Here is a 51,625-nt window from a genome sequence, read left to right as displayed (position 1 = left end):
CCTAGGCATTACTCACCCGTCCGCCGCTCGACGCCGTTATCGTTCCCCGAAGGTTCAGATAACTCGTTTCCGCTCGACTTGCATGTGTTAGGCCTGCCGCCAGCGTTCAATCTGAGCCATGATCAAACTCTTCAATTTAAGATTTTGTCGGCTCAATGAATACTGAACATTACATAAAGTAATGTTTGAATTGACTGTGCTCTTATTGGTTTTCACTTTAGAAAAGTAAAACAAAACAGCTCAAGGCTGCTTCCCAATTCGAATGGTCACTTCGTTTCATTGAAACCTAATTTGATACCGAAGTATCTAATTGGATTATCATCAACGAGTGCCCACACAGATTGATAGGTTCTTATTTTTAAAGAGCTAATCTTCTTTGTGACTCACATCACTTCGGAAGAGGCGGCCATTCTAGCGAGATAATTTTTTGTGTCAAACACTTTTTCAAATTATTTCGTTTTTCTTTCTGACCTTGCCGACTTTGCGTTGAACCCTTGTGAGCTCTGCCCTGTCGACAAGGAGGCATTATAGAGATCACGCTCACATTGGCAAGCGTTATTTTGCAAAAATTGCAAAAACAATGGTTAAACGCTGAGTTTTCGATCAAAGCCTTATTTATCCAACTTTACCCAAAGAAGGCAAACAACTTATCCACAGAGTTATCCTTTTAAGGCCCATTTTCATACCTTATAAATAAAGAAAGCTGCTTTACAGCAGCTTTCTTTATTTACCTGAAAGTCAGTTATAGCCAACCTTATGACTAGATACCCGAACCATCTTGCTCGGAGCCATCATCTTCATGCAATCCACATTCACGCTTTAATCCGAAGAAGCGGGTTTCTTCTTCCGACATTCCGGGCTCCCATTTTTTAGTCGTATGAGTATCACCGACAGAAAGGTAACCTTGCTCCCAAAGAGGGTGATAACTTAAACCGTATTCTTCTAGATAATAGTGCACATCTTTATTTGTCCAGTCGATCACGGGCAAGAACTTAAACACACCATTTTGAATCGATAAGATTGGTAGACCTGCACGAGATTGACTTTGCTCTCGACGTAATCCGGAAAACCAAGTACCAACATTCTGCTCACGTAAAGCGCGTCGCATCGGTTCGACCTTATTTATCTTATTGTACTTTTCAATTCCCTCTATACCTTGTTCCCAAAGTTTTCCATAACGTGCTTCTTGCCAATGGGCACTTTCTTTTGCTCGGTACACTTTAAGGTTGAGGTTCAGTTGCGCTTTCAGCTGGTCGATAAATTGATAAGTTTCTGCAAATAGATAACCGGTGTCCGTTAGGATGATTGGAATGTCCGGCTTTTGTTGTGTCACAAGATGGAGCATCACTGCGGCTTGGATACCGAAACTGGAAGAGACTGCGAACTCCCCTTCCAAGTTCTCCAATGCCCACTTTACTCTCTCTTGTGCCGAAAGCTGTTCGAGCTCGACATTGATTTGAGCAAGACGGAGGATTTGCTCCGTCTTTGTTAATGTCAGTAACTCTGCTAGCTCCGGTTTGGACGCTACAGAATCAAGCATGGAAGTCCCTCTTTGATACGAACACTTCTTGGATAATGCCAGCTCGAATCGTGAAGTCGCCAAATGCTTCGCCTTCTTCACGTTCAGCAGCCCAACGAGCCACCAGCTGATCAATCTCTTCTAAGATTTGCTTATCCGTAATGTTCTCTTTATACATCTTCGGTACTCGAGTACCACCGCGGTTACCACCTAGGTGTAAGTTGTATCGGCCTGGTGCTTTACCAACTAAGCCGATTTCTGCCAGCATTGCTCGACCACAACCATTTGGACACCCTGTTACACGAAGAATGATATTGTCTTCTTCAGGCAGACCATGCTTTTCTAGAATATCTTCTACATCGGTAACAAATTGGGGAAGGAAACGCTCCGCTTCTGCCATTGCTAATGGACAAGTTGGGAATGCCACACACGCCATCGAGTTCTTACGCTGCTCACTTACACCGTCATCCATCAGACCATGTTCACGAGCAATCTTCTCAATCTTCGCTTTTTGGCTTTTCGGTACACCGGCAACAATCAAGTTTTGGTTTGCTGTCATGCGGAAGTCGCCTTTATGGATTTTGGCAATTTCAGCAACACCCGTCTTAAGTGGTTTACCTGGGAAGTCCAACAGACGACCGTTTTCAATGAAGAGCGCTAAGTGATGTTTACCATCAATCCCTTCTACCCAACCGATACGGTCACCACGTTCTGTGAATTCGTAAGGACGGCTCTGCTCAAACTTAACACCGGCACGTTTTTCTACTTCCGCTTTAAACACATCACTGCCGACACGATCTAATGTGTACTTAGTTTTTGCATTCTTACGGTTTGAACGGTTACCCCAATCGCGTTGAGTTGTTACTACAGCCGCGGCAACATCAAGTGTTTTCTCTAGTGGGATAAAACCAAAGTCATCCGCTCGACGGGGGTAGGTTGACGTGTCACCGTGTGTCATCGCTAGACCACCACCAACGAGCACGTTAAAACCAACCAGCTTGCCGTTATCTGCAATCGCAACGAAGTTCAGATCGTTAGCATGTACATCTACATCGTTTTGCGGTGGGATGACCACTGTGGTTTTAAACTTACGTGGCAAATAGTTCTTACCCAGAATCGGCTCGTCTTCTTCAGTGCTTTCTACTTTTTCACCATCTAGCCAAATCTCGGCATAAGCGCGTGTCTTCGGTAGTAAATGCTCGCTGATCTTTTTCGCCCATTCGTAAGCTTCTTGGTGTAGCTCCGACTCCACTGGGTTAGTGGTACACAACACGTTACGGTTAACATCACCCGCGGTTGCAATCGAATCAATACCAATGCTGTTTAGCGTTTGATGCATCAACTTGATATTTGGTTTTAGCACGCCATGGAACTGGAACGTTTGACGAGTAGTAAGACGAATACTTCCATATAAAGAGTGCTCGGTTGCAAACTTGTCGATCGCTAGCCATTGCTTTGGTGTAATGATGCCACCCGGCATACGTGCACGAAGCATGACGTTGTGCAACGGTTCCAACTTTTGTTTAGCACGCTCATTACGGATATCACGGTCATCTTGCTGGTACATTCCGTGGAAACGAATCAATTGGAAGTTGTCTGCAGTAAAGCCACCAGTAATACGATCTTGCAGATCTTGTTCAATGGTTCCACGCAGTAAATTACTTTCTCTCTTAAGACGCTCGTTATCCGAGAGTGGACCAAGCACCTCACCTAATACTTCTTGGCTGTTTGATTGTTGATTCGCGCTCATTAGTACACATCCCTTTGGTAACGTTTCGCTTTACGTAGATCGTTGATAAATGCTTCTGCTTCTTCACGAGATAGCTTGCCTTGTTGCTCGGCTACAAATACCAGCGCATCGTGAACATCTTTTGCCATACGAGTGGCATCACCACATACATAGATGTAGGCACCATCCTGAATCCATTGCCAAACTTGTTCAGCGTTTTCTAGGATGCGATGTTGAACGTAAACCTTCTCTGCTTGGTCACGACTAAACGCAACATCAAGGCGGGTCAGCAAACCTGACTTGAGATACTTCTGCCATTCAACTTGGTAAAGGAAATCTTGAGTAAAGGTACGGTCACCAAAGAACAACCAGTTCTTGCCTTCCGCATCACGGTTATCACGCTCTTGAATAAAGCTGCGGAAAGGCGCAATACCGGTACCAGGACCAACCATGATGATTGGTGTGTTGTCATCTTGTGGCAGTTTGAAGTTATTGTTGTGCTCAACAAACACTTTCACTTCACCGCCTTCTTCTAGGCGTTGAGCTAGGAAGCTTGAGGCACCGCCATAGCGCTTTTCATCACCTTTGTCGTATTCAACCAAGCCTACGGTCAGGTGAACTTCTTCATCCACTTCCGTTTGACTCGAAGCGATAGAATATAGACGAGGTGTCAATCGACGAAGTAAACCAACCAACTCTTCTGCACTTAACTTGGTCTTCTTCTCTGCAAGCACATCTACCACTTGCGTATTTGCAGCGTACTCGCGAAGTTTGTCTTTATCTTCCACTAGCTTTTGCAGTTTCTTGCTACCAGATAGCTCTGCGAATTTGGTGACAAACTGAGGGTTTGATGCGGTGATCTCGTATTTGCTGACCAACGCACTATGAATAGAAAGACTTTCGCCATCCACTTCAACGCTCTCGACACCAGAAAGCCCTGCTTTAGCCAAAACAGCGTTAGCAAGCTCAGAGCTATTGTCAAACCACACACCTAGGGCATCACCTGGCTGATAGGCCAAACCCGACTCTTCGAGATCAATCTCTACATGACGGACGTCTTTACCTGAATCACGCCCCGTGATTTTCTGGCTAGTCAGTAGTGTTGCGGTATATGGGTTTTGCTTATTGTAGGCAGAATGCCCTGGGGCAGCTTGGCCGACTGGCAGTTGAACCACTTCTGCTTCATTACCTGAAGAAAGGGCTTCTTTTACTTGTTTAAGCGCTTGCTTACGCCATTCAGCAGCAGGCGCTTCATAATCCACATCGCAATCAATGCGATCGATGAAGGCCGTTGCACCTAACTTAGACAAGTAAGTATCGAAGTCTTTACCCGTTTGACAGAAAAACTCATAGCTTGAATCGCCTAATGCAATTACCGCGTACTGCAAGTTTGGCAGCTTAGGGGCTTTCTTAGATTGGAGGAATTCATGCAGCTCAATAGCATTATCCGGCGCTTCACCTTCACCATTAGTCGACGCCACGATGATCACATGGGTCTCTTTTGCAAGGTTCTTACCTTTGTAATCGCTGGCATCAAATAGCTCTACAGCAATGCCTTGAGCTTTGGCCTCTTGCTCTAGTGCTTCTGCAACACCTTTGGCATTACCAGTTTGGGATGCAAAAATAATACTTAGCTTGCCTGCTGGTTTAGCCGCTACCGCTGCTGCCGCTTGCGCGATCGGGGTTGCAGCCGCTGCACTTGGTTGGTTTTGAGCTAGCCCCCAGAAGTAACCACTGACCCATGCGAGTTGTTGTGAAGACAACTCAGAGACAGTTTGCTGGAGTGCATTAAATTGTTGGTCATTGATCGGGCTTGCGATTGGTGGGTTACCACTCTGCCCTTTATTTTCTTCCGATACATTCTTTTGAAAAGACATTGTCACGACATCCCTATTCATTGCGTGACGATAGATTAACCAACCTCCCTAATAACAAGAAAGAATAGAAGTGAATGTTTTATAACTTTTTGGAAGTACGAAAGCGAAATTTGGATTCAACGATCTTCAATGCGAACTTGTTGAAAGCCGACTGCCATGGCCGATTTTGAAGCCGTATCGAGATCATCGTAGAGGCACTCTTCTCCATGACTGTCCGTAAGACAGACAAACCCACCACGCGCATGGCGAAACTCAACAACCCATCCGCCCTCTTGAATTGATGGTTCAATAATGGCCTCGACTAGCTGGTTGTCACGAAATAGATGTCGTAATTCATTTATTGTCATCGCAGTCCCTGCTCCAACTTTATACATTGCTCTTAGATAAGCATGGTCGAAGTCTGAAACTTGGGCGAGAAATTCGATTTAATATAATTAAGTGATATAAAAAAACGCCGCTTATAAGGCGACGTTTTAAAGAATTGAGGTGTATCGAGCTAGAAAGAGTACTCTGCCGATACAAAGAACCCGTTTGCAAAGATGAACTCTTTACCTAAGCTCGACAAGAACTCTTCCGACTCTAAATCAATCACGCGGTAACCACCACGAAAAGCCAGTTGAGATTCTTGGAAAGGCAGTCGATATTGCATGCCAGCCATTAAATCAGTGCTTTTGATGCCTTTGTTATCACCAAAGTTCATTTCACCAATCACATCAAAATTAGTGTTCGGTACTGTAATTTCTGCGTAGCCATACCAAGCCCAAATCAGCTCATCAAAATCTGCTGTTCGAGAGGGCGTTCCTGCATCTACGTATTTCGTATCACTCAAATTACTAAAGGTAAGACCCGCATCAAAATGAAGCAAATCATGCTCAAGAACTTGGTAGTAAAGCGTAAGGTCTAGCTTATCGAAGCCCATGTAATCCGCATCAACGCTTGAATAGCGAAGGCGAGCATTTGGCACATACTTTACATCGTGCTCAATTGCCGCGTAAAAAGTGCCGGTTGTACTGCTATCTCTTCTAACCTCATTCACTTTAGTATCTGCCGCCCAAACTTCCGCTCCTACCTTAGCAGTAACAGAAGACTCTTCTGCAAAACAAGGGTAAGACGCTGCCAACGATAGTGATACTGTCGCTAAAGCGATGGTCGCTTTATATGTCATGTGATTTTTACTCCGAGATAGCTGATTTCAACATTAAGGGGCGTACCGGAATAATATCATATTCTCACAGCCCCCCATCAACTAAATATCCATAACAACTTATTTATAACGAGGTTGAGCAACGCAGTTTTTAAAAAACCAAATACCTAATGCTATAACGATTATCCAAGGTAATAACTTCATCACTACACCGACCATTCCAAGCAAGAACATCACCACTAAAGCAATTCCCGTCGCAGCAAATACCGTGACCATCGTAATACCCGTAACTAGCAAAGTTGCCGTGAAAACCAAAATAAAGATGAGTTCTAACATAATCACTTCTCCTTTGTTTTAGTTTTACTAGAGCAGGTTCTATACCAACTTAACAAATCAAACTTAAGCACATGATCTATATATAAAAATAAAGCCAGAGGCATTTCTACACTCTGGCTTTACTATTTGTTAGTTGGCAATTTTTACCAACCACTGGTGAAATTTACACATTCAATTCTTTTGGAATCTTCGCTAGCGCATCTTGTAGCACTTCTAGGCCTGAGCCCGGCTTGTGTGCGTTTTCACTGATGTGACGACGCCATTGACGAGCGCCCGGCATATTTTGGAACAAGCCCAACATATGACGCGTAATATGACCAATGTAAGCACCTTTTGCCAATTGTGCTTCAATGTACGGGTACATCTCTTCGACAATTTCACTACGCTTTTTAACTGGAGCAGTTGAACCAAATAGCTCTTGATCAACAGACGCTAGCAAGTAAGGGCTTTGGTAGGCTTCACGACCGATCATTACACCATCTAGGTGTTGTAGATGCTCTTTTGCTTCTTCTAGTGACTTCACGCCACCATTGATAGCAATAGTCAGATGCGAAAAGTCTTGCTTCAATTGATATGCCCGTGGGTAATCCAATGGTGGGATTTCACGGTTTTCTTTCGGGCTCAAACCACTCAGCCACGCTTTGCGCGCATGAATAGTAAATTGCTCACAGCCACCTTTTTCAGACACAATCGAAACGAAGTCTGTTAGGAACTCATAAGAGTCTTGATCGTCGATACCAATACGTGTTTTTACTGTTACGGGAATATCCACAACAGATTTCATCGCTGCTACGCAGTCTGCTACCAACTGAGGCTCTGCCATTAGGCATGCACCAAAGCGGCCGTTTTGCACACGATCAGATGGGCAACCTACGTTAAGGTTGATTTCATCATAACCACGCTCTTGGGCTAACTTGGCACACGTCGCCAAATCTGCCGGGTTAGAACCACCAAGCTGAAGGGCTAACGGATGCTCTTCTTCGTTATAAGCTAGGAAATCCCCTTTTCCATGAATGATTGCACCTGTCGTTACCATTTCGGTATACAACAAGGTTTCTTTGGTCATCAAGCGATGGAAATAACGGCAATGACGATCTGTCCAATCAAGCATTGGTGCTACCGAGAGCCTGCAAGAATGAGTCATGATAAAAACACCCATATACGTATTAATTAAGGGAGCGTGATTAGCGCTCAAAATTCAAGTCGGCTATTGTATACCTATTGGGCTTTGGGATGCGAGTCTCGATGGCAATTTCAGGCCATAGGAGGTAAGCATAAAGTGTGTGTTCCTGCACTATTTCATTGTTTAAGCCCCACGCAATTTGCTTTAAGTCATGATTTTCGTTTTGATAGCAGGTAAAATTAAGAATTTCTAAACCAAGTTCCAATAGAAATGGTTTATCATTAGGCTAGTCCAATAGTTATGGTGAAGGATTTGGACCCAACAATCATTGAACAAATTGAAGGAATATGTGCGGCCAGAGGAGTAAGATTAACTCCACAGCGTCGACGCGTTTTTGAGCTTATTTGTTCTAATCGCCGCGCCTCTAGTGCGTATGAGCTATTGGAGCAACTAAAGGAGAGCGAACCTCAAGCCAAGCCTCCTACAGTATATCGGGCTTTAGATTTTCTGTTGGAACAAGGTTTCATTCATAGAGTCGAGTCTACCAATAGTTTCATCACTTGTTGCTCTTGCAACACCGATCAGCACTATTTCCAATTGCTAATTTGCGATAAATGTGGCGACGTCGTTGAACTTGAAGATGAGACACTGATATCCTTGTTAGCCAATAACGCAGAGAAGCATGGCTTTCGAGTTACTAATCAGGTAATCGAAACGCATGGTACATGCCAAACATGTTCCTCCGAAATGAAAGAATAAGTATATAGAAGAACGTTATGCGCGCTGAATTTGTAAACCCGTTTTTAGCTTCATTAATGAATGTACTAAAAACGATGGCTTCCTTGGAGCTGAAGCCTCAAAAACCCCGAATCAAGAAGGACGAAATCGCACGTGGCGATGTGTCTGGTTTGATCGGTATGGTTGGAGCTCAAACTAGAGGTTCAATGTCGATTACTTTTGACGAAGCTCTAGCGCTAGAAATCATGCAAAACATGCTGGGCGAACGCCCGAATGGATTAAACGAAGAAGTTACGGATATGGTCGGTGAAATCACTAATATGGTGACTGGCGGCGCAAAACGTATTCTGGCTGAAAGTGGTTTTGATTTTGATATGGCAACCCCAGTTGTAGTATCAGGTAAAGGTCACACCATTCGCCACAAGTGTGAAGGCTCAATCATTATCATGCCTTTCTCTTCACAGTGGGGAAATGCCTTCATTGAGATTTGCTTCGAGTAATCGAGAAGAAATAGGTTGGTCAGTGCCAACCTATTTTGTTTCTGCCTCAGGCAATAAAAAGGTCAGCATTTGCTGACCTTTTCTGTTTCTATTCAACCATTAAGCTTTGAACGCTTTAAATGCATTGATTAGACCGTTTGTCGAGCTGTCGTGTGAGTTGATTTCTGACTCATCTGCTAGCTCAGGTAGGATTTGGTTCGCTAGTTGTTTACCTAGCTCAACACCCCATTGGTCGAAGCTGAAGATGTTCCAGATAACGCCTTGAACGAAGATTTTGTGCTCGTACATTGCGATCAGGTTACCTAGCGTGCGAGGTGTGATTTGCTTAACTAGGATAGAGTTCGTTGGGCGGTTACCTTCAAATACTTTGAACGGTACTAGAGACGCCATTTCTTCTTCACTCTTACCTGCTTTCGCAAATTCTGCTTTTACAGTTTCTGCAGACTTACCAAATGCCAATGCTTCTGTTTGAGCAAAGAAGTTAGACATCAGTTTTTGGTGGTGGTCGCTTGCTGGGTTGTGGCTGATTGCTGGTGCAATGAAGTCACATGGAATTAGCTTAGTGCCTTGGTGAATCAGCTGGTAGAACGCGTGCTGACCGTTAGTACCTGGTTCACCCCAGATGATAGGACCAGTTTGGTAAGTCACTGCGTTACCTTCACGGTCTACGTACTTACCGTTAGATTCCATGTTACCTTGCTGGAAGTACGCCGCGAAACGGTGCATGTACTGGTCGTAAGGTAGGATTGCTTCAGACTCAGCGCCATGGAAGTTGTTGTACCAAATACCAATCAGAGCAAGAATCACTGGGATGTTACTTTCTAGATCTGCCGATACAAAGTGGTTATCCATCTCGTGAGCACCGTCTAGAAGCTCAATGAAGTTGTCGTAACCTACAGACAAAGCAATTGAAAGACCGATTGCTGACCATAGTGAGTAACGACCACCAACCCAGTCCCAGAACTCAAACATGTTGTCTGTATCAATACCAAACTCAGATACTGCAGGAGCGTTAGTAGATAGTGCAGCGAAGTGCTTAGCAACGTGTGCTTGATCGCCAGCAGTTGCTAGGAACCAATCACGAGCAGAGTGCGCATTTGTCATGGTTTCTTGAGTCGTGAACGTCTTAGACGCGATCAAGAATAGTGTGGTTTCTGGGTCTACTTTCTTCAAAGTTTCAACGATGTGAGTACCATCTACGTTAGAAACGAAGTGTAGGTTCAGGTGGTTTTTGTATGGTGCCAATGCTTCAGTCACCATGTAAGGACCAAGGTCAGAACCGCCGATACCGATGTTGACGATATCTGTGATTGCTTTACCTGTATAACCTTTCCACTCACCGCCGATTACACGCTCAGTGAATGATTTAATTTTTTCTAGAACCGCGTTTACTGCTGGCATTACGTCTTCGCCGCCAACCACTACAGGTTTGTTCGAACGGTTACGTAGTGCAGTGTGAAGAACTGCGCGATCTTCTGTTTTGTTGATCGCTTCACCACTGAACATCGCTTCAATTGCTGACTTAAGCTCAGTCTCGTTAGCAAGAGCGAAAAGGTGCTTCAGAGTTTCCTCGTTGATTAGGTTCTTTGAGTAATCGACTAGGATGTCTGAGCCGAAGCGTGCAGAGTATTTGTCGAAACGCGCAGCGTCTTGAGCAAATAGCTCTTTCAGATCCATATCTTGTGCAGATTCGAAATGCGCAGTTAGCGCTTTCCAAGCTTGTGTTTGCGTTGGATTGATATTTTTCAACATGGTCTTTATCCCGATGTTACAGTAGGTTCCATTCCTTACAGTCTAGCGAAAACTGCGGAATCCCCGATTTAGCAAATAGAATATAAATAAGATGTTAGGGCAAATTGCCACAAAACAAGTCTTTGTAATTTTTTTTCAGTCGCCAATTATGACTGAGTGCCCTTACACTCACATTGAGTTAGGTCACGTTCCCTGTTTCGAATTTAAACAATTCATTTATGACGTTGGGAATCATATCATTTACTAATGACAGGCTCTAATTGGATCAGGATAGACGCCAAACCAAATTTTTCCAAAGGAACGCATATGTGGGCACAAAAAACTCTGCAATTAAAAGCACGTAGTCGAGGCTTTCATCTGATCACTGATGAAATTGAACAACAATTACCACAAATCCAATCGCTTTCAGTAGGTTTGTTACATTTATTCATTCAGCATACGTCTGCCAGTTTGACCTTAAATGAAAATGCCGACCCGACTGTGCGTATGGATATGGAAGCTCACTTCAATAAGTTTGTGCCTGAGCGTGCGCCTTATTATCAACATACCTATGAAGGTGATGATGATATGCCAGCTCATATTAAAGCGTCTTTACTTGGCAGCAGTGTGACAATTCCTATTCAAAATGGGCAATTAGCGCTGGGAACATGGCAGGGTATTTACTTAGGCGAGCACCGTGATTACGGTGGCAGTCGTCGTGTTATTGCCACCATCAATGGTGAGTAACTCCAATAAAATAAAGGCCAACCACTGGGTTAGCCTTTATTTTATATCGATTTAGAACGGTTGGTTTATCATCACCCGGAAAGTACCTTCATCGGCACCTTTTGCCATTTCAGTTCGAACCACAATCCCTTCCACTTGGAAGCGCACTGCGCCACCAATGCTCCACTTCATATCTTCATGTAGCGCTTTAAGATTGTAATCGTCAGCGACTCGCCCCACCTCAACAAACGCCACCCACTGCCACCAAGGCAGATCGTAGTAGTTGATAAGAGGAATATCATCGAGCGGCTGCCAGTCCGGCAATACTCGATATTCTGCAGAATAGTGAATCGCGCTACGTCCATGATAACGGCCTGCGGTATAACCGCGCAGGCGATATAAGCCACCTAAACGTACTTGCTCTTGCTCAGGTGGTCGACTGCAAGCTGCACCATCACACTGATTCCAAGTTGGCGTATCCGCAGTGTAGAAATCAAACGCCAGCACTTGTTGATCAAACCAATCGCCTAACGGACCCAACGAGTAATACTGACTGTTTTGGAACTCCCACTTCAACCATAAGTCTTCTGACTGTAAGCTCTCCGCTCCCGTAGTTAAGTCAAACGAGGTATGAGAGCCTCGAGTGGTATTACGTACACTATCGCGGTTGTCCCAATCAAATGTTAGGCTAAATCCCGTCGCCTCTTCTTTCTTATTATTATAAATCTCTAGCTCACGAGAAGAATAGAAAGGCGTAAAAATAATTGAGCTGACACCGGAGTCAACTGGCGAAGCAAAACTTACATCGCGAACCGGTTGGAATGCCCCCAGTAAACCGTGTTCATACACATTGCCCCAAGGGAGTAAGTACTTAAACTCTAACTTGTAGTTTTCTTCAAACCCATTGGTCACCGTTTTATTCTCTGTCGAAGAACTGTTTGAACCTTGGTCGCCTAGGTAGTAAGGATTGTCGTTAAAGCGCGCTTGGTACATTTGGGTGCTAAACAACAAGTTTGATGACAAAGCATAATTGAAAGCAGATAGAAAACCGACGTAGCTGTCTTTCTCTGAATACAACCCCATACCAAACAGTGCCGCTTGTGGCTGACCAACACCTTTCGCAACACCAGCAAGGCCGACCGTGCTACCTAAGGTTTCGGTACTGAAATAGAAAGGGACAAATGCAGAGTCTTTTTCTTTCGCGACGCTTTGTTGGGATAAAAAAAGGCTGGCAGAAAATGCCAGCACTAAACATATTTGGTTCTTCATGGGCTACTTCGTGTATTCCATTTCAACGCGAGAAGTCAGCTTAGTCACCAGCTCATAAGCAATAGTCCCTATGTGACTTGCTACTTCCTCAACTGGTAAATCCTTACCCCACAAAATGGCTTCATCGCTCACTTTGTCAGTCGCATCGGGTCCTAAATCGACCGTCAACATATCCATAGACACGCGACCAGCGACTGGCACTTTACGTCCGTTAACTAGAACTGGCGTACCATTTGGCGCTGTTCGCGGATAACCATCGCCGTAACCAACCGCAATGACACCGACTTTGGTGTCTCGCTCGCTAGTCCACATACCACCATAACCGACGCTTTCACCTTTCTTCACTTCGCGTACTGCGATCAGGTGCGACTTGAGCGTCATGACTGGTCGATAGCCCATGTCTTGCGCTGTTCGGTGATTAAATGGTGAAACACCATACATGATAATCCCAGGACGAACCCAATCAAGTTGGCTCTGTGGCCATGCAAGTAAACCTGCCGATGCTGCTAAAGAGCGCTCGCCCTGACAACCAGCGGTCAACGACATAAACAACTCAATTTGCTCTGTCGTGATATTACTCTCTAGCTCATCTGCACAACCAAAGTGACTCATGTAACGCAGCGGCTTTGCTACATTTGGACAAGCATTTAATCGACTAAGAAATTCATCATATTGTTCCGGCCTTACCCCGAGTCGGTGCATACCACTGTCGATTTTTAACCACACGACGACTGGGGTCTCCAGCTCAGCTTGCTCAAGAGCTGCGAGCTGCTCCTCACAGTGAACAACCGTTTGAATGTTGTTGGTCACCAAAACGGGTAGATCACCCGAGGAGTAGAAACCTTCGAGAAGAAGAATCGGCTTTACGACACCACAAGCGCGAAGTTGAAGCGCTTCTTCGATTCGAGCGACACCAAATGCATCAGCGTGAGTGGCATGCTTAGCGACATGACGAAGACCATGACCATAGCCATTCGCCTTCACCACCGCCATTACTTTGCTTTCTGGTGCTTGTTCTTTTACGCGTTGTAAGTTGTGTTGCAGTGCTGACAAGTCAATACATGCCATCGCGGCTTTCATATAGCTCATGGTATTACTCATCATCAATATCAAATGCTGGGCCCGCGTAGTTATCGAAGCGCGAGTGTTGACCTTGGAAGGTTAAGCGAACCGAGCCGATAGGGCCGTTACGTTGCTTACCAAGAATAATTTCTGCCGTACCTTTGTATGGGCTATCTGGGTTATAAACCTCGTCACGGTAAATGAACATGATCAAGTCGGCATCCTGCTCGATAGAGCCCGATTCACGCAAATCTGAGTTAACTGGGCGTTTATCGGCACGCTGCTCTAGGGAACGGTTTAGCTGCGATAGTGCAACAACTGGTACGTTCAATTCTTTCGCCAATGCTTTCAAAGAACGCGAAATTTCCGCGATCTCCAAAGTACGGTTATCAGAGAGAGCAGGAACACGCATTAGCTGAAGGTAGTCGACCATGATCATCGATAGGCCACCATGCTCACGAGCCACACGACGTGCTCGAGAACGCACTTCTGTTGGTGTTAGACCAGAACTGTCATCGATGTACATGTTTTTCTTCTGCATCAGGATACCCATGGTAGAAGAAATACGAGCCCAATCTTCATCATCCAGCTGACCAGTACGGATTTTAGTCTGGTCAACGCGAGATAGGGATGCAAGCATACGCATCATCAACTGTTCGGCAGGCATCTCTAACGAGAAGATAAGTACCGGTTTGTCTTGGTCCATCGCCGCGTTTTCACACAAGTTCATCGCAAAAGTGGTTTTACCCATCGATGGACGTGCCGCTACAATGACCAAGTCAGAACCTTGCAGACCTGCGGTTTTCTTATTGAGATCATTAAAACCAGTATTCACACCGGTCACGCCATCTTGCGGCGTTTTGTATAGCATCTCGATACGCTCAAGCGTTTTTTCGAGAATGTTATCAACGTTTTGCGGACCTTCATTTTCGCTGGTTCGAGACTCTGCGATAGCGAAAACTTTACTCTCCGCCATATCGATCAAATCTTCAGAGCTTCTTCCTTGCGGGTCGTAACCAGCGTCTGCGATTTCATTCGCTACGCCAATTAGGCCACGAACAATGGCACGTTCAGCGACAATATCCGCATAGGCATTAATATTGGCAGCACTTGGCGTGTTCTTAGCAAGGTCAGCTAGATATGCAAAACCACCAACATCATCGAGCTGCTCATGGCGTTCTAGGTGCTCTGATAAAGTAATCAGATCCAGTGGTTTACCCGCCTCAAGAATGGTCTTAACGCCTTCAAAAATCAGACGGTGAGGACGACTGTAGAAATCACTACTAACAACACGTTCAGCAACAGTGTCCCAGCGTTCGTTGTCCAGTAACAGACCACCAATTACTGATTGCTCGGCTTCTAGTGAGTGCGGTGGGACTTTGATTGCGTCTACCTGACTATCTGAAGGTTTGCGATTTCTATTTTCCGCCATGACTTTGCTCGATAACTACTAATGACCCGAGATTATAACCTTAAACCTAACCAAGATGCTTCCCTGATGAGACAATTAGTTGTCAGGAATTCAACTCGCCAATAGGTATTGAATTTCGTTTGGGTCTAATAAAAATTAACCGACCATTGACCAAGTAGACTATATGTATCAGTATCATTCCCCTCCTTTTATCAACATCCGAGGTATTTGTGTCCCGATACTGGTTACTTAGCTTTGGCTTGCTTTGTGCAGGTACATCGTATGCCGAAGAATCAGTACAATCAGAGCAAACCGTCAAAGCTCCTGACCCGCTGAAAACTGAGGTCGAGTTCGGCTATCAAGCTCACACAGGTAACACGGATTCACGTTCCTTAAATGCTCGCCTTAGCGCAGAGTACACCGCCGGACGACACCGTTCGAATGGAGAATGGAAGTTCTATAATCTATATAAAGATGGCGAAGAAGATAAGCGCTCCTCAACTTATAGCGCTCAAACCGACTATAAGTTAGGTCCAAAAACATATTTCTACGGCAGCTTTAAAGGTGTGGACTCTCGCTACAGTGCTTATTTCAAAGATTACACATTTTCTGGCGGTTTAGGTTATCAATTCTCTTACACAGAACAATTTGTATTAGAAGTCGAAGTGGGGCCAGGTTTTCGTTACCAAGAGCCTAACTTAGATGAGATTGATGACGATGACATTATCTTCCCAGATATTGTCCAAGAAGGTATCTTCCGAGGCAATATTAATACCTCGTGGCAAGTGCTCGACAACCTGAGTTTTTCAGCCGACGTCACGCTAGTTGCAGGTAAAAGTAATACCCGAGTTGATAGTGATTTAAGCATCACCAATGATATTACTGAAGATATTGCATTGAAGCTTACTCACTCACGCCAATATCACGATAAAGTGCCGGAAGGATTGGAAAAAGCTGACAGTGTCTTTTCTGTAAATCTACTATTTCTGTTTTAACACCAGCTTCCATTTTCGTATATTTCAGGCATAAAAAAGCACCTCATAAGAGGTGCTTTTTAGTATTTCGTCTTGGTACTGAATTACTCAGCAGCAACAACTTGTACGTTCACAGTAGCGAAAACTTCTGAGTGAAGTTGAACGCTGATCTCGAACTCACCAGTGTTACGTAGAGCACCTTCAGGTAGGCGAACTTCGCTCTTAGCAACTTCAACGCCTGCAGCTGTGATAGCGTCAGCGATGTCACGAGTACCGATAGAACCGAACAGTTTACCTTCGTCACCAGCTTTAGAAGCGATAACAACAGCTTCTAGAGCGTTAACTTTCTCAGCACGTGCTTCAGAAGCAGCTAGTTGCTCAGCAACTTTAGCTTCTAGTTCAGCGCGACGAGCTTCGAACATTTCAACGTTGCCTTTAGTTGCCATAACTGCTTTACCTTGAGGGATAAGGAAGTTACGAGCGTAGCCAGACTTAACGTTTACTGTATCGCCAAGACCACCTAGGTTACCGATTTTATCAAGTAGAATAACTTGCATTGTTTAATCCTCTTTCTTAATAAAACGAACCGATTACTGATGCTTGTCAGTGTACGGTAGTAGAGCTAGGTAGCGAGAACGCTTGATAGCGCGAGCTAGTTGACGCTGGTACTTAGCGCTTGTACCAGTGATACGGCTAGGTACGATTTTACCAGCTTCAGTGATGTAGTTTTTAAGAGTTGCTACGTCTTTGTAATCAATCTCTTGTACGCCTTCTGCAGTGAAACGGCAGAATTTACGACGACGGAAGAAACGAGCCATGGGCTATCTCCTGATCTTAAATTTGAGTAATGTTGTCGGCGTGTAACACTAATTTCCCAACGCCATTTCGGCCGGTCTGATAAGCGACAAAACCACTTACCTTAATGTTACTGCCTTGTACTAAATTCTGAGTTAATGCTTGTGACCCAAGCCCACTAACGACTACCGGCATTCGACAATAAACTTGTCGTGGTAGGTCAGCTTCGATAACAGTAGAGCGATGCTCTAACCAAAATCGACAGTGTTCAATGCCACCAGGGCTTTTACTACGAATGGGCGGCTTGGCAATGGTGCCACTCAGCTCCATTCGGTTGGTCATAAGAAATATTACTCAGCAGCTGCTTCTGGCTTAGCTTCAGCACGCTCTTCGCGACGAGGAGCACGCTCTGCACGCTCTTCTTTCTGCTTAAGCATGATAGATTGCTCAGTGATAGCCGCTTTAGTACGCATGATCATGTTACGTAGAACTGCATCGTTGAAACGGAAAGCAGTTTCTAGCTCATCGATTACAGCTTGGTCAGCTTCAACGTTCATTAGAACGTAGTGAGCTTTGTGAAGCTTGTTGATTGGGTAAGCCAGTTGACGACGGCCCCAGTCTTCTAGACGGTGGATTTTACCGCCAGCTTCAGTGATTGAACCAGTGTAACGCTCGATCATGCCAGCAACTTGCTCGCTTTGATCAGGGTGCACCATGAATACGATTTCGTAATGACGCATTGGTTGCTCCTTACGGATTATTAGCTTCCACGATTGGCTCGGTCGTCCAGAGGAAGCAAGGAACTAAAGAAAATTGACCGAGTTTTAAGGAGCACGAATAGTACAGAAAGGACGCAAAATAGGCAAGTGATTATTTGCACACCATGATGGATATTTTTGCTTAGCTCAAGCCAGAAATAGCAAAGGCTACCAGCAAAGTGGTAGCCTTATTAATCCAGTGCGTTCTTGCGCTTATTCCCAGCCTTTATTTTACTTGAGCAAGTTCAGTGCGCATTTTGTCAATCACTTGTTTGTAATCTGGCTCGCTGAAAATAGCCGAACCCGCTACAAACATGTCTGCGCCCGCTTCTGCAATTTCACGGATGTTCTCTACTTTCACACCACCATCGATTTCTAGGCGAATATCACGACCAGACTCATCAATCATCTTACGTACTGCACGTAGCTTATCTAGCGTGTGAGGAATGAATGATTGACCACCAAAACCAGGGTTAACTGACATCAGTAGAATTAAATCAACTTTGTCCATGATGAACTCAAGGTGTGCAAGCGGAGTTGCAGGGTTAAGTACCACGCCAGCTTTACAACCGTGCTCTTTGATAAGTTGGAGGGTGCGGTCTACATGCTCAGATGCTTCAATGTGGAATGTGATCATCGACGCACCAGCCTTTGCAAAGTCAGGGATGATACGATCAACAGGCTTCACCATTAGATGAACATCGATTGGCGCAGTAATGCCGTAATCACGTAATGCTTTACACACTGGCGCACCAAAAGTCAGGTTTGGTACATAGTGGTTATCCATAACGTCGAAGTGCACCACATCCGCACCCGCTGCGAGTACTTTCTCTACGTCTTCACCGAGACGAGCAAAATCAGCCGATAAAATGGATGGAGCAATTAGAAAATCTTTCATACCTGACCTCAGTAGTGGCGAGCAAACAGCAAATAATTTGCGCGCAATTCTACCGAAGCCAGTGGGGAGATCCACTATTTAGATGCAATAGTGTGAGAACTAAGAGTTCGATTTATCCGCGTTTGATGCACGAAATAGAGCAAGCAGCTCGTCAACTTTATTACGACCGCTGCCGTTGCGGCTGATAGTACGCTTCACTTTTACCACATTCAGCTCTGCGCCATGGTATAGGCGACGCGTTAATGTTGTGTCGTGGTTAGAGATCAGAACTGGAATGCCGCGTTCAGTCGCCGCTTTCTCTGCAATATCAGCCAATGCTGCTTGGTCATCAAGCGTAAAACCATTACCCGCATACGAGGTAAAGTTCGCCGTGTTCGATAGTGGCGCATAAGGCGGGTCACAGTAAACTACACTGCCCTTACGTGCTCGGCTGAATGTTTCTGGGTAACCTTCACAGACAAAAGTCGCTTTCTTCGCTTTTTCAGCAAAGAATTCCATCTCTGCTTCTGGGAAGTACGGCTTCTTGTAAGAACCAAATGGCACGTTGAAGCCACCCTTTTTGTTGTAACGGCACAAACCATTAAAACCAAAACGGTTCATATACAGGAACGCCAGAGAGCGGTACATCACGTCATCAGTTTTATTAAACTCAGCGCGAATACTCAAGTAGGCTTCTTTGCGGTTATTCTCTGCAACAAACCAACGCTTCGCTTCGGAGATATACTCTTCAGGACGCTCTTTCAGCAAGTTGTAGAGGTTAATTAAATCTGGATTAATGTCCGCCAGTAGATATTGGTCGTAATCGGTATTAAGAAAAACCGAACCAGCCCCAACAAAAGGTTCAACTAGCTTTCGAGCCGGTGGCAAATGACGTTGGATGTCTTCAACCAGACCGTACTTTCCTCCTGCCCACTTCAGAAAGGCTCGTTGCTTTTTCATCTACTGCTCTATCTATCGACCAAAAATTAAGGCTGCGGAATGTAACATATTTTTCAGCGAAGCTCAGGATTATTTCACCCGCTCGATCTCACGCTGAACTTGTCTTAACGATTTTGCCCATGGGCTCAACGCTTTGAGTGAAGACGGCAAATCATCTACCGCATCTCTAGCCTGCTGAATGGTTGGGAAATCTTGATAAGTAATGATGTACCAATCAGTGTTGTTTCTAACGGTCGGATAAATTCTTACTTTATCGTTAAGTTGGTAGTCATCTAAAAATGATTGTACATCTTCTAAAGAGGTCATAGCAGCTAATTGCAAGGTATATGCTCTAGGAGACAGAGCTTTTAATTCTTCTTTAGCAAAGGAGAACTGAACAATCGGCGGTGAAGCAACCTCTGAATCAGGAGCATTAATGTCTTCCGTGGCTTCAGGTCGAATCACTTCAATCAATGCCGAACTTGCACCACTAGGCGCTTCGCTTTGAGTCGATGTAGACTCTACGACTTGCTTTATTTCTGTTGTATCTGCCGTTTCAGGCTTACCTTCAAGTAATGCATCAACAACATCAGATTCAATAATAACTCGCTGTTGAGTATCTTCATTACCGACACTCGCTACCTCATCGACAATGGCAGGCGGCAGCGCATCCGAATCATCTTGAGCCCCTACCACATCCAAAGAGGGATCGACACTGTGATCTAGCGGCGTTAAGTTTTCCGCTTTTTTAGTTTCTTCATCACGCGGCTCAGATAACGTTGGTATTGCCGTCTGTTCCAAAGCGCCGGCTATTTGCTGCGCTTTATCATCAGGCGTTGGTTGATTGAGCATCCACCAGTATCCTCCAGCCGCAAGAAGCAACAATGCTAATACAACAATAGCAATTTTAATTGGTGAACCAACTATAGAGCGGATTATGATCCTTTTTTCCACTTTTAAATCCCCTAACGCCATAATGTCACCAGGAATTGGACTGACTGTCTTAAAAGCAGCCCGCGTACGCTTTTCATTGTCATCATCAACATAGCGCATCACCAGTGACTCGAAGAACTGCCTTGCTTCCATTTCAGACAGCATATCAATTTCAAGTTCAACCGGTTTAAGTTCTTGCCCGTAACTCACTCGTTGTAGAACGTTCTCTAAACGACCTAATTGGGAAAACAATATGACATTAATTTTCCAACTTGGGTTTGACTGAGCAGCCAATACAAGCATCCACAACTCAGAAATAATAGCTTCACTCAATAGATGAGCATCATCGACAACTATCGCTATGTCACAAGATTCACTATCTAGAATTCGCTCCATACTATCTAGCAAACTATCTTGTTGATTGAAAAGCGCATCACTCACAATTTGACTTAAAATCTGCATACGACGCTGGGTATCATCCTGGTTGGGATGACACAGCAATAAGCACTGATTCTTATTCGTGGCGCCAACTTCAAGATATCGTTGGGCTAGCCATGACTTTCCGAATCCAACATCGCCATTAACCACAATAAGGTTAGAGCTAAAGTTGCTCAACATTGCGAGGCGATGTAATAAATCTGTTTGAGAGTCTAATTCTAAAATATGAGCTGCACTCATTCGTTAACCCTAATAATGCATCAATGACGCCTTAAGGCGTCACTGTTTAGGTTAAATATCGCGACCGAAGTCGATAGCTTGTTTGATTATGTCTTGCGGAGTGTCCGCGATAACTTTAGCGCTACCAATCCCAGTTGGTAGAACTAAACGCAGCTGACCGGATAAGACTTTCTTATCACGCATCATATGCGTCATAAAATCATCAAAGCTCATGGTATCTGGGGTGTGCACTGGCAGTTTTGCACGACGCATAATGGTAATAATGCGATCCAGCTGTTGCTGCGAAATCAAGCCACGTAAGTGCGACGCCTTCGCTGCCATAACCGTACCTGAAGATACCGCTTCACCATGTAACCAGTTACCGTAACCCATTTCAGCTTCAATCGCGTGACCAAAAGTATGACCTAAGTTCAGCAGCGCTCGAATGCCCGACTCTTTCTCATCTTGAGCTACAACTTCCGCTTTGATTTCACAGCAACGTGCGATGGCGTAAGTCAGTGCTTCTTCATCCAATGCATATAGACGGTCAAGGTTCTCTTCTAACCAGTCGAAGAAAGCGCCATCGTAAATAATGCCGTACTTGATCACCTCTGCAATACCCGCAGCGAACTCACGCTCTGGTAGCGTCGATAGGCAGTTGGTATCGATGATAACCGCTTTAGGTTGGTAAAAAGCACCAATCATGTTTTTACCAAGCGGATGGTTCACTGCTGTTTTACCGCCAACCGACGAGTCCACTTGAGACAATAATGTGGTTGGAATCTGAATGAAATCAACACCACGTTGGTAACATGCTGAAGCAAAGCCAACGAGATCGCCAATCACACCACCACCTAGCGCAATAATCACTACGTCACGAGCATAGCTTCCTTCTAGTAGGAAGTTCATGACTTGATTAAATGTGTCTAAGCTTTTGTATTGCTCACCATCAGGTAATTCAAGCAATGAGGCATCACAACCAAGCTGTTTTAGCTGGCTAAGAATTTTTTCCGCGTACAAAGGAGCAACCGTGACATTACTGATCACGACGACTTTCTGATTGGCATTTTTGTTTGAAAGAATTTGAGAAAGGTACGCCGGGTCTTCAAATAACCCGGCGCCAATTGAGATTGGGTAGCTACGCTCTGCTAGATTGACCGTAATCCGTTCCATCGGTGTGCTCCAATTTGAAAAAGATAAATGCTTATCTCTCTTCTAGCATTTTTACGATCTGGTTGGCTACCACTTTTGCACTCTGATCGTCAGTACGAACTGTGTAATCCGCTACTTCTTCGTATAGAGGGTTACGTTCGCCTGCCAAACTTTCCAATACTTCACGAGGGTTGTCAGTTTGAAGTAGAGGACGCTTCTTGTCGCGGTTTGTGCGAGCAAGTTGCTTTTCAATAGTTGTTTCTAGGTAAACAACAACACCACGTGCTGAAAGACGGTTGCGGTTTTCTTTGCTCTTTACAGAGCCTCCGCCCGTTGCTAGCACGATGCCTTGCTCTTGAGTTAGGTCTTCAAGTACAGCTTCTTCGCGTTTGCGGAAGCCTTCTTCACCTTCAACATCAAAAACCCAAGCGATATCCGCACCCGTGCGTTCTTCGATCACTGTATCAGAGTCCACAAACTCCATATGCAGTTGCTGTGCTAGGTGTCTACCAATTGTACTTTTGCCGGCGCCCATTGGGCCAACAAGGAAAATATTACGTTTCTCAGCCATATTTAGCGGTAATTTACAACGTTAATTCAATAAGATCGCCACAAGAAAACACAGCTAAACCGCTGTTATACAAGGCTTGTGGCACCAATTCCTCACAGATAATTCGTGATAAGACCCGAAATTATCCAAGCATGATGCCACTAATGCAACTTTATTTTTGATCTGATCGCCTTTTTATCTGTGAATCGGTCACTGAACGACTACCTTAGGTGTCACAAAAATCAGTAGTTCACTCTTACCCACATTTTCATAACTTCTTCGAAATAGCGCCCCTAGCAATGGAAGATCTCCTAGCAGGGGAACCTTATCCACTGTGTTAGTAACATTGTGCTGAAATATTCCACCTAACACGACGGTTTCACCATTATTTACAAGCACTTGAGTCCCTATGCGCTGCGTATCAATCGCTACAGCTTCGCCTGTACCCGTTTTAACGACCTTGCCTAAACGGTCTTGGGTCACACTCAGGTCTAAAACCAACCGATTATCAGGGGTAATTTGTGGGGTAACTTTTAGACTTAATACTGCTTTTTTGAAAGTGATGGAAGTAGCCCCACTGGAAGATGCTTCGAGGTAAGGAATTTCTGTACCTTGTTCTATGTAGGCAGGCTTTTTGTTTGTTGTAACTAGACGCGGACTTGAGATAATTTCCGCCTTAGATTCTTGTTGTAGAGCGGAAAGCTCCAAATCTAACAGTGTATCGGAGCCCAACTTAGCAACTTGAAAGGCAATACTCGTTGCACTAGGCGAAGTCGCTGCCAGGTTTACATTTAAGAAATCATCAATCCCAACAGTATTCCCATCTTCACCATCCCCTCCCTCGTCATAGAGACCAATCGAAGCTAAGTTGTTTTCAATTGAGCCACCTACCATATTGTTACCATTTATAGAACTAAAGCCCCAGCGAACACCAAGTTCATCAAGATTACCTTCGTTCACGGTTACAATTCTGGCCTCTATCTGAACCTGCTTAACGGGAATATCTAGCGACTCAACGATATCGCGTATCACTGCAATATTTTCTGGCAGCTCCCGAATAAGTAGAGAGTTAGTACGCTCATCAATGGTCATACTACCTCGATTGGAAAGCATACTGATATTCCCTTCACCATTAATCATCTCCGCAATATCCGAAGCTTTGGCGAAATTTACTTTGATGATTTCTGAGGTTAGTTCCCCAATTTCTTCTTCTAACTTTTGCTTCTCTAGCTGTTGCTTTTCACGTAAGTCCAGTTCTTCTTTTGGCGCAACGAGAATAACGTTGCCATCAACGCGTTTATCAAGCCCTTTAACCTGTAGAATAATGTCCAATACCTGCTGCCATGGCACACCATCCAGACGTAACGTTAAGTTTCCTTCAACAGAGTCAGAGACAACCAAATTGAAATCGTTATAGTCTGCTATCAACTGCAAGACATTTCTGACTGGTATGTCTTGGAAGTTAATAGAGATTAGCTTGCCCTCCTTCGCAAGGATACTTTTATCAGGCGCTTTCTCATTTGGTTTTAATCGCGCAACTTTGACCTCAAGATATCTACCCGTGAGCCGGTAGTCATGCGAATAATCGCCTTCAACATGAGCCAATAATCTCGTTGTTGCAGCATCACGGAAGACTTCAACACTATCAACGGCAGTTGCAAAGTCTTTGACATCAAGAAGGTAAAGTTGATCATCTTTTACAGACGTATTAAGAAGGTCAATACTCAACCCTTCTTGAACTCGTTTGACATCAACGACAGCGGCAGGTGATGCGAGCTCAACAACAATAACCGCCTCTTTATCTTTGTTACTTCTGAAATCAATGCTTCTCAGGGCGTTGGACGAAGACTCATCTGCCCAAATAGCTGAGGAAAACAATAGCAGTCCACACAACCATAAGAATTCTAATAACTTCCTGTATCTCAATGTATTTCCTTGTTTCATTTCACTTACTCAATTCTTGTAATCAAAGCGATATAACTCATCTCAAAGCCAACTTAACCTTGCGCTTTTGCCAGCAACCTAAACCATCGGGTAAGGTTTCGTTTATCAACAGGTATGAATGCGACACATGGGTGACTTTGCCATTATTCTGTCCAATATACTGACCAGCATGCACTTTATAGACAGTCCCATTCGGAGCTTGAACTAACCCAGAAACACTGCTTCCCATTCCCATAACTCCTTTAAGCCTTAGTTGACTCAAAGGAAAATGTTCTAGCTTGCTACTTCGTTTACGTTTGGAAGGTTGCCAGCAATCGTTACGAGCAACTGGTTGTGATGCGATAGTCGCCTCTTCAGGTAAAGCAAAAGGCTCTCGCTTTGAGCGAGGTAAATAAGGTGCGATAAGAAACTTTTTCTCCGGTTTTAGCTTCGCGACATCGATACGGGCTTCAGATTCAACTTGGCGAATATAGTCCGATAAAGACTCATCATTTGCGTTGCAACCGACAAGTGACATACAAGCAAGCCATAACCCACAGTTAGCTCTCATTATTCTTTTCCTCAGGGTTAAACTGGAATGTGCTCGCCCTCACTCTAAAATGTAACGTTTCGCTTTCTTGGCTTACCCTTTGCCAAGTGAGATCCTGAAAGGTAATAATTCGAGGAAGAGTCGCAATTGCTTGAGAAAAACGACCAATATCATGATAGCTGCCTGTTAGTTCGATATTTAATGGCAAACGATATAAGAATCGCTCAGGTTGCTTATCACCCCAGTCTATCCTTGCAAACGTAAGGTTGTTATCGATCCCAAGTTCATTAACAGAAGCCAGCATAGTGGCAAGCTCTTTTTGCGCTGGAAGCTGTTGGAGAAGATATTCATAACGTGTCGTTAGCTCATCAAGTTGAGACTGTAACTGAGGTAATGCTGCCACTTTATTTGCCTTAATCTTTAGGACAACTTTAAGTCGACGCTCTTCTTCAACCAATACATCAAGCCGCTCTCCTTCAGTCTTTAAAAAAAACCAATAGCCCAGTCCTTGCAGTAATAATGCAAAAATGATGATAACAAAGGCTTGCGGGACAATTGGCCAATCCGCAATTTCATCAAGTTCTAGCTCTTGCCAACTATTCATCTTGCTTACCATCCAAACCAATAGCTAAATGCTCACCTTGCTTAAACAGAAATGAAACTCTAAAAGTTTGAAATTCCTTTCCAAACCGAGACTTACCATGAACAATTGAGTGCATCTCCACATCCATCAATTCTGTAGACTTTTCCATTCGATCAAGCATAGTTGCTAAGCGAGAAGTGCTATCGCTTATCCCACTTATCTCTACCGCAAGGTTGTCCATTTTAATTTTGTCGACATAAACTCCCGACGGTATGGTATTAGGTAGCAAACTCATAAACTCCGTCGTTTTATTCCTTCCTTGTTGTAAGCTCTCCACCTCTTTTAGGCGTGTAAGAATTTTGCTGTGCTCCTGTTCGGCAATTTTCATTTCCTCAATACGCTTATCTAAATCAGCAATGTAATGCTCGAGATAATCCAGCCGTTCTTGTTGCTGTTGTTGCTGATATGAAAAATACTGCTTAATGCCCATCTGCACACAAAAAGTGGCTAAAAAAGCAAACAGAATCAAAACCATGAATTGACGGCGATGCGCTTCTCTTTTCTGCTCTCTCCAAGGCAGTAAGTTAACAGGTTGAAGCATTTCCCCTCCTTAAACACTTTATTGCTCTGACAGCAATGCCTGCAGCGGCTGTGAAGCTTTGCCCATCTAGATCTCTTCGACGTTTTGGTGGAAGCTGGATGTCGAAGTGCTCAAATATGTTAAGGATTTCACAGCTAATATTTAGCCTTGTAGACAGCGTTTCTGATAGCATCGGTGTCGACGCCTTTGAGCCTGACAACCAGATACCTTGAATATCATTGGAACCCGATACAGAAGCGTAAAGTTGAAATTGCCTCTGGATTCTTTTGGCAACTTCATTATTAAAGCGATCGGTAACTTGTATTTCAGCATCCTCACCATCAGGGAGGCTCTTGTCTTGAATTAATGGCTCAAAAGAGTTCCAAATAAACTCTTTATGAAATAGCTCTCCTTCCGTATTGAACATCGTTATCGAGCCATCACGATCTCTTACATCCACAAGACAAAAGTTGCCTTTTTCAGGGAAGCGCTCCGCTGCTAATTGCCATATTTCTCCTGCAACCTGAGCATGCACATCAACCACTACGGGTTTTAAGCCCGCTTGTTCCAATAATTTCACCCTGCTATCAACCAAATCCTTTCTAGTAGCAAATACCTGATATTGTCTATTTTTATTAGCCAGGACTCCCCCACCACAGGGGACATAATCCAAGCTAAGCTCATCGATAGGAATTGGAGATTGAAGAGAAAAGGCTTGTGCCACTGCAAACTCAACTTCGCTCTCTTCTAATTCACTATCTAACTGCAAAACCTTTGAGATAACAGCACTATCTGGTACAGCTATCGCTACTTTTCGATGAAATAACGGCAGCGACTTTTTTATCTCTTTTAGGGTATTTACAATTTCTTGATGATTTATGAGTTGGTTTTCAGCGACAATGTCGTCGTTTAGTACAATTTCTTTAAAACCAAGCAGGGAAAAGCTCTTCTCTGTTGGTTTTAGTATTACGGCTTTGAGGCTGCGATGAGTAATATCAATGCCAGTAACTAGTAACTTATCCATGTAGACTCTCGCTCCGAATTTTATTCGTGCAAAGGTTGTTATTAGCACCCAAATAAGAGTTAATACCTCTGTTGCTAATTTTTTGACCTAGAGTACAAGGGTTTATAGTTATACAGCCTCAACCAATCAGGGATTCTCCGGTGAAGTTCATAAAGCGTTTATTTTTATTAACATTGATTTGCATAATTCTTGGAGTGACCACTATTTTTGGTTTTTATCAATACGTAAAACCAGAATTACCAGATGTGGCCACACTAAAAAATGTTGAATTACAAACACCTATGCAAGTTTATAGTCAGGACGGGAAGCTGATCGCACAGTTTGGCGAAAAGCGTCGCATTCCTGTAACTTACGATGAGATTCCTCAAGAACTCATCAATGCGCTGATTGCTACTGAAGATAGTCGTTTCTACGAGCACCCTGGTATTGACCCGATCGGTATTACTCGTGCCGCAGTTGTGGTTGCCTTATCCGGCTCAGCCAAGCAAGGTGCGAGTACCATTACTCAGCAGCTAGCTCGTAACTTCTTCTTATCTAATGAGAAGAAAATCATGCGTAAAGTCAAAGAGATTTTTATTGCAATTCACATTGAGCAGCTTCTTTCTAAACAAGAAATCATGGCGCTGTATGTCAACAAAATTTTCCTTGGCTATCGCTCATATGGCTTTGGCGCAGCAGCACAGGTCTACTTTGGTAAGAGCTTAGGTGAACTAACTCTAAGTGAAATCGCTACGCTAGCAGGTATGCCAAAGGCACCTTCTACAATGAACCCGTTATATTCGCTAGAACGTGCAACTAAACGTCGTAATGTTGTTTTAATGCGTATGCTCGATGAAAAGTACATCACGCAAGAACAGTACGATGAAGCTCGCTCTGAACCGATTGTTGCTCGTTACCACAGCGCTGAGATTGAGCTTTCAGCACCATACGTCGCAGAACTTGCGCGCTCATGGGCGGTAAAAGAATATGGTGAAGAAAAGGCTTACACGTCTGGTTTAAATATCTACATGACCGTAGATTCAAAGCTGCAAGATGCCGCCAATAAAGCCGCAATCAACAACATCCTTGCTTACGACGAACGTCACGGTTACCGCGGAGCTGAAAAAGTATTGTGGAAAGAAGGCGAAGCCGCTTGGGATATAGAACAGATTGAAAAACATCTGAAGAAACAGCCAACTTACGGTCAACTCTATCCAGCAATTGTCACCAAAGTCGACGAAAAGTCTGCACAAGTTTGGGTGAAGAATAACGATGAGCAAACCATCGCTTGGACTGGCATGAACTGGGCTCGTAAATACCTGACCGATGAACGCCAAGGTGCCGTGCCAAAATCAGCGAAGCAGATCTTGGAGTCAGGCCAACAAATTTGGGTTCGTGAAATCAGCACAACTGATAAAGAAGGTAACACCACGCATAGTTGGAAGCTAAGCCAAGTGCCAAGTGCAAACACAGCATTTGTAGCTATGAATCCAGAAAACGGTGCCGTGCTTTCTCTGGTTGGTGGTTTCAACTTTGTTCATAGTAAGTTTAACCGTGCGACGATGTCTGTGCGTCAAGTTGGTTCAAGTATCAAACCTTTCATCTACTCGGCAGCAATCAATAAAGGTTTAACGCTTGCGTCATTGGTTAACGATGCACCAATCAACAAATGGGATGCAGGCTCTGGTTCAGCATGGCGTCCAAAGAACTCGCCACCGACTTACATCGGCCCTACTCGTCTGCGTATCGGCCTAGCTCAATCTAAGAACGTAATGGCGGTACGAACTCTGCGTGAAGTTGGCTTAGATGAAACTCGTGAATACTTGACACGCTTTGGTTTTGATATTGATGAAGTGCCACGCTCAGAGACCATCGCATTAGGTGCTGGTAGCTTAACTCCAATGAAAGTGGCACAAGGCTACTCAGTATTTGCCAACGGTGGTTACTACGTAGAGCCGTTTTATGTTGACCACGTAGAAGATTCATTCGGTGAAGTGGTATTTAAGGCTAACCCGAAAGTGATCTGTCAACAGAACTGCCCTCAACTGCCAGAACAACTAGAAGATAAGTTTACCGCTGAATTTGGTGAGCAAGATGTCACGGCTGATAACATTGCTCCAGACAACGCACTAGAAAACGACACTCCACAATACGCGAAGCAAGTTATCTCAGCGCAAAACGCATTCCTAATGCGTGAGATGATGTACAGCAATATCTGGGGTGGTGGTAGCTGGCGTGAAGGCACGGGTTGGAATGGTACTGGTTGGCGCGCACAGAAACTGGATCGCAGAGATATTGGTGGTAAAACAGGTACTACCAACGATTCGAAAGATACTTGGTACAACGGATACGGGCCTGGCATTGTCGCAATTGCATGGGTTGGTTTTGATGACCACTCTCGTACGCTAGGTCGAACTACGGTGAACAGCAATCTAGGCAAAGGCCAAATCTCTGGTGCTGAGTCTGGAGCAAAAACTGCAGAACCAGCGTGGATTGATTTTATGCATGTAGCACTCGAAGGTGTACCACAACAAGGTAAGGCTATCCCTGATGATATCGTTCGTGTGCGCATCGATCGTGACAGTGGACTGCTGACACATAAAGTCGATGGCACGTCGATGTTTGAGTACTTCGAGAAAGGTACTGAGCCAACAGAGTACGTCGGTAATAGCCTGGAAGACAGCATCTACTCAGGCGGTGGTGGTTCAGAAGAGCTATTCTAATTCTGTTATTGAGAAACGAAAAAGGGAGCCATTGGGCTCCCTTTTATTTACCTTCATATTCAACCACTATGCTGCTGCATAGCTTTCATGATCATCAAGTATACTTTTGATCGTTTCCGCCAGAGTCTCGAAGCGGCTACGCAGCGGAGAACCGGGGCGATAAACCAATACAATGCTACGTGATGGTGTTGGGTTTATCGCAGGAACATAACACACTCCGTCCTTCTTCTTTTCATTCGGTACAGACAGTTGTGGTAATAGCGTAATTCCTGCTCCTGCAGCAACCATATTACGCAAGGTTTCTAGGCTAGTGGCTTTAAAGCGCTCATCGTCTTTTGCTCCTGCAGCAAAACAAAAGCCCAACGCTTGGTCTCGCAAACAGTGCCCATCCCCCAGAGATAAGACCGTCTTACCATTTAGATCTAACATCTCAATATGATCTAGGCTTGCCCATTCATGGTCGCAAGGTACCGCCACACTTAATGGTTCGTTGTAGACTTCAATCTCTTTAAACGGTGCGGTTTCATCAACAGAGGCTAAAACAAGGCAGTCTAACTTACCCTCTTCTAACTGACGGACTAACTGATGTGTTTGAGCTTCATGCAAGAAAAGTTCTAACTCAGGAAACTCTTCTTTGAGGTGTGGGACGATTTTAGGTAAAAGATAAGGCCCAACGGTTGGGATAAAACCGATGTGCATAGGACCAGTCATAGCACCGCTTTGACCACTCGCCATATCTTTAAAGGTTTTCACCTCGCTTAAGATACGTTTTGCTTGTTCCACCAGCTGCAAACCAGAATCAGTAAACAGCACACGACGGCTACTTCTTTCTAGCAATGCTGCGCCCAATTCATCTTCCAACTTACGAATCTGGCCGCTTAACGTTGGCTGACTAACAAAGCAGGCTTCCGCTGCTTTCCGAAAATGCTTGTGCTCCGCAAGCGCCACCAAGTACTCAAAATCTCGAATATTCATACGTACGATTCGCTTCTTGTTTAGCGATAGAAATAATCTATCAAAACCATAGCATTAAACGATTAGAGCTATCAAAGTTTTTTTTCAATAATGAGCTCAACAAAACGAAACTGAGCGACAAATAACGCTAAGCTCGAAAACGAATTATTTCATAGATTTAAAAAGGAAATCATCATGTTTGCATCAAAAGAAGGTCAAGCTGTACCACAAGTTACTTTTCCTACTCGTAAAGGTGACGCATGGGTGAACGTAACCACGGATGAGCTGTTTAAAGACAGAACGGTTATCGTATTCAGCTTGCCGGGTGCGTTTACTCCGACGTGTTCATCAAGCCACCTACCGCGTTACAACGAATTGTTCTCGGTATTTAAAGAGCATGGTGTGGATGAAATTCTATGTGTATCAGTCAACGATACGTTTGTAATGAACGCATGGAAAGCTGACCAAGAAGCAGAAAACATCACTTTCATTCCTGATGGTAACGGCGAGTTTACTGATGGTATGGGTATGCTGGTGGACAAAAACGACATCGGCTTCGGCAAGCGTTCATGGCGTTACAGCATGCTAGTGAAAAACGGCGTGGTTGAGAAAATGTTCATCGAACCAAACGAGCCTGGCGACCCGTTCAAAGTATCTGATGCAGACACTATGATGAACTATGTTGCACCTGAATACAAAACTCAAGAATCGATCACTGTATTCACTAAACCAGGCTGTCCTTTCTGCATGAAAGCGAAGCAAAATCTGATTGACCACGATCTTCAATATGAAGAAGTGATTTTGGGTAAAGATGCAACAACAGTCAGCCTACGTGCAATCTCTGGTCGCACGACGGTTCCTCAAGTCTTCATCGGTGGTAAACACATCGGCGGTAGCGAAGAACTAGAAGCTTACCTTGGTTAATAATTTGCCTAACGGGCTTGGGTTGGCAATTTAGCTGTCCAGAACTCAGCCCTCGGCCTCTCGGTGCATCCCTCGCCCGGGAGGCCATCCCCCAGTAAACAGAAAGCCTCGTAATATACGAGGCTTTCTTCTTCCAACTTTATCAATTCAAAAATCAATAGAGTGGCGGTTATGCAGCCATCATTGCATAACGGCTTACAAGCACAATAGCAGCAAACCCAATGGTGAAGAAACCACCAGCAAGGCCTAGTGCTACTTTAAGTTCTGTCGACATTATAATTTTCCTATTCTCAGGCTGACATTGAATCATACGTCAATTGCGTGCTACAAATTTCCCACCAAGCTAACTTTCCATTTTTGGTTAGATACGTTTGACGTGAAAAAGGCGACAAAGACATGTTCGCGCTTGAGTTAGGGTTATAATCAGAACAAATAGTTAGTGTGGATAGAACAATGACTTGTCAAAGTTGCCAAGAACATTGGTTTTGGAAAAAGATTGGGCGCTGCCGACGATGCATGGATCAACTGACCGTGCTTTCGGTTTTATGCTGGATTGTGTGGTGGTTTGCGTTTAAGGATGATCCACAGAGTATTGAATCGATCGCACTGATTTTTGCAGGTTTTGCATTTAACGGCTTGTTGTTTTTACACCTTTGGATGCGCTTCGTCATTCTGCCGTGGCAACGCCGCCGCGGGAAACAAAACAAAGATGATCATCCCTAGAATGACAGATAGAAAAAAGCCCCAAAACCAATATCGGTTTTGGGGCTCTCTTAGATTCTTCTAAGAAAAAGCAGTGGTACTTTAATAGACCCGGCTTCCTCTTAAAGGTTCCCAATTTTTTTCCTATTTTTTCAGTCTTTTCTAAAATACTAATATAATCATTAGTCTAGGCTACATTACTTTTCTGGATCAGTTGCTCAAACAAGTTGATCTCTAGCGCAACCTCATCACATGCATGCTGACGTGGGCACTGATCGCAGTCTTTCAGTACTTTCTCAGGCAACAATGATTTGGATGTTGGCACGAAACTTTGCTTCATAAAGAACTCTGGGGTACGTGTTAGCACAAAGACTTTCTTAATTGCCATCTGACGTGCTTTATCAACTAGGTAGTTCACAATTGCACTGCCCTGTCCCTGCCCTTGCCAACCAGCTTCAATACCTAACGAGCGAACCTCTGCAAGACCAGAATCGTACACGTACAGAGAAGCGCAACCTGTGACCTCTCCATGGTGCTCCGCTACCGCGAACGAACCAATATCACGCACCAGTTCATTGCGAGAGCGTGGTAGGTTCTCACCCATATTAGCCCAGTATGCCACCATGCCTTCCAGTGTTTCGATATCTGTTAGACGAGCAGGACGTACTTTCACCGCAGAGGTATCACGTTGAGAAAGACGCTTATCAGCTTGCTCAACCGCGTAAGCCACTTGCTGAAGTGCAACACCGCCAAGCGCACAACGCTTCTCTAGACACGAGTCAATGGTTAAGATGTCATATACATCTGCCTCAATTACTTCCGAGAAGGATTTCAATTCTTCAATCGACAACTCTTCTAACGCGCAGCCTTTAGCAATTGCGCCGACCACAGCAACACCGACGATATGGTGCGCTTCTCGGAACGGGATGCCTTTCGCCACTAGATAATCTGCCAATTCAGTAGAGTTTGCGTAACCTTGTTTCGCTGCTTCTAGTGTACGCTCACCGTTAACCTTAATACCATCAAAGCACAGTGCCGCCATTTCCATGCAATCGTTCCATGTATCAAGCGCATCGAACAGACCTTCTTTGTCTTCTTGCATGTCTTTGTTGTAAGCCAATGGCAGGGCTTTTACTGTCATCATCATGCCTGCCAGCGCACCGTATACACGCCCAGTTTTACCACGGATAAGCTCTAGTGCATCTGGGTTTTTCTTCTGCGGCATCAGAGAAGAGCCGGACGTCACCGTATCAGCCAATTCAATAAAGTTAGACTCGCCTGAGTTGTAGAAGATCATATCTTCAGCCAAACGTGATAGGTGTAACATCGAAATCGACGCGACTGACATTAGTTCCATCACATGATCTCGGTCAGAAACTGAATCCAGCGAGTTACGTGTTGCACGGTGAAAACCAAGGCTATGCGCAAGTTCTTCACGATCGACTGGGTATGCGGTACCTGCAAGCGCACCTGAGCCAAGTGGGCAAGTATCCAAACGCATGAGTGCATCACTTAAACGTGAGTAATCACGCTCAAACATTTCAACATAAGCTAGACACCAGTGAGCAAATGTCACAGGCTGAGCACGTTGTAAGTGGGTATAACCTGGCAGCACCGTATCTTGGTGTTGCTTAGCGACATCGACCATTTGTGTTTGCAGGCGGTCTAGCGCAATCAGTAATTGTTGGCCTTGCTGACGACACCAAAGCTTAAGGTCAGTCGCGACTTGGTCATTACGAGAACGTCCTGTGTGTAGTTTCTTGCCTAGGTCGCCGACCTTGTTGATCAGTTGCTGCTCGACCCAAGAGTGGATATCTTCCGCATCTGAGCGCAGGATTTGGTGTGGGTCTTCCATCACTTCAAGCTTGAGTTCATTCAGTGCCAACTCAAGCTTTTGTTGTTCTTCTGCAGATAACACGTCAACAGAAAGCAATGCTTTAGACCACGCAATTGAGCCTACGATATCTTGCTCAGCCAATCGGTAATCGAAACGCAATGAATCGTTGAAGTCTTTAAATCTGGTGTCTGCCGCTTGGGTAAATCTTCCGCCCCATAATGCCATTGCGTCTCTCCTGATGACTATTGCTTACGCTAACGTGTTCTTCATTAAGTGTTGACCAAATCGATGGTCATTTGCTCACTTTTTCTTATGCCTCAACGTTACGATAATCGCAGATAAAAATAAAGTAGAAATTCAATATTTTTACATATTTATTCATGGTTATTTTATCTTTATGCCAATGAGGTCAGCAAAAACGAAAAAGACCCGCCAATATTGGCAGGTCTCTTATCTTATAAGGCATTAAATTGGCTTATTTTTTCTGGCTGTTCAACGCACGAATACGGCTTGATAGCGAGTAAAGGCGGATAAAGCCTTCAGCATGGCTTTGGTCATAAACTTCATCTTCACCAAAAGTAGCGAACTCTTCAGAGTACAAACTGTTATCTGAACGTTTTTGCGTCACTGTTGCGTGGCCTTTGTAAAGCTTCACAACCACTTCACCGTTGACGTCTTGAGCTAGCTCTTCTGACGCAGCTAAGATCGACTTACATAGTGGCGTAAACCAACGACCATCGTACACAAGGTGGGATGCTTTTAGGCCAAGTTCTTCACGAAACTCAAATGAGGCTTTGTCCAGCACCAGTTGCTCTACGGCACGCAGCGCTTCCATCATAATCGTGCCGCCAGGAGTTTCGTAACAACCACGTGATTTCATACCTACTAGACGGTTTTCTACGATATCGATACGACCAACACCGTGCTTCGCACCTTTTTCGTTTAGGTAAACCAATGCGTTGTATGGTGTCATTGCTTCACCGTCCACCTCAACAACTTCACCTTTCGCTACTTTCAGCGTCACGGTTTCAGCTTCATTCGGTGCTTGCTCTGGATCGACAGTCCAAGCCCAACAATCTTCATTTGGCGCATTCCATGTATCTTCTAGAACGCCACCTTCAGTAGAAATGTGCCATGCGTTCGCATCACGCGAGTAGATCTTAGTAAGAGAAGCCGTACAAGGGATATTACGCTCTGCTAGGTAATCCAGACATTCTTCACGGCTCACTAGATCCCACTCACGCCAAGGGGCAATAACATGCAGATCTGGTGCTAGCGCTGCAAATGCGCCTTCAAAACGTACTTGGTCGTTACCTTTACCTGTACAGCCATGACACAGTGCGTCTGCGCCAACTTTACGTGCGACTTCAACCTGCGCTTTGGCAATAATTGGACGCGCCATTGATGTACCTAGTAGGTATTTACCTTCGTAGTAAGCTCCCGTTTTTAGCGTCGGGTAAATGTAATCGGCGACCATTTCTTCTTTCAGGTCAGCGATGTAGCACTCAGAAGCACCAGAAGCTTTTGCTTTTGCTTCAATGCCTTCTAGTTCTTCTGCACCTTGACCAACATCGGCAACGAAAGCCACTACTTCACAATCGTAGTTCTCTTTTAGCCACGGGATGATTACTGAAGTATCTAGACCGCCTGAGTATGCGACTACCACTTTATTTACGTTCACTTTGCTCATGTTTCTTCTCCAAACTTAACTGGCGCTGCTCTAGGCGGTCAGTGCCAACCACTTCCTAATGTTCAATTCTTTAACTGGTTTGCTTCTGCTTTATTGCGGCAGAAACTGCGTGCCAATACTTTCACCCGCAAATAGCTGGGTCAGTTTCTCTGGGTAACGCCATGTCGCAACTTCGATAGGACGACCAAGATCATTGGCGGCCTCCAAAGCGGCTTTGACTTTGACGATCATACCGTCGGTGATCACTTGCCCTTTGATCAATGCATCGGCTTCTTGCTCGGATAACGTCTTGATCAAGTGACCTTTGCCATCGAGTACGCCGCTCACATCAGATAGAAGCACTAACTCCGCATCCAATGCACCGGCCACTGCAACAGCAGCTTGATCCGCATTCACATTCATCATCTGACCTTGTTCAGTCAGACCAATTGAGCTGATGATCGGCAGTGCGCCTGCGTTTAACACCGCTTGTAATAGACTTGAATTACCCGGTGATGCTTTACCTACTGCGCCTAACTCTGGATCAAGTTCTTCAACATGACATAAACCACCGTCAGCGAGACTTAAACCCACCGCATTCAGGCCATCAGAAATTGCTTGGCCTTGCAGTATCTTGTTCGCGGTACCAGCAAGCGCGCCCGCAATCACAGTAATTTGATCGTAAGGTGTTACGCGTAGACCGTTTTTCTTTACGGTTTCAAGCTGAAGCTTTGCCATCAACTCATCAACTAGGTAGCCACCGCCATGAACGATGGCGATTTGTCGCTGTGCCGACTTTTGGTAAGCCGCAATTGCAGCAAACAGTTGGCTTAAGGTTTGAGTGCAAGATAGAGCTGCACCGCCGAGCTTAATGACTAAAGGAGCTTGATTGGTTTGCGTCATCGCATTTCCCTCTTTCAACGACTACAGCAACGCTGTCAGTTCTGGGTAACCGTAATGAATATTGAGACATTGCATCGCTTGACTCGATGCACCTTTAAGTAGGTTGTCGATCGCCGAAATCACAATGATGTGTTCGCCTTGTACCTTCCAGCCGATATCGCAGAAAGGCGTATTTTCAACATCCTGAATACGTGGAATACCATCACCTTTAAGACGAACCGCTGGTTTTCCTTGGTAAGCTTGTTCGAATGCTTGTGCCACTTGTGCTTCCGTCACACCTTGCGTCAACTTCATCGTGATAGTGGCAAGAATGCCGCGTTTGAAGTTGCCTAGGTGTGGCGTGAAAATCACATCGCAACCCAAGTGCTGAGCAATCTCTGGCTGATGACGATGGTTAAACACACCGTAAGGCTGCAGGCTCACTTCGCAGAAGCTATTAACCATAGAGGCTTTACGCCCAGCACCTGATACACCGCTGGTTGTGTTGATCACTGGCCATTGGTTTGTATCCAGTAATGCCTGTTCTAATAAAGGTTTGATTGCGAGCTGTGAAGCAGTTGGGTAACAACCTGCTACTGCAATCAAAGGAGTGGTTTTTATTGATTCTTGGTTCCACTCTGCTAAGCCGTATGCCGCTTTATCTAACCAGTTATTATGTTGATGCTCGAAACCATAAAAGGTGTCGTAGAAACCTTCGCTTTTCACACGAAATGCACCCGATAAATCGAATACCTGACATCCCGCCTCTAGGAAGATAGGAGCCAAGTCGTGGCTTACTTCATGTGCTGTCGCCAGAAAAACCACATCAGACACTTGAGCGATTTGCTTGGGGTCGGTCAGTGGTGAAACTGGCATATCAATCACACCCGCTAACTTGCCGTGCAATTGCGCAATATTCTTTCCTGCATCGACGCTATTGGCGGAAACGTATAAACCTGATAGCGTGAGTTCAGGGTGTTTGTTGACCATTAAAGCCAACTCTGCGCCGGTGTAGCCGCTGGCTCCGATAATCGTGGTTTTTAGCATTACATGACATCCATATACTTAAAGCTCAAAATGACTATTCATATTTAATTTTTGCTTTATTTTGATTTTTTATTCATTAAATATGATTTAATATGTGTTTTACATTTTTGTGCTCTGTCTGTCAATAGGAGAATTGAAGAATCCATGCAATTACCAAGTTTTCTAGAGGTCTATGAAGGACTGATCAGCACCTCTTCGATCAGCTCAACCGATCCAAGCTGGGATCAAGGCAATGCCAAAGTGATCGAGAAGCTAGCTTCTTGGTTTAAAGATCTTGGCTTCAGTGTTGAAGTGATCGAAGTGGAACCAGGCAAACACAATATGATCGCACGTATGGGCGAAGGTGAAGGCGGTCTACTTCTGGCAGGTCACAGCGATACCGTGCCATTTGATGAAGGACGCTGGAGTTTTGATCCTCATAAGCTGACCGAGAAAGACAACCGCTTTTACGGTTTGGGCACGGCGGATATGAAGGGCTTCTTTGCCTTTATTTATGAAGCAGTAAAGAACGTCGATTGGAGTAAGCAGACCAAGCCACTTTATGTATTGGCGACCTGTGATGAAGAAACCACTATGCTGGGTGCGCGTCATTTTACTGAGAATGCGCCTTTTAAGCCGGATTACTGCATCATTGGTGAACCCACCAGCCTAGTGCCGATTCGTGGTCACAAAGGACATGTGGCAAATGCCATTCGTGTAACTGGCAAATCCGGTCACTCATCGGATCCTGCGCTCGGCGTCAATGCCATTGAAATCATGCATGAAGTCATGTTTGCCATGATGCAACTGCGCGACAAGCTGGTGAAAGAGTATCACCATCCGGGTTTTGCCATTCCAAGCCCGACCCTAAACCTTGGCCATATCCATGGTGGCGACAGCGCAAACCGTATTTGCGGTTGCTGTGAACTGCATTATGACGTGCGACCTCTTCCAGGGATCAGTCTTGATGGTTTAGAGAACATGCTGCGTGGTGCATTAAAAGAAGTGGAAGCGAAATGGCCAGGGCGGTTAGAAATAATTCCACTGCACGAACCAATTCCAGGTTACGAGTGTCAACATGACCATCCATTTATCGGTGGTGTGGAAGAAATATGCCAAACCAGCTCAGAAACCGTCAACTACTGCACCGAAGCGCCATTTCTTCAGCAATTGTGCCCCACCTTGGTTCTCGGCCCTGGTTCGATTGATCAAGCCCACCAGCCCGATGAGTTCCTTTCTTTCGACTTTATTGACCCGACCATTGATGTGCTATCACGTGCAATGGTGAAATATTGTTGCTAGGCGAATTTAGCATTTTCCTCACAATGCAGCTCGATTGAGCTGCATTTTGTTCTCTTTACCACTATTCTTCTAGCACGCTACATCCTTCTTTTTACAGCCGTTTTGTAATTAATTTTCACTTCTACTGAAAGAAGCTGGCCTAATTTTGCTCTAAATCAGGTGAGCAGCGGAATAATTGCAAACTTACTCTGCTTTATTTGACTAGAACTGGTGATTTTCGCTAGATTGGAGTCTTAACAAGGACAATGGATGTAGTTTTTTTACGAGGCAGGATGACAATGAACGAGAAATACGCCGCACTTAAAAGCAATGTGCGCATGTTGGGCCACCTTCTGGGCAACACAATTCGCGATGCCCATGGCGAAGAAATCTTCGAGAAAGTGGAAACCATTCGTAAATTATCCAAATCGGCTCAAGCTGGAAATAATGCTGACAGAGAAAGCTTAATTGAAGAAATTAAAAGCCTACCCGATGAGCAATTGACGCCAGTTACCCGAGCGTTCAACCAATTTCTAAACCTGACCAATATTGCTGAGCAATACCACACCATTTCACGCCACTGTGAAGAGCATATCTGCGAACCTGACGCAATTAACTCGCTGTTCTCAAAGCTGGTGCAAAATGATGTGAGTAAGCTAGACACGGCACAGGCGGTTCGCGACCTGAATATTGAGCTGGTTCTAACCGCGCACCCAACCGAAATCACTCGTCGCACCATGATCAATAAACTGGTTAAGATCAACGAGTGCCTATCTAAGCTAGAGTTGAGCGATCTCTCTTTCAAAGAGCGTAAGAAAACCGAACGTCGCCTTGAGCAACTTATCGTTCAAAGCTGGCACTCTGACGTCATTCGTCAGCAGCGTCCGACTCCGCTTGATGAAGCAAAATGGGGCTTTGCGGTAGTAGAAAACTCACTATGGGAAGCGGTACCTGACTTCCTACGTGAAATGAATGACCGCTTGAAGTCTTACCTAGGCGAAGGTCTACCAATTGATGCTCGCCCAGTGCACTTCTCATCTTGGATGGGTGGTGACCGTGACGGTAACCCATTTGTAACCCACAGCATAACTCGTGAAGTATTACTGCTGTCTCGTTGGAAGGCTGCTGACCTTTACCTCAACGACATCAACGAACTGATCAGTGAGCTGTCGATGACTGTTTGCAATGACAAAGTTCGCGAGCTTGCAGGTGACGATCAGCACGAACCATACCGTGCGATCTTAAAACAACTACGTTCACTACTGAACGAAACCAAAGATATTTTAGACGCGAAAGTCAACGGCCAGAAACTGGCAGTCAAAGCACCACTACAAAAAGTAGAGCAACTTTGGGAACCGCTTTACGCGTGTTACCAATCGCTCAACGAATGTGGCATGGGTGTGATCGCCAACGGCTCACTACTGGATACACTGCGCCGCGTTAAAGCATTTGGTATTCACCTGGTTCGCCTCGATATTCGCCAAGAAAGTACTCGCCACGCAGACGTTCTGTCTGAGCTAACGCGTTACCTAGGTATTGGTGACTACGAACAGTGGAGCGAACAAGACAAGGTTGCTTTCCTAACTAATGAACTTGCGTCTAAGCGCCCTCTTCTACCTCGTGACTGGGAACCATCAGAAGCAGTTAAAGAGGTTTTAGACACCTGTAAGATCGTTGCAGCGCAACCTCGTGAAGCATTTGGTGCTTATGTTATCTCAATGGCGCGTACCGCTTCTGACGTACTTGCCGTACATCTACTGCTGCAAGAAGCAGGTTGCCCTTACCGCATGGACGTGTGTCCTTTGTTTGAAACGCTAGATGATTTAAACAACGCGGAAGCTGTCATCAAACAGCTGATGGGCATTGACCTGTACCGTGGCTTTATCCAAAACCATCAAATGGTGATGATCGGCTACTCTGACTCTGCAAAAGATGCTGGTGTAATGTCTGCGGGCTGGGCTCAATACCATGCGATGGATTCACTGGTTAAAGTTGCAGAAGAAGAAGGCGTAGAACTGACTCTATTCCACGGTCGCGGCGGCACTATTGGTCGCGGTGGTGCGCCAGCGCATGCTGCGCTGCTGTCTCAGCCACCGAAGAGCCTGAAAGGCGGTCTGCGCGTAACAGAGCAAGGCGAGATGATTCGCTTTAAACTAGGTCTTCCAGACGTTGCAGTAAACAGCTTCAACCTGTACGCAAGTGCCATTCTGGAAGCGAACCTTCTGCCACCACCAGAGCCAAAGCAAGAATGGCGCGACCTAATGGATGTATTATCTGAAGTCAGCTGTGAAGCGTACCGTAGTGTCGTTCGTGGCGAACCTGATTTCGTCCCTTACTTCCGTCAAACGACGCCAGAACTAGAGCTAGGTAAACTACCACTTGGTTCACGCCCAGCAAAACGTAACCCGAACGGTGGCGTTGAAAGCTTACGCGCGATTCCATGGATCTTCTCTTGGAGTCAAAACCGTTTGGTACTGCCAGCGTGGCTAGGTGCTGGTGAAGCAATTCAATACTCGGTTGATAAAGGTCATCAGGCGTTGCTAGAAGAAATGTGTCGTGAATGGCCATTCTTCTCAACTCGCTTAGGTATGCTGGAGATGGTTTACACCAAGTGCAACATGGATATCTCTCGCTACTATGATCAACGCCTAGTTGAAAGTCAGCTACTACCATTGGGCGAGCGTTTACGTGAGCAACTTCAGAAAGACATCAAGTCAGTGCTGAACGTAGAGAACAACGAGAACCTGATGCAAAGCGACCCATGGGGGCTTGAATCCATCCGTCTACGTAACATCTACGTAGAGCCATTGAACATGCTTCAAGCTGAGTTGCTATACCGTACTCGCCAAACAGAGGAATCCTCAGCCAACCTCGAGGAAGCGCTGATGGTGACGATTGCTGGTATTGCAGCAGGTATGCGTAACACTGGTTAATCTAGACTGAGCATAACCAAAGGCTGAGAACAATCTCAGCCTTTACTTCCCCTCTGTAACCACCTTCCATCTTCGAACAAGAAATAACCAGCAAATAACTCCAAAAACAAAACAAAAAGTCCCACGCCAACAACACAAAACACTACCAAAAAACACTATTGAGTATTTTATTAGTTTTTTTGGGTAATTTTGTCCTAGTATTCCACTTCATGCTTATTATTTATATACTACTTGCCTGCTGGAAGCTCACAAGTCCAATCAAATAGGCTCCAGCTAGATGGACACACCCATCACTCTAGGTGATAAACGGCTTTAAGGTGACAGGACCAACATTGTTGGTGCTATCTACACATTAAAAAACTCAAGCGTCATTAAGAACGCAACTGAAAGTGTAGATAGCTTGTTTACAAGTTTATTGACCATTTGGATTGAAGACATGTCATTACCACACGTAATCTTAACTGTACTTAGCACTCGCGACGCTACCGGTTACGACATCACTAAAGAATTCTCAGCTAGCATCGGTTACTTCTGGAAAGCAAGCCACCAACAAGTTTACCGTGAACTTAATAAAATGGCTGAGAAAGAACTGGTTACTTGCGTATTAGAACCTCAAGAAGGCAAACCAGACCGTAAGGTTTACTCAATTACTGACGCTGGCCGCAGCGCACTGGGTGAGTGGTTCGATCAACCGACCGCACATCCAACGGTACGTGATGAGTTCTCTGCGAAACTGATCGCTTGCGCAGTACAACCAGCAGCACCGTTCCGTGATCAACTGTCTGAACTAGTAGAAGAGTCTCGTAAGTTGGTTTCTCATTACAAAGAAATCGAAGCGGCGTACTACGCAACACCATCAACGCTAGACAAGCAAGCGCGTCTAGAGCGTTTAACGCTTCGCCGCAACCTAATGCTACGTGAAGCTTGGATTAACTGGGCAGAAGAAGTACTAACAGAACTTGAAGTGATCGGCTAATTCGTCACTTTAAATGAAACGAAAAAGGCTTGCCGATGGGCAAGCCTTTTGTCTATCTAGGGGGAAGTATCTTAAGCACCGACAGCAACTTGTGGACGAACACCTAGAGTGTGGCATAGCGCATAGGTCATTTCCGCACGATTCAGGGTGTAAAAGTGGAAATCTTTCACACCTTCACGGCTTAGTACACGCACCATATCAATCGCTTGGCTTGCACCGACTAGCTGACGCGTTACTGGATCATCATCCAGTCCTTCAAACTGCTTACTCATCCAGCCCGGTACTTTCACATTGTTCTGCGCTGCAAAGCGAGAAGCTTGTTTGAAGTTCGAAACAGGTAAGATACCCGGAACGATCTCTACATCAATACCGGCCGCAACACAGCGGTCACGGAAACGCAGATAAGACTCCACATCAAAAAAGAACTGAGTGATAGCACGGTTAGCACCTGCGTCCACTTTACGCTTTAGGTTAAGCAGATCTGATTGCGCGCTTTTCGCTTCTGGATGCACTTCTGGGAATGCCGCCACTGAGATATCGAAATCATGACGTGATTTAAGCAACTCAACCAAATCTGATGCGTACATATCTGGAGCACCGCCACCCGGAGGAATATCACCACGCAATGCAACAATGTTCTTGATACCATTATTCCAGTAATCATCAGCAATGTTGATCAGTTCATCACGAGTTGCATCAATACAGGTTAGGTGCGGGGCAGCAACAAGGCCCGTAGCCGCTTTGATTTCTTTAATGATGGAATGGGTTCTGTCACGCTCGCCTGAGTTTGCACCATAAGTAACAGAAACAAATTTTGGTTGAAGAGTTTTAAGGCGGTGCACAGAGTTCCACAACGTTTCTTCCATCTTTTCACTGCTTGGTGGAAAAAACTCAAATGAGACGTTGATATTGTCTGATAGTTCAGCGATATTCTGGTTTAAGGCATCGATGTGCCCTGCATGCGTGTATCCCATCTTACTCTCCCTGTGGTAACTCCACCACGAAATCAAAATTCCTCAAATCGACGTTTAGACGTCTATATGTCTACAGGATGTATTGAATACGATTTAATGTCAACCTTGTGATTATGAATTTTTCTCAAGTTCATAATGAGGATAGTTCAAGTTGCTTGGCGGCTTATCCTTAGCCTCGCTTTCCGATTCAGTATGGCATTATCCAAATAATAAAAAACCCCGGAAACGGTCCGAGGTTTTTTTTGTTGTCGTTCGCAAAAATTGGTTTGGTCAGATTAGAACAAGCCCGCTAAACGATTAAGGTCTGATTGAATCGCACCGGCTGTCACTTCACGTCCCGCACCAGGGCCACGAATTACTAATGGATTGTCTTTGTACCATTTGCTTTCAATGGCGAAAATGTTGTCACACGGTAGCAAGTTCGCTAATGCGTGCTCACGTGATAACGCTTCAACACCTACCGTTGCTTTGCCATTACGTTCTAAGCGCGCAACATAACGCAACACTTGATCGTTTTTTTGTGCCTTGCCCAGACGCTCTTGCAAAATCTCACTTAGGATATCGCCTTGGTCAAAGAACGCATCTAGGCTCAAATCTCGCAACTCTTCCGGTACAAGCGACTCCACTTTTACGCTTTCTGGTTCAATATCCAAACCAGATTCTCGGGCTAAGATGACCAACTTACGCATCACATCAGAACCATCAAGGTCAGAACGAGGGTCAGGCTCGGTCAAACCCTGTTGCCATGCCAAATCAACCAGCTCAGTGAACGCTACAGAGCCATCAAACTGCTGGAATAACCAAGATAGCGTACCGGAGAAGATGCCCGATAGCGCGACGATATCATCACCACTTTCGCGCAGATCTCGAACGGTATGATTGATTGGCAGACCAGCACCAACTGTCGCGTTGTACAACCAATGGCGGCCAATTTTAGCAAAGGCGTCTTGTACTTGATGGTAGTACTGACTGTCCGCAGAACCCGCAACTTTATTGGCCGAGATAAGATGGATGCCTTGTTGCGCTATGTCGACATAACGCGTCGCTAGCTCCTTGCTAGCAGTGACATCAAGTACCACTGCTTCATCAAAGTTTTGTATCGCGCCGAGCTTAGTCAACCAGTTGCCATCATTCTCAGTACTTTCATCATCAAAACGCTGGGCAACCGTCGCTGCATCAATGCCACTTTCGTCGAACCAGTAAGTCTGGCTGTCGACTACCGCTACCAAGTCAAAGCTCATACCATGACGCTTTTCGAGCTCTTCTTTCTGCTCGGCAAACAGTGATAACCAACTTGAGCCGATATTGCCTTTGCCACATAACGCAACCGCTACGCGCTTCTGCGCCTGAAATAGTTGGCTATGAATACTCTGTACTAACTCTTCAACTTCTGCACGGCGTAATACTGCGACTAAGCTCAAGCCAGATTCCGCCTCTGAAATAAACTCTACCGGAGCGTGTTTCAATTGCTGGTAGAAGCCAAAACAGTGGTTAGCATTTTTCGTCACACCAGCACCGACGGCAGCCAATAGTGAGTAGCCTTCTTTAAGTTTGATTTCCGCTTCAACCGCTAACTCTTGCAAGTAAGTTAGGGCTCCGCCAGCAATCTCTGCGGTGTAGGCTAAACGCAACGTTTGCTGATCTTCTTGCGCCTCAAACGCTAAAGGCTCCAGTTGAGCACGCTTTAAGGCTTGCAGCACTTCTTTCTGTGCACGCTCAAAATCATGACCGTGAATAAAGGACAGTTGTACCAATAGCACTTCATCAAGAGAGGTAATGATCTTTGCGCCGCGACCGGATGCCAATACGCGTTCAATTCGTGTTGAGCCAGACTCTGGCTGATAGCTACATTTGAGGTTCAAATCCATGGTACTTTGAGCTACAGGCTGAAGCGTACGACTGTGCAGCACTGGCGCAGCCAGACGCGCAAGTTCACTCGCCTCATCTAAACGCAGCAGTGGCAGCAAACAAGCATCCGATACCAAGCGTGGGTCTGCACTGTAAACGCCTGCAACATCACTCCAAATAGTTACCGTGTTTACTTCTGCCAACGCACCAATCACGGTAGCAGAGTAGTCAGAACCGTTTCGACCTAATAGAACCGTTTCACCCGCCTCATTTTGCGCCATAAAGCCTGTAATGATCACACGCTTGTGGTTATGTTGAGCCAACGATTCTTTGATCAATGCGTAAGAACGCGCACGGTCGACTTCTGGCTGCGTTCCAACCTCTGCACGCAGAAAAGCACGTGAGTCTTGAGCGACTGCTGGCAGATCCTGTTGTGACAACAGCGCAGCAAGTAAACGAGAAGACCATACTTCGCCATGACCAAGTACTGCCGCTTTTTGTGTTTCCGTAAGTGGCGCGGTTAACTCAGCTAAGGTACTGAATTCATCTTGAAGAGAGGCAAGCAGTTGTGTCTGTGCTTCACCTTGTAGCAAGGCTTCTACCAGTTCAGCTTGAAACTGTCGTAAGCTTTGTAGAGCTTCATGGGCAATGCGACCATCTTTATCCAGCCCTTCCAAAAACTCGATCAAGCGATTAGTCGTCTTCCCTGCAGCTGATACCACCACCAAATCATTTTCTGCTGAATACTCTTTAAGAATACTCACCACACGCTGGTAGCATTCAGGGTTCGCTAAGCTGCTGCCGCCAAATTTATGCAGTTGACGTTGTACACTCATGACTTTCTTTCTCCCAATTACTGTGCTGCTTTCGCGAATGCTTGCTCAAGATCGGCAATCAGATCTTGCGCATCTTCAAGACCAACAGATAAACGCAGTAACTGTTGAGAAACGCCAGCTTCAGCCAGTGCTTCCTCGCCCATCGCACGATGTGTCATTGAGGCTGGATGACAAATCAAGCTTTCTACCCCACCTAGCGATTCAGCAAGAGAAAATAATTCGAGCGCTTTTACAAATACTTTTAGTTGTTCAAACGAGCCTGCAAATTCAAAGCTCAACATTGAGCCAAAGCCCGACTGTTGTTTTTTCGCGATGTCATGACCGGGGTGTTCTGGCAAGCTTGGGTGGTAAATCTTCGCCACTAAAGATTGCGTCTGTAGATACGTCAGTACTTGTTGAGAACTCTCTTCGTGAACTCGCATTCGCGCACCCAACGTGCGAATTCCTCGGAGAGTCATGTAACTGTCGAATGGCGTACCCGTAGCACCAATACAGTTACCCCACCAGGCTAGTTCTTCAGCATGCTCTTCGCTCTTAGTGATCACCACACCACCAATTACGTCAGAGTGACCATTAATGTATTTCGTCGTTGAATGGATAACAAAATCCGCCCCTAGATCCAAAGGCTTTTGGTATACAGGAGTCAAAAAGGTATTGTCCACTGCGACTAATGCGCCTACTTGTTTCGCTTTTTCACACACTGCAGCAATATCGACCACGCGAACAAGCGGGTTTGACGGTGTTTCTAGCAAGATAAGCTTTGGCTTTTTCGCAATTGCAGCATCAAGAGCTTGCTGATCCGATTGGTCGACAAACTGAACGTTAAAGTCGCCTTTGTTTGCTCGAGTATTAAAGAGACGATACGTACCACCGTAGCAATCGTGAGGAGCCACGATCAAGTCATCAGGACCAAGAAACGCCGATACCCAAAGGTTTAATGCCGACGTACCGCAGTTAGTGACAACCGCGCCTTTGCCTGATTCAAGCTCATACAACGCTTGCTCCAGCAGACCTCGGTTAGGGTTACCAGAACGGGTGTAATCGTACTGTGGAACCTCACCAAATGCAGGAAATCCATAGTTAGTAGAAAGGTAGATTGGTGGTACAACAGCGTGATATTGACTGTCTGACTCGATACCAGTGCGTACAGCAATGGTCGCAGGCTTGCGGGTGCTCATGGGTGTATCCTTTCACGGGTGGTGACATCTAAATGGGAATGCGCTATATCTAGCTTGTACTGCTCACTTGATTAATACTCTTCCCTGACAATTAACCTCACTTTACTTGTCTAAAAATAAGACGTCAACACTTCTAGACGTCTATATGTCTTTGCTTATGGCGGTAAATGCAGCTAAAATCAGCACCTATATTTATTTTTCTTAACTTATTACATTAATGAAGGTACGCAATGGCTGACTGGAATGGCGAATACATTAGCCCGTATGCTGAGCACGGTAAAAAAAGCGAACAAGTAAAAAAGATTACCGTCTCTATCCCGCTAAAAGTTTTAAAGGTGCTGACTGATGAGCGAACACGCCGTCAGATCAACAACTTACGCCATGCAACTAACAGTGAACTACTATGTGAAGCATTCTTACATGCTTACACAGGTCAACCACTGCCAACTGATGAAGACCTTCGTAAAGACCGCCCAGATGATATTCCAACAGAAGCAAAAGCGCTGATGACGGCAATGGGTATCGAATTCGAAGCGTTTGACGAAGAATAATTGCTTACAAATTCGTTAGCATGATGAAGCTGCGCCGGGGGTAGCTTCAGACCAAACTAAAAAAGGGACGCCATCGCGTCCCTTTTCTTTATCCGAAGATTCTACTCAGTAATTTACTCTGCCATGTAGTTATCTGGCATTTCAATGCGAGCAACACCAGAATCCAAAGCAGCTTGAGCAACAGCTTTAGCAACACGTGGTAATAGACGTGGATCCATTGGCTTTGGAATGATGTAGTCAGTGCCAAACTCTAGCTTATCAACACCTGCCGCCTTGAGTACCGCTTCAGGTACTGGCTCTTTCGCCAATTCACGAATCGCATCTACTGCTGCTAACTTCATTTCATCGTTGATTTCGCTTGCACGAACGTCCAACGCACCACGGAAAATGAATGGGAAACACAGTACATTGTTTACTTGGTTCGGGTAGTCACTACGACCAGTGCCCATGATCAAGTCATCACGTACTTCATGAGCCAGTTCCGGTTTGATTTCTGGATCTGGGTTAGAACATGCAAATACGACAGGCTTGTCTGCCATTAGCTTCAATGCTTCTGCAGGTAGCAAGTTTGGACCCGATACACCCAAGAACAGGTCTGCACCTTCAATTACATCTTCAAGCGTACGTTTATCTGTATTATTCGCGAATAACTGTTTGTATTCATTTAGATCGTCACGACGTGTATGGATCACCCCTTTACGATCCAGCATGTAGATCTTCTCGCGCATTGCGCCACATTTGATCAACAGCTCCATACATGCCACAGCCGCAGCACCAGCACCAAGACAAACGATAGTTGATTCTTCTAGCTTCTTACCTTGCAGCTCAATTGCATTCAGCATACCCGCAGCCGTTACGATTGCAGTACCGTGTTGGTCATCGTGGAATACTGGCACATCACAGCGTTCAATAAGACGCTTTTCAATCTCAAAACAATCTGGAGCTTTGATATCTTCTAAGTTGATACCACCGAATGTGTCAGCAATGTTCGCTACTGTATCGACAAATTCGTCGATCGTACGGTGTTTTACTTCGATATCAATTGAGTCTAGACCAGCAAAGCGTTTGAACAAAAGCGCTTTACCTTCCATTACCGGTTTAGACGCTAGCGGACCTAGGTTACCCAAACCAAGAATAGCAGTACCGTTAGAAATAACCGCGACCATGTTGCCTTTCGCCGTGTACTTATACACATTGTCTGCGTTCTGTGCGATTTCGCGTACAGGCTCTGCAACACCCGGACTGTATGCCAGTGCAAGATCATTGGCAGTCTCAGCAGGCTTAGTCAGCTCAACTGCAATTTTTCCTGGAGTTGGGTATGCATGGTAGTCCAATGCTTGTTGGCGGCGTTCTTCTTCTGCGGTGACTTCTTGGCGATTGTCTTCAGACATGGATCGTTTCTCTTTTGTTATTTTTCGGTAAGGGGGAATAAATTCTAAAGGATAGAAGTCAATCTTCATAGGTAAGATTGCGAGCTACATCCTTAAAAAGGCCGATACTAAAAGAGATTAGACCAGATATTAGTGAAGAGCACCTTGTTTACAGGTCAGGTGCTCTCTTAATCACTTGGTTAGAATGGGAAAACAGCGGAATATAATCTCATTCTTCATCCACGTACTGCGCTTGTAGGTAATTCTCGATACCAGACATCTCAATCAAGCCCAGTTGCGTCTCAAGCCAATCGACATGCTCTTCTTCGTCTTCAAGGATATCTTGGAAAAGATCGCGTGAAACATAATCACGAATATCTTCGGCATAAGCGATGGCATCTTTAAGATCAGGAATGGCCGCCATCTCAAGCTTCAAGTCACACTCAAGCATCTCTTTAGTCTCTTCACCAACCATCAACTTACCGAGATCTTGTAAGTTAGGCAGACCTTCTAAGAACAGAATACGCTCGATCAGGTGATCAGCGTGTTTCATTTCATCGATCGACTCGTGGTACTCCTTATCTGCGAGGTGCTTTAACCCCCAGTCTTTGTACATACGAGCATGCAGGAAATATTGATTGATAGCGATGAGCTCATTCCCGAGCACTTTATTGAGATGTTGGATTATGATTGGATCGCCTTTCATTACAAAGCCCTCCTTTTTGGCTTCATTTAAATGTAGAAGCAACTGAGAAGGTGTCAAAAAGGCTGAGCTAGTAGTTAGCTAGCTTGCTTTAGTGTTAAGTATTCTGTTTCCGCTAAAATTTCTTTAGCTTGCTTGATGCACTTGCCGCATTGGCTACCCAAAGCTGTACATCGCTTGATGCCTCTGATGTCAGCTATGCCTTCATCTATCACCAACTTCCTAATTTTCTTGTCAGAGACACCATGACAAAGACAAACGTACATACTCATAACCTTTAAATTTCATCTAGCAAAGGAATATAAACAAGAACCATTCTTGTTACTAGTTGTGATCGGGTGAATTACAGAATGTTTTGTTATATAGATTTGGACAGTTTAAGCAGTTTTCAGTGGCTTAGCGAAACACTAAAAAAAGCGGAAAATAGGAATGATGTAAGAGTATGTTTTCCAATGATAAAAAACATCACAAAAAAGAGTTGGCTTATAACCATATTGAAAAGAGAAATAGAAGATATAAAAAAGGGAAGCCTTAGCTTCCCTTTTTCTAGCGCTTTCTTCAAAAAGAAGAAGAGTGCAAGATTACGATTAATTCAGTAAGAATTAGTCGAAGATCTTAGCAACAACACCAGCACCTACAGTACGGCCACCTTCACGGATAGCGAAACGTAGACCTTCGTCCATAGCGATAGGAGCGATTAGCTCAACTTGCATTTGGATGTTGTCGCCTGGCATTACCATTTCTACGCCTTCTGGTAGAGAGATGTCACCAGTTACGTCAGTTGTACGGAAGTAGAACTGTGGACGGTAGCCTTTGAAG

47 protein-coding genes, 1 rRNA gene and 1 pseudogene are annotated in these 51,625 nt (G+C 44.9%); 11 read left to right on the top strand and 38 right to left on the bottom strand.

Going from position 1 to position 51,625, the window contains the following annotated elements; genetic code table 11:
* The 8 genes from ACTS60_RS03605 to dusA form a co-directional block, all read right to left on the bottom strand.
* Positions 1–138, bottom strand: a 16S ribosomal RNA gene (locus ACTS60_RS03605); the annotation flags it as partial.
* Positions 139–760: 622 nt separating this feature from the next.
* Complete coding sequence (locus ACTS60_RS03600) at positions 761–1,540, bottom strand: phosphoadenylyl-sulfate reductase (RefSeq protein WP_440887162.1); 780 nt, start codon at positions 1,538–1,540, stop codon at positions 761–763.
* Positions 1,533–3,269: an assimilatory sulfite reductase (NADPH) hemoprotein subunit gene (cysI, locus tag ACTS60_RS03595; protein ID WP_440887161.1), complete on the bottom strand. Its 1,737-nt coding sequence runs from the start codon at positions 3,267–3,269 to the stop codon at positions 1,533–1,535. The genes ACTS60_RS03600 and cysI overlap by 8 nt, the downstream gene beginning before the upstream one ends.
* Positions 3,269–5,125: an assimilatory sulfite reductase (NADPH) flavoprotein subunit gene (locus ACTS60_RS03590; protein ID WP_440887160.1), complete on the bottom strand. Its 1,857-nt coding sequence runs from the start codon at positions 5,123–5,125 to the stop codon at positions 3,269–3,271. The genes cysI and ACTS60_RS03590 overlap by 1 nt, the downstream gene beginning before the upstream one ends.
* Before the next feature lie 116 nt (positions 5,126–5,241).
* Positions 5,242–5,472, bottom strand: a complete 231-nt coding sequence (locus ACTS60_RS03585; protein ID WP_010443872.1) for a hypothetical protein — start codon at positions 5,470–5,472, stop codon at positions 5,242–5,244.
* A 149-nt stretch (positions 5,473–5,621) separates the two neighbouring features.
* Positions 5,622–6,290, bottom strand: coding sequence for a TIGR04219 family outer membrane beta-barrel protein (locus ACTS60_RS03580; RefSeq protein ID WP_440887159.1), 669 nt, complete (start codon positions 6,288–6,290; stop codon positions 5,622–5,624).
* Positions 6,291–6,389: 99 nt separating this feature from the next.
* Positions 6,390–6,605, bottom strand: coding sequence for an envelope stress response protein PspG (pspG, locus tag ACTS60_RS03575; protein WP_440887158.1), 216 nt, complete (start codon positions 6,603–6,605; stop codon positions 6,390–6,392).
* Between the two features lie 163 nt (positions 6,606–6,768).
* Entirely contained in the window at positions 6,769–7,749 is a 981-nt protein-coding gene (gene dusA, locus ACTS60_RS03570; RefSeq protein WP_440887157.1) for a tRNA dihydrouridine(20/20a) synthase DusA, read from the bottom strand.
* Between the two features lie 279 nt (positions 7,750–8,028).
* On the opposite strand from dusA, the gene zur reads away from it, so the two are divergent.
* Complete coding sequence (gene zur / locus ACTS60_RS03565; RefSeq protein ID WP_010443880.1) at positions 8,029–8,487, top strand: zinc uptake transcriptional repressor Zur; 459 nt, start codon at positions 8,029–8,031, stop codon at positions 8,485–8,487.
* A 17-nt stretch (positions 8,488–8,504) separates the two neighbouring features.
* Positions 8,505–8,966: a chemotaxis protein CheX gene (locus ACTS60_RS03560; RefSeq protein ID WP_010443881.1), complete on the top strand. Its 462-nt coding sequence runs from the start codon at positions 8,505–8,507 to the stop codon at positions 8,964–8,966.
* A 99-nt stretch (positions 8,967–9,065) separates the two neighbouring features.
* On the opposite strand, the gene pgi is transcribed toward ACTS60_RS03560, so the two are convergent.
* A complete protein-coding gene (gene pgi / locus ACTS60_RS03555; RefSeq protein ID WP_440887156.1) occupies positions 9,066–10,718 on the bottom strand; it encodes a glucose-6-phosphate isomerase in 1,653 nt (550 codons plus the stop codon).
* Between the two features lie 306 nt (positions 10,719–11,024).
* Here pgi and ACTS60_RS03550 point away from each other — a divergent pair, with 306 nt between their 5' ends.
* Positions 11,025–11,444, top strand: a complete 420-nt coding sequence (locus ACTS60_RS03550) for a secondary thiamine-phosphate synthase enzyme YjbQ (RefSeq protein ID WP_038865477.1) — start codon at positions 11,025–11,027, stop codon at positions 11,442–11,444.
* Positions 11,445–11,495: 51 nt separating this feature from the next.
* Here the strand turns inward: ACTS60_RS03550 and ACTS60_RS03545 are convergent, their stop codons facing one another.
* The 3 genes from ACTS60_RS03545 to ACTS60_RS03535 are packed head-to-tail and all read right to left on the bottom strand — an operon-like array spanning position 11,496 to position 15,186.
* Positions 11,496–12,692: a BamA/TamA family outer membrane protein gene (locus tag ACTS60_RS03545; protein WP_440887155.1), complete on the bottom strand. Its 1,197-nt coding sequence runs from the start codon at positions 12,690–12,692 to the stop codon at positions 11,496–11,498.
* A gap of 3 nt (positions 12,693–12,695) precedes the next feature.
* Positions 12,696–13,772 (bottom strand): alanine racemase, encoded by a 1,077-nt coding sequence (gene alr, locus ACTS60_RS03540; RefSeq protein WP_440887164.1) that lies wholly within the window; start codon positions 13,770–13,772, stop codon positions 12,696–12,698.
* Between the two features lie 13 nt (positions 13,773–13,785).
* Positions 13,786–15,186, bottom strand: coding sequence for a replicative DNA helicase (locus ACTS60_RS03535; protein WP_440887154.1), 1,401 nt, complete (start codon positions 15,184–15,186; stop codon positions 13,786–13,788).
* A 209-nt stretch (positions 15,187–15,395) separates the two neighbouring features.
* Between ACTS60_RS03535 and ACTS60_RS03530 the strand changes: the two genes are divergently transcribed.
* Positions 15,396–16,160 (top strand): DUF481 domain-containing protein, encoded by a 765-nt coding sequence (locus ACTS60_RS03530; protein ID WP_440887153.1) that lies wholly within the window; start codon positions 15,396–15,398, stop codon positions 16,158–16,160.
* 83 nt (positions 16,161–16,243) lie between these two features.
* On the opposite strand, the gene rplI is transcribed toward ACTS60_RS03530, so the two are convergent.
* The 14 genes from rplI to pilM all read right to left on the bottom strand — a co-directional run bounded on the left by rplI (position 16,244) and on the right by pilM (position 27,460).
* A complete protein-coding gene (gene rplI / locus ACTS60_RS03525; protein WP_440887152.1) occupies positions 16,244–16,696 on the bottom strand; it encodes a 50S ribosomal protein L9 in 453 nt (150 codons plus the stop codon).
* A 33-nt stretch (positions 16,697–16,729) separates the two neighbouring features.
* Positions 16,730–16,957, bottom strand: coding sequence for a 30S ribosomal protein S18 (gene rpsR / locus ACTS60_RS03520; RefSeq protein ID WP_000090472.1), 228 nt, complete (start codon positions 16,955–16,957; stop codon positions 16,730–16,732).
* A gap of 16 nt (positions 16,958–16,973) precedes the next feature.
* Positions 16,974–17,276, bottom strand: coding sequence for a primosomal replication protein N (gene priB, locus ACTS60_RS03515; RefSeq protein ID WP_021710728.1), 303 nt, complete (start codon positions 17,274–17,276; stop codon positions 16,974–16,976).
* A gap of 8 nt (positions 17,277–17,284) precedes the next feature.
* Complete coding sequence (gene rpsF / locus ACTS60_RS03510) at positions 17,285–17,674, bottom strand: 30S ribosomal protein S6 (protein ID WP_010443890.1); 390 nt, start codon at positions 17,672–17,674, stop codon at positions 17,285–17,287.
* 244 nt (positions 17,675–17,918) lie between these two features.
* Positions 17,919–18,590: a ribulose-phosphate 3-epimerase gene (rpe, locus tag ACTS60_RS03505; RefSeq protein WP_128810022.1), complete on the bottom strand. Its 672-nt coding sequence runs from the start codon at positions 18,588–18,590 to the stop codon at positions 17,919–17,921.
* A 99-nt stretch (positions 18,591–18,689) separates the two neighbouring features.
* Positions 18,690–19,529 carry a Dam family site-specific DNA-(adenine-N6)-methyltransferase gene (locus tag ACTS60_RS03500; RefSeq protein ID WP_440887151.1) on the bottom strand — a complete coding sequence of 280 codons (840 nt, stop codon included), beginning with the start codon at positions 19,527–19,529 and terminating at the stop codon, positions 18,690–18,692.
* 69 nt (positions 19,530–19,598) lie between these two features.
* Complete coding sequence (locus tag ACTS60_RS03495) at positions 19,599–21,119, bottom strand: AAA family ATPase (RefSeq protein WP_440887150.1); 1,521 nt, start codon at positions 21,117–21,119, stop codon at positions 19,599–19,601.
* Between the two features lie 51 nt (positions 21,120–21,170).
* Positions 21,171–22,271 carry a 3-dehydroquinate synthase gene (aroB, locus tag ACTS60_RS03490; RefSeq protein WP_440887149.1) on the bottom strand — a complete coding sequence of 367 codons (1,101 nt, stop codon included), beginning with the start codon at positions 22,269–22,271 and terminating at the stop codon, positions 21,171–21,173.
* A gap of 31 nt (positions 22,272–22,302) precedes the next feature.
* Positions 22,303–22,821: a shikimate kinase AroK gene (gene aroK / locus ACTS60_RS03485; protein WP_010443904.1), complete on the bottom strand. Its 519-nt coding sequence runs from the start codon at positions 22,819–22,821 to the stop codon at positions 22,303–22,305.
* Between the two features lie 189 nt (positions 22,822–23,010).
* On the bottom strand, positions 23,011–24,744 hold the full coding sequence (locus tag ACTS60_RS03480) for a type IV pilus secretin PilQ (protein WP_440887148.1): 1,734 nt from the start codon (positions 24,742–24,744) through the stop codon (positions 23,011–23,013).
* A gap of 37 nt (positions 24,745–24,781) precedes the next feature.
* A complete protein-coding gene (locus ACTS60_RS03475; RefSeq protein WP_440887147.1) occupies positions 24,782–25,294 on the bottom strand; it encodes a pilus assembly protein PilP in 513 nt (170 codons plus the stop codon).
* Complete coding sequence (locus tag ACTS60_RS03470; protein WP_440887146.1) at positions 25,284–25,877, bottom strand: type 4a pilus biogenesis protein PilO; 594 nt, start codon at positions 25,875–25,877, stop codon at positions 25,284–25,286. The genes ACTS60_RS03475 and ACTS60_RS03470 overlap by 11 nt, the downstream gene beginning before the upstream one ends.
* Entirely contained in the window at positions 25,870–26,457 is a 588-nt protein-coding gene (locus tag ACTS60_RS03465; protein ID WP_440887145.1) for a PilN domain-containing protein, read from the bottom strand. The genes ACTS60_RS03470 and ACTS60_RS03465 overlap by 8 nt, the downstream gene beginning before the upstream one ends.
* Positions 26,441–27,460 (bottom strand): type IV pilus assembly protein PilM, encoded by a 1,020-nt coding sequence (gene pilM / locus ACTS60_RS03460; RefSeq protein WP_440887144.1) that lies wholly within the window; start codon positions 27,458–27,460, stop codon positions 26,441–26,443. The genes ACTS60_RS03465 and pilM overlap by 17 nt, the downstream gene beginning before the upstream one ends.
* Positions 27,461–27,600: 140 nt before the next feature.
* Between pilM and ACTS60_RS03455 the strand changes: the two genes are divergently transcribed.
* Positions 27,601–30,162: a penicillin-binding protein 1A gene (locus tag ACTS60_RS03455; RefSeq protein WP_440887143.1), complete on the top strand. Its 2,562-nt coding sequence runs from the start codon at positions 27,601–27,603 to the stop codon at positions 30,160–30,162.
* 66 nt (positions 30,163–30,228) lie between these two features.
* On the opposite strand, the gene oxyR is transcribed toward ACTS60_RS03455, so the two are convergent.
* Positions 30,229–31,137: a DNA-binding transcriptional regulator OxyR gene (gene oxyR, locus ACTS60_RS03450; RefSeq protein ID WP_440887142.1), complete on the bottom strand. Its 909-nt coding sequence runs from the start codon at positions 31,135–31,137 to the stop codon at positions 30,229–30,231.
* A 174-nt stretch (positions 31,138–31,311) separates the two neighbouring features.
* Between oxyR and ACTS60_RS03445 the strand changes: the two genes are divergently transcribed.
* Both ACTS60_RS03445 and ACTS60_RS03440 read left to right on the top strand, forming a co-directional pair.
* Positions 31,312–32,040, top strand: a complete 729-nt coding sequence (locus ACTS60_RS03445) for a redoxin family protein (protein WP_010443933.1) — start codon at positions 31,312–31,314, stop codon at positions 32,038–32,040.
* 453 nt (positions 32,041–32,493) lie between these two features.
* Positions 32,494–32,763, top strand: a complete 270-nt coding sequence (locus tag ACTS60_RS03440) for a DUF3624 domain-containing protein (RefSeq protein WP_440887141.1) — start codon at positions 32,494–32,496, stop codon at positions 32,761–32,763.
* Positions 32,764–32,929: 166 nt separating this feature from the next.
* Here the strand turns inward: ACTS60_RS03440 and argH are convergent, their stop codons facing one another.
* From argH to argC, 4 genes are all read right to left on the bottom strand, one after another.
* Positions 32,930–34,804 carry an argininosuccinate lyase gene (gene argH, locus ACTS60_RS03435; protein WP_440887140.1) on the bottom strand — a complete coding sequence of 625 codons (1,875 nt, stop codon included), beginning with the start codon at positions 34,802–34,804 and terminating at the stop codon, positions 32,930–32,932.
* A 250-nt stretch (positions 34,805–35,054) separates the two neighbouring features.
* Positions 35,055–36,269, bottom strand: coding sequence for an argininosuccinate synthase (locus ACTS60_RS03430; protein ID WP_009705512.1), 1,215 nt, complete (start codon positions 36,267–36,269; stop codon positions 35,055–35,057).
* Positions 36,270–36,359: 90 nt separating this feature from the next.
* Entirely contained in the window at positions 36,360–37,151 is a 792-nt protein-coding gene (gene argB / locus ACTS60_RS03425) for an acetylglutamate kinase (RefSeq protein ID WP_440887139.1), read from the bottom strand.
* Between the two features lie 21 nt (positions 37,152–37,172).
* Positions 37,173–38,177: an N-acetyl-gamma-glutamyl-phosphate reductase gene (gene argC, locus ACTS60_RS03420; RefSeq protein ID WP_440887138.1), complete on the bottom strand. Its 1,005-nt coding sequence runs from the start codon at positions 38,175–38,177 to the stop codon at positions 37,173–37,175.
* 144 nt (positions 38,178–38,321) lie between these two features.
* Between argC and argE the strand changes: the two genes are divergently transcribed.
* The 3 genes from argE to ACTS60_RS03405 all read left to right on the top strand — a co-directional run bounded on the left by argE (position 38,322) and on the right by ACTS60_RS03405 (position 43,346).
* Positions 38,322–39,458, top strand: coding sequence for an acetylornithine deacetylase (gene argE / locus ACTS60_RS03415; protein WP_440887137.1), 1,137 nt, complete (start codon positions 38,322–38,324; stop codon positions 39,456–39,458).
* 278 nt (positions 39,459–39,736) lie between these two features.
* Positions 39,737–42,370: a phosphoenolpyruvate carboxylase gene (ppc, locus tag ACTS60_RS03410; protein ID WP_440887163.1), complete on the top strand. Its 2,634-nt coding sequence runs from the start codon at positions 39,737–39,739 to the stop codon at positions 42,368–42,370.
* A 436-nt stretch (positions 42,371–42,806) separates the two neighbouring features.
* Positions 42,807–43,346 carry a PadR family transcriptional regulator gene (locus ACTS60_RS03405; RefSeq protein WP_010443942.1) on the top strand — a complete coding sequence of 180 codons (540 nt, stop codon included), beginning with the start codon at positions 42,807–42,809 and terminating at the stop codon, positions 43,344–43,346.
* 71 nt (positions 43,347–43,417) lie between these two features.
* On the opposite strand, the gene metF is transcribed toward ACTS60_RS03405, so the two are convergent.
* The 3 genes from metF to ACTS60_RS03390 form a co-directional block, all read right to left on the bottom strand.
* Entirely contained in the window at positions 43,418–44,320 is a 903-nt protein-coding gene (gene metF, locus ACTS60_RS03400; protein WP_440887136.1) for a methylenetetrahydrofolate reductase, read from the bottom strand.
* Positions 44,321–44,595: 275 nt separating this feature from the next.
* Positions 44,596–47,004 carry a bifunctional aspartate kinase/homoserine dehydrogenase II gene (locus ACTS60_RS03395; RefSeq protein WP_440887135.1) on the bottom strand — a complete coding sequence of 803 codons (2,409 nt, stop codon included), beginning with the start codon at positions 47,002–47,004 and terminating at the stop codon, positions 44,596–44,598.
* A 17-nt stretch (positions 47,005–47,021) separates the two neighbouring features.
* A complete protein-coding gene (locus ACTS60_RS03390; RefSeq protein WP_440887134.1) occupies positions 47,022–48,182 on the bottom strand; it encodes an O-succinylhomoserine (thiol)-lyase in 1,161 nt (386 codons plus the stop codon).
* A gap of 230 nt (positions 48,183–48,412) precedes the next feature.
* Between ACTS60_RS03390 and metJ the strand changes: the two genes are divergently transcribed.
* Positions 48,413–48,733 carry a met regulon transcriptional regulator MetJ gene (gene metJ / locus ACTS60_RS03385; RefSeq protein ID WP_005432736.1) on the top strand — a complete coding sequence of 107 codons (321 nt, stop codon included), beginning with the start codon at positions 48,413–48,415 and terminating at the stop codon, positions 48,731–48,733.
* 113 nt (positions 48,734–48,846) lie between these two features.
* Here the strand turns inward: metJ and ACTS60_RS03380 are convergent, their stop codons facing one another.
* The 4 genes and pseudogenes from ACTS60_RS03380 to ACTS60_RS03365 all read right to left on the bottom strand — a co-directional run.
* Positions 48,847–50,124: a malic enzyme-like NAD(P)-binding protein gene (locus tag ACTS60_RS03380; RefSeq protein ID WP_440887133.1), complete on the bottom strand. Its 1,278-nt coding sequence runs from the start codon at positions 50,122–50,124 to the stop codon at positions 48,847–48,849.
* 208 nt (positions 50,125–50,332) lie between these two features.
* Positions 50,333–50,809, bottom strand: a complete 477-nt coding sequence (bfr, locus tag ACTS60_RS03375) for a bacterioferritin (protein WP_440887132.1) — start codon at positions 50,807–50,809, stop codon at positions 50,333–50,335.
* Between the two features lie 74 nt (positions 50,810–50,883).
* Positions 50,884–51,072, bottom strand: a complete 189-nt coding sequence (locus tag ACTS60_RS03370) for a (2Fe-2S)-binding protein (RefSeq protein WP_440887131.1) — start codon at positions 51,070–51,072, stop codon at positions 50,884–50,886.
* A gap of 336 nt (positions 51,073–51,408) precedes the next feature.
* A pseudogene (locus ACTS60_RS03365) lies at positions 51,409–51,625 on the bottom strand (elongation factor Tu); the annotation flags it as partial.

Source organism: Vibrio sp. WZ-1, assembly GCF_052037695.1.
In the GTDB taxonomy this organism is placed as follows: Bacteria; Pseudomonadota; Gammaproteobacteria; order Enterobacterales; family Vibrionaceae; genus Vibrio.
This window is presented reverse-complemented; position numbering and strand designations above follow the sequence as displayed.

Excerpts from the sequence above, each read along its gene's own strand:
- argC (WP_440887138.1), bottom strand. The coding sequence starts at position 38,177 with ATGCTAAAAACCACGATTATCGGAGCCAGCGGCTACACCGGCGCAGAG.
- oxyR (WP_440887142.1), bottom strand. The coding sequence starts at position 31,137 with ATGAATATTCGAGATTTTGAGTACTTGGTGGCGCTTGCGGAGCACAAG.
- ACTS60_RS03380 (WP_440887133.1), bottom strand. The coding sequence starts at position 50,124 with ATGTCTGAAGACAATCGCCAAGAAGTCACCGCAGAAGAAGAACGCCGC.
- ACTS60_RS03545 (WP_440887155.1), bottom strand. The coding sequence starts at position 12,692 with ATGAAGAACCAAATATGTTTAGTGCTGGCATTTTCTGCCAGCCTTTTT.
- alr (WP_440887164.1), bottom strand. The coding sequence starts at position 13,772 with ATGAAAGCCGCGATGGCATGTATTGACTTGTCAGCACTGCAACACAAC.
- aroB (WP_440887149.1), bottom strand. The coding sequence starts at position 22,271 with ATGGAACGGATTACGGTCAATCTAGCAGAGCGTAGCTACCCAATCTCA.
- ACTS60_RS03590 (WP_440887160.1), bottom strand. The coding sequence starts at position 5,125 with ATGTCTTTTCAAAAGAATGTATCGGAAGAAAATAAAGGGCAGAGTGGT.
- rplI (WP_440887152.1), bottom strand. The coding sequence starts at position 16,696 with ATGCAAGTTATTCTACTTGATAAAATCGGTAACCTAGGTGGTCTTGGC.
- ACTS60_RS03445 (WP_010443933.1), top strand. The coding sequence starts at position 31,312 with ATGTTTGCATCAAAAGAAGGTCAAGCTGTACCACAAGTTACTTTTCCT.
- argE (WP_440887137.1), top strand. The coding sequence starts at position 38,322 with ATGCAATTACCAAGTTTTCTAGAGGTCTATGAAGGACTGATCAGCACC.
- ACTS60_RS03405 (WP_010443942.1), top strand. The coding sequence starts at position 42,807 with ATGTCATTACCACACGTAATCTTAACTGTACTTAGCACTCGCGACGCT.
- ACTS60_RS03440 (WP_440887141.1), top strand. The coding sequence starts at position 32,494 with ATGACTTGTCAAAGTTGCCAAGAACATTGGTTTTGGAAAAAGATTGGG.
- ACTS60_RS03470 (WP_440887146.1), bottom strand. The coding sequence starts at position 25,877 with ATGAATAGTTGGCAAGAGCTAGAACTTGATGAAATTGCGGATTGGCCA.
- ACTS60_RS03430 (WP_009705512.1), bottom strand. The coding sequence starts at position 36,269 with ATGAGCAAAGTGAACGTAAATAAAGTGGTAGTCGCATACTCAGGCGGT.
- ACTS60_RS03480 (WP_440887148.1), bottom strand. The coding sequence starts at position 24,744 with ATGAAACAAGGAAATACATTGAGATACAGGAAGTTATTAGAATTCTTA.
- ACTS60_RS03475 (WP_440887147.1), bottom strand. The coding sequence starts at position 25,294 with ATGAGAGCTAACTGTGGGTTATGGCTTGCTTGTATGTCACTTGTCGGT.
- cysI (WP_440887161.1), bottom strand. The coding sequence starts at position 3,269 with ATGAGCGCGAATCAACAATCAAACAGCCAAGAAGTATTAGGTGAGGTG.
- ACTS60_RS03395 (WP_440887135.1), bottom strand. The coding sequence starts at position 47,004 with ATGAGTGTACAACGTCAACTGCATAAATTTGGCGGCAGCAGCTTAGCG.
- metJ (WP_005432736.1), top strand. The coding sequence starts at position 48,413 with ATGGCTGACTGGAATGGCGAATACATTAGCCCGTATGCTGAGCACGGT.
- zur (WP_010443880.1), top strand. The coding sequence starts at position 8,029 with ATGGTGAAGGATTTGGACCCAACAATCATTGAACAAATTGAAGGAATA.
- priB (WP_021710728.1), bottom strand. The coding sequence starts at position 17,276 with ATGACCAACCGAATGGAGCTGAGTGGCACCATTGCCAAGCCGCCCATT.
- ppc (WP_440887163.1), top strand. The coding sequence starts at position 39,737 with ATGAACGAGAAATACGCCGCACTTAAAAGCAATGTGCGCATGTTGGGC.
- ACTS60_RS03370 (WP_440887131.1), bottom strand. The coding sequence starts at position 51,072 with ATGTACGTTTGTCTTTGTCATGGTGTCTCTGACAAGAAAATTAGGAAG.
- ACTS60_RS03500 (WP_440887151.1), bottom strand. The coding sequence starts at position 19,529 with ATGAAAAAGCAACGAGCCTTTCTGAAGTGGGCAGGAGGAAAGTACGGT.
- ACTS60_RS03535 (WP_440887154.1), bottom strand. The coding sequence starts at position 15,186 with ATGGCGGAAAATAGAAATCGCAAACCTTCAGATAGTCAGGTAGACGCA.
- rpsR (WP_000090472.1), bottom strand. The coding sequence starts at position 16,957 with ATGGCTCGTTTCTTCCGTCGTCGTAAATTCTGCCGTTTCACTGCAGAA.
- ACTS60_RS03495 (WP_440887150.1), bottom strand. The coding sequence starts at position 21,119 with ATGAGTGCAGCTCATATTTTAGAATTAGACTCTCAAACAGATTTATTA.
- ACTS60_RS03465 (WP_440887145.1), bottom strand. The coding sequence starts at position 26,457 with ATGCTTCAACCTGTTAACTTACTGCCTTGGAGAGAGCAGAAAAGAGAA.
- pspG (WP_440887158.1), bottom strand. The coding sequence starts at position 6,605 with ATGTTAGAACTCATCTTTATTTTGGTTTTCACGGCAACTTTGCTAGTT.
- ACTS60_RS03600 (WP_440887162.1), bottom strand. The coding sequence starts at position 1,540 with ATGCTTGATTCTGTAGCGTCCAAACCGGAGCTAGCAGAGTTACTGACA.
- ACTS60_RS03390 (WP_440887134.1), bottom strand. The coding sequence starts at position 48,182 with ATGAGCACCCGCAAGCCTGCGACCATTGCTGTACGCACTGGTATCGAG.
- dusA (WP_440887157.1), bottom strand. The coding sequence starts at position 7,749 with ATGACTCATTCTTGCAGGCTCTCGGTAGCACCAATGCTTGATTGGACA.
- ACTS60_RS03580 (WP_440887159.1), bottom strand. The coding sequence starts at position 6,290 with ATGACATATAAAGCGACCATCGCTTTAGCGACAGTATCACTATCGTTG.
- argH (WP_440887140.1), bottom strand. The coding sequence starts at position 34,804 with ATGGCATTATGGGGCGGAAGATTTACCCAAGCGGCAGACACCAGATTT.
- ACTS60_RS03550 (WP_038865477.1), top strand. The coding sequence starts at position 11,025 with ATGTGGGCACAAAAAACTCTGCAATTAAAAGCACGTAGTCGAGGCTTT.
- rpsF (WP_010443890.1), bottom strand. The coding sequence starts at position 17,674 with ATGCGTCATTACGAAATCGTATTCATGGTGCACCCTGATCAAAGCGAG.
- argB (WP_440887139.1), bottom strand. The coding sequence starts at position 37,151 with ATGACGCAAACCAATCAAGCTCCTTTAGTCATTAAGCTCGGCGGTGCA.
- rpe (WP_128810022.1), bottom strand. The coding sequence starts at position 18,590 with ATGAAAGATTTTCTAATTGCTCCATCCATTTTATCGGCTGATTTTGCT.
- metF (WP_440887136.1), bottom strand. The coding sequence starts at position 44,320 with ATGGGATACACGCATGCAGGGCACATCGATGCCTTAAACCAGAATATC.
- ACTS60_RS03585 (WP_010443872.1), bottom strand. The coding sequence starts at position 5,472 with ATGACAATAAATGAATTACGACATCTATTTCGTGACAACCAGCTAGTC.
- ACTS60_RS03560 (WP_010443881.1), top strand. The coding sequence starts at position 8,505 with ATGCGCGCTGAATTTGTAAACCCGTTTTTAGCTTCATTAATGAATGTA.
- aroK (WP_010443904.1), bottom strand. The coding sequence starts at position 22,821 with ATGGCTGAGAAACGTAATATTTTCCTTGTTGGCCCAATGGGCGCCGGC.
- pilM (WP_440887144.1), bottom strand. The coding sequence starts at position 27,460 with ATGGATAAGTTACTAGTTACTGGCATTGATATTACTCATCGCAGCCTC.
- pgi (WP_440887156.1), bottom strand. The coding sequence starts at position 10,718 with ATGTTGAAAAATATCAATCCAACGCAAACACAAGCTTGGAAAGCGCTA.
- bfr (WP_440887132.1), bottom strand. The coding sequence starts at position 50,809 with ATGAAAGGCGATCCAATCATAATCCAACATCTCAATAAAGTGCTCGGG.